Annotated in this window: 31 protein-coding genes; 10 read left to right on the forward strand and 21 right to left on the reverse strand. The window is 75.0% G+C overall.

What is annotated here, in order from left to right; translation table 11 throughout:
- The 6 genes from ABT014_RS30405 to ABT014_RS30430 form a co-directional block, all read right to left on the reverse strand.
- On the reverse strand, positions 1-4,757 hold a 4,757-nt coding region (locus tag ABT014_RS30405; RefSeq protein WP_350642458.1), incomplete at its 3' end, for a WXG100-like domain-containing protein.
- 4 nt (positions 4,758-4,761) lie between these two features.
- Complete coding sequence (locus tag ABT014_RS30410) at positions 4,762-5,868, reverse strand: hypothetical protein (RefSeq protein WP_350642459.1); 1,107 nt, start codon at positions 5,866-5,868, stop codon at positions 4,762-4,764.
- Between the two features lie 132 nt (positions 5,869-6,000).
- Positions 6,001-8,433 (reverse strand): WXG100-like domain-containing protein, encoded by a 2,433-nt coding sequence (locus ABT014_RS30415; RefSeq protein WP_350642460.1) that lies wholly within the window; start codon positions 8,431-8,433, stop codon positions 6,001-6,003.
- Between the two features lie 217 nt (positions 8,434-8,650).
- Positions 8,651-9,199, reverse strand: coding sequence for a hypothetical protein (locus tag ABT014_RS30420; protein ID WP_350642461.1), 549 nt, complete (start codon positions 9,197-9,199; stop codon positions 8,651-8,653).
- 121 nt (positions 9,200-9,320) lie between these two features.
- Positions 9,321-11,564 (reverse strand): WD40 repeat domain-containing protein, encoded by a 2,244-nt coding sequence (locus ABT014_RS30425; RefSeq protein WP_350642462.1) that lies wholly within the window; start codon positions 11,562-11,564, stop codon positions 9,321-9,323.
- Between the two features lie 115 nt (positions 11,565-11,679).
- Positions 11,680-12,246: a GNAT family N-acetyltransferase gene (locus tag ABT014_RS30430; RefSeq protein WP_350642463.1), complete on the reverse strand. Its 567-nt coding sequence runs from the start codon at positions 12,244-12,246 to the stop codon at positions 11,680-11,682.
- Between the two features lie 651 nt (positions 12,247-12,897).
- Here ABT014_RS30430 and ABT014_RS30435 point away from each other — a divergent pair.
- Positions 12,898-14,025: a nucleotide disphospho-sugar-binding domain-containing protein gene (locus ABT014_RS30435; protein ID WP_350642464.1), complete on the forward strand. Its 1,128-nt coding sequence runs from the start codon at positions 12,898-12,900 to the stop codon at positions 14,023-14,025.
- Between the two features lie 194 nt (positions 14,026-14,219).
- Positions 14,220-15,437: a phosphate ABC transporter substrate-binding protein PstS gene (pstS, locus tag ABT014_RS30440; protein ID WP_350642465.1), complete on the forward strand. Its 1,218-nt coding sequence runs from the start codon at positions 14,220-14,222 to the stop codon at positions 15,435-15,437.
- A 37-nt stretch (positions 15,438-15,474) separates the two neighbouring features.
- On the opposite strand, the gene ABT014_RS30445 is transcribed toward pstS, so the two are convergent.
- The 5 genes from ABT014_RS30445 to ABT014_RS30465 all read right to left on the reverse strand — a co-directional run bounded on the left by ABT014_RS30445 (position 15,475) and on the right by ABT014_RS30465 (position 21,165).
- Positions 15,475-16,668, reverse strand: coding sequence for an ABC transporter ATP-binding protein (locus tag ABT014_RS30445; protein ID WP_350642466.1), 1,194 nt, complete (start codon positions 16,666-16,668; stop codon positions 15,475-15,477).
- Positions 16,669-16,702: 34 nt separating this feature from the next.
- A complete protein-coding gene (locus ABT014_RS30450) occupies positions 16,703-17,533 on the reverse strand; it encodes a carbohydrate ABC transporter permease (RefSeq protein WP_350642489.1) in 831 nt (276 codons plus the stop codon).
- Positions 17,533-18,459, reverse strand: coding sequence for a carbohydrate ABC transporter permease (locus ABT014_RS30455; protein WP_350642467.1), 927 nt, complete (start codon positions 18,457-18,459; stop codon positions 17,533-17,535). Before ABT014_RS30455 ends, ABT014_RS30450 begins: the two co-directional genes overlap by 1 nt.
- Positions 18,456-19,736: an ABC transporter substrate-binding protein gene (locus tag ABT014_RS30460; RefSeq protein WP_350642468.1), complete on the reverse strand. Its 1,281-nt coding sequence runs from the start codon at positions 19,734-19,736 to the stop codon at positions 18,456-18,458. The genes ABT014_RS30455 and ABT014_RS30460 overlap by 4 nt, the downstream gene beginning before the upstream one ends.
- A gap of 145 nt (positions 19,737-19,881) precedes the next feature.
- Complete coding sequence (locus ABT014_RS30465; RefSeq protein WP_350642469.1) at positions 19,882-21,165, reverse strand: SUMF1/EgtB/PvdO family nonheme iron enzyme; 1,284 nt, start codon at positions 21,163-21,165, stop codon at positions 19,882-19,884.
- A 458-nt stretch (positions 21,166-21,623) separates the two neighbouring features.
- Between ABT014_RS30465 and ligA the strand changes: the two genes are divergently transcribed.
- Entirely contained in the window at positions 21,624-23,672 is a 2,049-nt protein-coding gene (gene ligA, locus ABT014_RS30470; RefSeq protein WP_350642470.1) for an NAD-dependent DNA ligase LigA, read from the forward strand.
- 49 nt (positions 23,673-23,721) lie between these two features.
- On the opposite strand, the gene ABT014_RS30475 is transcribed toward ligA, so the two are convergent.
- Positions 23,722-24,087, reverse strand: coding sequence for a YybH family protein (locus ABT014_RS30475; protein ID WP_350642471.1), 366 nt, complete (start codon positions 24,085-24,087; stop codon positions 23,722-23,724).
- The gene (locus tag ABT014_RS30480) at positions 24,084-24,380 is read right to left on the reverse strand and encodes a muconolactone Delta-isomerase family protein (RefSeq protein WP_502895129.1); all 297 of its coding nucleotides are present in this window, start codon (positions 24,378-24,380) and stop codon (positions 24,084-24,086) included. The genes ABT014_RS30475 and ABT014_RS30480 overlap by 4 nt, the downstream gene beginning before the upstream one ends.
- A 237-nt stretch (positions 24,381-24,617) precedes the next feature.
- On the opposite strand from ABT014_RS30480, the gene ABT014_RS30485 reads away from it, so the two are divergent.
- On the forward strand, positions 24,618-25,799 hold the full coding sequence (locus ABT014_RS30485) for a hypothetical protein (RefSeq protein ID WP_350642472.1): 1,182 nt from the start codon (positions 24,618-24,620) through the stop codon (positions 25,797-25,799).
- Between the two features lie 18 nt (positions 25,800-25,817).
- Here ABT014_RS30485 and ABT014_RS30490 read toward each other — a convergent pair whose 3' ends face one another.
- Positions 25,818-26,444, reverse strand: coding sequence for a hypothetical protein (locus ABT014_RS30490; RefSeq protein ID WP_350642473.1), 627 nt, complete (start codon positions 26,442-26,444; stop codon positions 25,818-25,820).
- Positions 26,445-26,751: 307 nt separating this feature from the next.
- Here ABT014_RS30490 and ABT014_RS30495 point away from each other — a divergent pair, with 307 nt between their 5' ends.
- The 6 genes from ABT014_RS30495 to ABT014_RS30520 all read left to right on the forward strand — a co-directional run bounded on the left by ABT014_RS30495 (position 26,752) and on the right by ABT014_RS30520 (position 32,392).
- On the forward strand, positions 26,752-27,501 hold the full coding sequence (locus tag ABT014_RS30495) for a 2,3-dihydro-2,3-dihydroxybenzoate dehydrogenase (RefSeq protein ID WP_350642474.1): 750 nt from the start codon (positions 26,752-26,754) through the stop codon (positions 27,499-27,501).
- Between the two features lie 136 nt (positions 27,502-27,637).
- The gene (locus tag ABT014_RS30500; RefSeq protein ID WP_350642475.1) at positions 27,638-28,825 is read left to right on the forward strand and encodes an isochorismate synthase; all 1,188 of its coding nucleotides are present in this window, start codon (positions 27,638-27,640) and stop codon (positions 28,823-28,825) included.
- Entirely contained in the window at positions 28,822-30,411 is a 1,590-nt protein-coding gene (locus ABT014_RS30505) for a (2,3-dihydroxybenzoyl)adenylate synthase (protein ID WP_350642476.1), read from the forward strand. Before ABT014_RS30500 ends, ABT014_RS30505 begins: the two co-directional genes overlap by 4 nt.
- A 15-nt stretch (positions 30,412-30,426) precedes the next feature.
- Positions 30,427-31,059, forward strand: coding sequence for an isochorismatase family protein (locus ABT014_RS30510; RefSeq protein WP_350642477.1), 633 nt, complete (start codon positions 30,427-30,429; stop codon positions 31,057-31,059).
- Positions 31,056-31,907 (forward strand): ABC transporter ATP-binding protein, encoded by an 852-nt coding sequence (locus ABT014_RS30515; protein WP_350642478.1) that lies wholly within the window; start codon positions 31,056-31,058, stop codon positions 31,905-31,907. The genes ABT014_RS30510 and ABT014_RS30515 overlap by 4 nt, the downstream gene beginning before the upstream one ends.
- Positions 31,904-32,392: a GNAT family N-acetyltransferase gene (locus ABT014_RS30520; protein ID WP_350642479.1), complete on the forward strand. Its 489-nt coding sequence runs from the start codon at positions 31,904-31,906 to the stop codon at positions 32,390-32,392. Before ABT014_RS30515 ends, ABT014_RS30520 begins: the two co-directional genes overlap by 4 nt.
- 70 nt (positions 32,393-32,462) lie before the next feature.
- Here ABT014_RS30520 and ABT014_RS30525 read toward each other — a convergent pair whose 3' ends face one another.
- The 7 genes from ABT014_RS30525 to ABT014_RS30555 form a co-directional block, all read right to left on the reverse strand.
- On the reverse strand, positions 32,463-33,569 hold the full coding sequence (locus tag ABT014_RS30525) for a FecCD family ABC transporter permease (protein ID WP_350642480.1): 1,107 nt from the start codon (positions 33,567-33,569) through the stop codon (positions 32,463-32,465).
- Positions 33,566-34,645, reverse strand: a complete 1,080-nt coding sequence (locus ABT014_RS30530; protein ID WP_350642481.1) for a FecCD family ABC transporter permease — start codon at positions 34,643-34,645, stop codon at positions 33,566-33,568. Before ABT014_RS30530 ends, ABT014_RS30525 begins: the two co-directional genes overlap by 4 nt.
- Positions 34,642-35,469 carry a siderophore-interacting protein gene (locus tag ABT014_RS30535; protein WP_350642482.1) on the reverse strand — a complete coding sequence of 276 codons (828 nt, stop codon included), beginning with the start codon at positions 35,467-35,469 and terminating at the stop codon, positions 34,642-34,644. Before ABT014_RS30535 ends, ABT014_RS30530 begins: the two co-directional genes overlap by 4 nt.
- A gap of 109 nt (positions 35,470-35,578) precedes the next feature.
- Positions 35,579-37,330, reverse strand: coding sequence for an ABC transporter ATP-binding protein (locus ABT014_RS30540; protein ID WP_350642483.1), 1,752 nt, complete (start codon positions 37,328-37,330; stop codon positions 35,579-35,581).
- Positions 37,323-39,137: an ABC transporter ATP-binding protein gene (locus ABT014_RS30545; protein WP_350642484.1), complete on the reverse strand. Its 1,815-nt coding sequence runs from the start codon at positions 39,135-39,137 to the stop codon at positions 37,323-37,325. Before ABT014_RS30545 ends, ABT014_RS30540 begins: the two co-directional genes overlap by 8 nt.
- 83 nt (positions 39,138-39,220) lie before the next feature.
- Positions 39,221-39,445, reverse strand: a complete 225-nt coding sequence (locus ABT014_RS30550; RefSeq protein WP_350642485.1) for an MbtH family protein — start codon at positions 39,443-39,445, stop codon at positions 39,221-39,223.
- Between the two features lie 70 nt (positions 39,446-39,515).
- The coding region (locus tag ABT014_RS30555; protein ID WP_350642486.1) for a non-ribosomal peptide synthetase at positions 39,516-41,132 on the reverse strand (1,617 nt) is incomplete at its 5' end.

Here is a 41,132-nt window from a genome sequence, read left to right on the forward strand (position 1 = left end):
AGCACCTCGTTCGGGTTCGAGATCGGACGGTCGAACGACAGCCGCATGTCCAGGTCCTGCACCGGACGGTGCAACTCGACCGCAGCCACACCACCGCCACCACCGAGCACCACCGAACCCTCCGGCAGATCCAGCCCACTGTTGCCGAGGTGACCCATCACACTCTGCTCCAGCAACGCCGCAGTCCCCAGACGGAACTCGGAATCCACCATCTGCTCGTGCGTCATACCCTCAGGCGTGCCAGGACGGTACGGCGCCTCATCCGACCCACCACGAACATTCACGTCATCGTGAACGGTGCCGCTCTCGTGGACGTTTGCGCCACCGTGAACGTTCGCGCCTTCGTGAATGCTCGCGCCGCCGTGAGCATCGGGGGTCGGGTGAACGTTCACGTCGACGTGGTCGTTCACGCCACCGCGAACGTTCACGTCCTCGCGAACGCTCGGCGGCGGCGGCACCTGCCCGTGGCTGCCCCCGGCAGTCGCCGGCTGGTGGGTCGCGGGCTGGTGCGGCGCAGGGGTCTGCGGCAACGGCCGCTGCGGGGCCGGGCGCTGCGGCGCGGCGTGCTGCGGCTGCTGCGGTGCCTGCTGGTGGGGCGGCTGCTGCTGCGGTGCCTGCTGGTGCGGTGCCGGCTGGTGCGGCGCGGGGGTCTGGGTCCCCGTCGAGGCCGGCGGCGTGTGACCGCCGGGCGGCGTCGCGTGCGGGGTCGCCGGGGCGGGGGTGACCGGGGCCGGGGTGACCGGGGCGGGGGTGGGGTTCTCCACGCGCTCCGTGAAGTCCCGCAGCCCCTCGTACATGTCGTTCTCGGCCCGGACGGCGTTCACCGGGTTCGCCGGGCCGTTGTGCACCGCCGTCGGGTCCGGCCCGTACAGCCGCTCCAGCAGCGGCACCAGGGCCGGCTCGTTGGCTCGCACCCAGGCCGGGCCGTTGTTGCGGTCCTGGCCGGTGTGCGGGTCGGTGCCGTGGTTGGTGCCCAGGTACGCGTTGGTGACCTGCGCGAAGTACTCCAGCTCGTCCCGCGAGGCGTAGTTGTCGACGGGGTTGTTCTGGAGGTCGTGGCGCGGCCCGTCGCTCCAGACGGCGTTCGGGTCGTTCCGCTTGTTCTGGTAGCTGGTGGTGATGGTGGACCGGTCGCCCGCCTCCAGACCGTTCAGGTGAATGGTGTGGGCGAACTCGTGCGTCGTGGTCGAGTAACCGTCCTGGTAGTGCGTGGCGTTGCCGATGGTGGTGTCCTCGCCGAGCAGGTTCTCCTCGGTGACCGCCGCGCGGCGGCCTCCGGAGCCGCGCACGTCGTCCCAGCCGCGGCCACCGCCGGACGCGCCGCCCGCCGTGGTTCCGCGCATGTCGTGGAAGGCACTGACGTCGGTCATCGAGACGTCCTTGGGGACGATCACGAGACCGGCGCCGTTCTTCAGCAACCTGGCTGCCACGTCCGGGTCCTGGAGCATCCGCTCGGCCTGGGCCTGCGCCTCGGCGCGGGCCGAGGCCGGGCGTCCGGCGCGGGGGTCGACGTCGACCATCAGCTGGGCCGCGGTCTTGGCGAACTCCTTCGGCGGCAGGCCCGCCTTGAGCGCGTCCACGAACGCCGGGTCCTTCGCCATCCAGCGTCGCTGCGCGGGCGGCAGCACTGCCAGCGCTCCCGCACGCTCGTGCGGGGTCGCCGTCGGCAGGTCACGCACCAACGCGTCCGCATTGGGCGGACGGACGGTGGAGAACCGCTGCTCGCGGCCGAGGTCCTGGGCCGTCTGGTCGACCCGGCGACCGTTCTGGCGCAGCGCGTCCAGCTCGGCCTGCCGCTGGTCGCGCTGGGTCTGGTGGATCCGGTCGGCGGCCTGTGCGCTCAGCGGGCGGTTGAGACCGCCGGTGGTGCCGTGGTTGCCCGCAGCGCCCTGGTTGCCGCTGGTGGACGGTGCCGAGTTGGACGGGTGCACCGGACCGAGACCGGCCTGCCCGGTGTTGTTCCCCGTGCCGGTCGGCTGGTGCGGCGGCGGGGCGGCGTGCGAGGCCGCGCCTCCCTGGGTCGGCACGTGGACACCGCCCATGCCCGGGACGCCCTGCGGCGTGCCGGTCGCGGTGGAGGCGTCCGCCGCGGGTGGCGGCGGTACGGCCGCCGGGTCGTTGGTGCGCGAGGTGTGGTCACCGCCACCGGCGGGCCGGAGGGTCGGCACGGACATCCCGCCGAGACCGGCGGTGTCCAGCCGGCTGGTGCCGGCGTCGCCGTCGGGGTCGTGCGGGGTGGCTCCGCCGTGGTCACCGGCGGCCGACGGGTGCGGCACCGAGGCCCCGGACGAGCCCGCCGAACCGACCGGACCGGTCGGATGCACGGTCGCGTGGCTGCCGGACGGGACGGTCGACGCCATCGGGACGTGCGACTGGACGGGCGTCTGCGTGGGCGTCTGGCTGGGCACCGCCTCGTGCGGCGCGGAGCTCACCACATGCTCCGGACCGGAGTGCGTCTGCACCGGCGGGGCCTCGTGCGGCGTCGCGCTCGGCACGTGCTCGGTACCGGCGTGCACCTGCGGCTGCGCCACCGGCGACTCGTGCGGGGCGGCCGACGGGATGTGCTCCGTACCGGCATGCACCTGCGCGGGCGAACCCTCCGGCGTGCTCCGCGCGAAGATCTCCGGCGTGACGTGCGACTCCGCACCACCACGCGGCGCAGGAGCCTCCTGCGTCACCGGCGACTCGTGCGGAGCAGCGGTCGGGACGTGCTCGGTACCCGTGTGCGCCTGCGGCTGCGTCACCGGCGACTCGTGGGGCGTCGCGCTCGGCACGTGCTCGGTACCGGCGTGCACCTGGGCGGGCGGGGCCTCGTGCGGCGTGGCACTCGGCACGTGCTCGGTACCGGCGTGCACCTGCGGCTGCGCCACCGGCGACTCGTGCGGGGCGGCCGACGGGATGTGCTCCGCACCGGCATGCACCTGCGCGGGCGAACCCTCCGGCGTGCTCCGCGCGAAGATCTCCGGCGTGACGTGCGACTCCGCACCACCACGCGGCGCAGGAGCCTCCTGCGTCACCGGCGACTCGTGCGGGGCAGCGGTCGGGACGTGCTCGGTACCCGTGTGCGCCTGCGGCTGCGTCACCGGCGACTCGTGCGGGGCCGGAGCAGCGTGCGGCTCGGGGGCGGCGTGCGTGGTCGAGGCAACGGGGGCGTCGGCTGCCCGGATGTGTTCGCCGGAAGCCGTCGCCGGAGCGGGAGTCGGCTCGGCGGCCCGCGGCGCGCTGTGCTCGACGGGCGCGCTCTGCTCGACGGGCGCGGTGTGCTCGACGGGCGGGGTGTGGACGGGGCTGTCCGTGCCGCCCGCGCGGTCGGTGGTGGTCGGCGGGGCCTGGTGCGGCGCGGGCGAACTGCCGCCGGTGGGCGGCGCCGTGTGGTCGGCCGAGCCGTGCTGGGTCTGCGGGGTGGCACCGGGGCTCTCCCCGGTGCCGTGGCTGCCGGACGCTGCCGGGCGGTCGGAGCCGAACGGCACCAGACCACCGGCGCCGCCGCCCCTGGGCGTACCGCCACCGGTCGGTGTGCTGCCGCCGCCGTCGCCGGCGTGGCTCGCACCGCCGCTCGCACCACCACTGGCGCCGGCACCGACGCTGCCGCCGCCACCGCCGCCCGCGGTCGCCAGGGAACCCGAGCCGGAACCCGAGCCCGAGCCGCCGGAGCCGCTCGACCCGCCGGAGCCGGTCGAACCGGCACCCGGCCCGTGGAACGCGGAGGCCGAGGTGTCGGGCTTGGAGAAGGTCGGGGTGCCGTCACCGTGGCCACCGGCGCCGATCGACGAGCCGCCGCCGACCGAACCGCCGATCGGCGCACCGCCCACCGGCTCGCTCTTGGGCGGCGGGCCGCTGTGCGGGGTGGGGATGTTGCCGGGGCCGTTGAAGCGGCCCTTGATGTTGGAGGCACCCGCCTTGAGCCCGACGGCGGCGCCGCCGCTCAGGCCGGAGCCGAGCAGGCTGCCGCCCTCGACGTGGCCGGTGGTGATCAGCTGGGTGGAGACGTCCGCGCCGACACCGACCGCGGCGCCGTGCACCATCTTGCCCGGGACGGTCGACATCGCGCCGGCCAGGCCCATCTTGGAGCCGGCGCCGCTGAGGCCCTTGCCGATGAGGTGGCCGCTGGCGCCGGCGACGGCGCCGCCGAGGGCGTTCTGCCCGAGCTCCTTCATGTCGATGCTCTTGCGGTGACCCTCCATCACCTCGATGCCCTGGGCCAGCAGGTTGATGGCGGCCATCTGGGCGGCCTGCTTGGCCGCGAACTCCAGGGCCTCCTTGAGCAGCGTCTTGAGGATCTGCTGGACGACCGTCCGGCTGATGCCGACGGCGACCGGGATCTGGGCCAGCGAGACGCCCGCGGTGAACGGTGCCTCCGCCTCCGCGGTGGCAATCTCGAACGCCAGGATGCCGAGCTGCGCGATGATCTGGATCTTCGCGGTCTCGGCGGAGTTGGCCATCGCCTCGAGCATGTCGCCCATGCCGCTGCAGGCTTGCACCAGTCCGGGGAAGTACCCCGGATCGGCTTCGGTGCCCTTGCCGACGGTGAACTGGTCCCAGTGCTTGGACAGGGCCTTGGCGGCCTCGCCCTCCTGGCCCTCCAGCGCACGCTTCAGCGCCGCGTCGGCGGATTTGCCGGCGTCCGCCAGGGTTTCGGAACCCTGGCGCCAGCGCTCTGCCATGTCGCGGAGCATGTCTTCGTCGGCCTCCGGCCAGCGGGTGCCGGCCAGGAGGAGGAGCACCCACTGCAGGGGCTCGGGCAGCTCGACTGCCATGGGATCAAGCCCTTCCGGTGGTGTGCGTGCTCGGGCGGCCCTGGGCGATGCTCCCCAGGGCGCCGGTGGGGATGGTCGGGTGGACGGGGGCGGAGTACGTCCCGACCTGCGGCGCGGCCGACGGTTCGCCGCCACCGCCGTCGCTCTGGAAGACAGCGGTGGTGGCGTCCTCGGCGTTCTGGTAGTTCTCGGCCATCGCCTTGAGCCCGTCGGCGATGTAGCGCACCGCGTCGGGCATGCCCTTGAGGCCCTTCTGGGTCTCGGTGCTGTACTTCAGGTAGCCCTTCTCACCCTCCGCGAACTTCTTGCCCGACTCGTCGTTGCCCCACGGGGCCGTCGACTGGGTGTGGTCCAGGAACGAGGTCAGGCCGGTGACCAGCTGGGAGAGCTGGTCGGCGGCGGCAAGCAGCGGGCTGACCGCGGCCATGTACTGGGCCGGGTCGACCTTGAAGCCGGTGCCCGCGGAGCCGCCCGAGCCGCTCGGGGCGCCCTGCTCGCCGGCCGGGGCGCGGCGCTTCGCGGCCTCCGCACCGTCCGGGTCGGTGGCCGCGGCCCCACGGGTGGCGGCGGTCCCGGGCGCGAGGTCGGTACGCCGGGTGGCCTCGGTCGGGCGCAGCGCGTCCCGCGCAGCGAGGTGCGCCGGCTCGGTCGGGCTCAGCATGTCCTGAGCGGCCAGCCGCGGGCTGGCCTCGGTCGCCCGCAGCGCGTCATGGGTGGTGGTCGGCGTGGCCTCGGTCGCCCGCAGCGCGTCATGGGTGGCGAGGTGGGCCGGCTCGGCCTGGACGGCCTGCATCCGCTGGAGGGGCTCCGCGCGCTGCAACGGCTGCAGCTGCTCGGCGTGCTGGAACGGCTCCGCCTGCACGGCCTCCATCCGCTGCAAGGGCTCGGCCCGCTCGAACGGCTGCAACTGCTCGACACGTTGTACCGGCTCGGCCCGCTGGAACGGCTGCAGCTGCTCGACGCGCTGGAGCGGCTCCGCCTGCACGGCCTCCATCCGCTGCACGGGCTCCGCCGCAACCATCCGGGCCTGCTCCATCGGCTGCAGGGGCTCCGCCGCAACCATCCGCGCCTGCTCCATCGGCTGCAGCGGCTCGACCTCGACCGCCCTCATCCGTTCCGTCGCCTGCAACGGCTCCGTATGTGCCTGCTCATCCATGGCGCTTCCAGTTCGACTAGGTCCGGGTCCTGGCGGGGTGACCGGGACGGGGGTGGCGGGGGGAGGTCGGGGCGGCGGGCCCCCGGCTCATCGCGAGCCGGCGGCGGGTGCCGCGCCGGCCTGCGGGCCGCCCTCCCCACCGCCGGTGGCGAGCCGGGCGAGCGCGGCCCGCAGGAACGGGCTGGGCACCTGGTAGCCGCCCTCCTCGCGGAGCGGGGCCGGGCGGGCGGCCTCGCCCGCCGCGCGGGTGTCCCCGGCGGGGGCCGGGTCGGCGTCGGGCCGCCCGCGACGGGCCGCGGCCGACCGGGCCCGGTCGAGGTAGGCGTCGTCCTCGCCGGAGCCGGTGGACTCGGTCCGCTCGCTCCCGCCACCGGTGCCGCCGGTACCGGACCGGTCGCCCGAGCGCTCCGAGGCCGCGCTGCCCTCGCCGCCCGCCGTGGTCCGGTCGGCCTGGTCGCCGCCCTCGGTCGAACCGCTCTCCGTCGAACCGCTCTCCGTCGAGCCGGCCGCGTCGGGGCCGAGCAGGGCGGTGGCGAGCTGGTTGAGCAGGGCGTTCTCGCCGCCGGCCGGCTGCCCGGCCGTGGTGTCCTCGGCGGTGTGCGGGGCGTCCGGGTCGTCGCTGCGGGCGGAGTCGAGCCACTGACGGCGCATCCGGCGCCAGCGGCGGTCGTCGTGCTCGAAGTGTCCGGCCTGGCCGCTCACGCCGGCGTCGGAGAGCGCCGACTCCTCCTCGTCCTCCCAGCCGTTCTCGCCGAAGCGGCTCGGCCGCACGAAGCGGTTCCCGCCCTTCTTCTCGCCGCGGCCGCCCGCGCCGCCCATCCCGCCGGGGCCGTGGCCGCCGGCCATGCCGCCGGCGCCGGCGGTCCGGGTGGCACCGCTGCCGGTGCCCGTGCCGCCGACACCCGATCCGCGTCCGGAGGACGAGCCGCTGCCGAGTCCGGAGCTCGAGCCGCCGCGCAGCGTGCCTTCGCCGCTGCCGCCGGCCATGCTGAGGCCGGAGGGCTTGCCGGGGGTGATCCGGCCGCCGGCCGCGGAGACCGAGCCGCCGCGGGCACCGCCCCCACCGCCCACGCCGCCGCGGGCACCCCCACCGCCACCGCCGCCGAGCGCGCCGCCGACGCCCCCGCCGGTGAAGCCGCGTCCGGTGCTGCCGCCGATGGTGCTGGCCCCGGGGCGCGCCCCGGAACCGCCGATCGCGCCGATCCGGGCCGGGGTCGCCCCGCCGGGGGCTCCGGTGTAGCGGGTCGGGGTGGTCCGGGATCCGCCCCCGAGGTTGCCGGTGCTGCCCATGCCGGGGCTGCCGCCGAACGGGAAGCCGCCGCTCCCGAACGGGGAGCCGCCGAGCGTCCCGGTGCCCGTGCTGCCGCCGGGGCCGCCGCCGGTGCCCGTCCACGGGACGAGCGGGGTGGGGGTGAAGCTGCCGCTGCCCCCGCCACCGCCGACCGACCCGGGGCCGCCGGTCAGCCCGGAGAGGCCGAGGCCGGGGGACGTACTGGGCTTGAAGACCGGCATTCCGCCGCCACCGCCGTTGATGCCGCCGGTCCCACCGGTGCCGAGGCCCGCGCCGGGCACCGTCCGGCCGACCGGCGAGGGCGCCTGGAAGGGCTGGAGGGAGGAGAGTTGCGGCTTGTACGCGCCGGCCCCGGAGCCGCCGCCCGAGCCGCCGCCCATCCCACCGGGCATCCCGCCCGTCCCGCCGAACGCACTGCCACCGGCGCCGCCGAACGGGCTGCCGCCGGGCCCGGACATCCCGCCGACGCCGCCGGTGCCGCCGAAGCCGTCGGTGCCGGTGAGCGCCCCGGGGGCGCCCGGCATGCCGGCGCCCGGCGCGCGCTGCACGCCGTCCATCGCGGTCAGCGAGTCCAGGCCGGTGGCGGAGGGCTGCTGGAGGGTGCTCGGGTCCAGGGAGGTGGTCGTGCGGGGGCCGCTGGTGGTGGAGTCGCCGCCGCCGGAGGAGCCGCCGAGGTGGGCGACCTGGCCCGCGCTGGTCATCCGCTCGACGTGGTCGGCGCTCTGCCGGAGCATCGTGTCGACGCTCGAACCGACCTGGCCGACATAGGTGTTGTAGGTGTCCGCCGCGGTCTTGATGCCTTCCGACTGGGCGATGTCGTCGTGCTTGCCCGCCGGGTTCTGCTCCATGTAGTCCTTGGCGTACTGCAGTTCCCGGACCATCTCGCTCTTGGTCTGGGTGACCGCCTGCTGCGCGCCGCGCAGCGACTGGGCCATCGCGCCCGCGGCGTCCAGGGTGGTGGCGGTGTGCGCCTGGTCGCTGCCCGCGTACTTGCGCAGGTAGCCCTCGAAGCTGTCGGCCGCGGCGCCGGACATGTTGGACATGGCCCGGCTGGCGCTGGCGACGATGGTGCGGATGGCCGGTTCGGCGGCCTTGTTCCACTCCTCCCAAGCGGCGGCGAGCTCGCCGAGCAGTTCCTCGTCGGCGTCGGGGAAGAGGATGCCGGAACCGTGTTCGTTGCTCTGGACGACCTTGAGCACCTCGGCGAGGTCGGACGGGAGCTCGATCATGGGTGGGTCGCTCTTTTCGGCTGGCTGGCCGGCTGGCCTGGGACGGGCGGTGTGACGGGTGACGGAGTGCGGTGCACCGGACGACACCTGACAGGACGTCGTTCGGGGTGGCGCCGTTCCACGATCGCGGAGGTGACGTGAACACGGCTCCGGACGCTGCCGCGGCAGCGGGGTGCGGCCCGCGCGGGGACGGAAGGTGCCGCCCGGGCCGCCGGGACTAGATAAGCATGTGCCCGCCGGCGGGCGCGTGCGGCTCCTCGTCGGTGTAGGCCTCGGCCTCGTTGTAGTCCAGCTCGGGCTTGTCCGGGTTGTGGTACTCCGGGCCGCCCTGGCCCGTGCTGCTGGTCAGCGCGATCGGGTCCTTCTCCGGGAGCCGCGGCGAGACCTGGGTGAGGTGCGCCGGCTTCAGGTCGCCCTCCGCGCGCGCCCCGTTGAGCTGCCCGAGTTCGGCGGCGTGCGCCTCGTCGGTCTGCCGGTAGCGCTGGCAGATCAGCTCCAGGTTGGACGCCAACTGGGCCGAGTTCGCGAGGTACTTCTGCACCCCGTCGAACACCTGCTGCTGGTGGTCGGGCACCCCTCCGACGGAGGAGCCGCCGCCGGTGAGCGACTTGCCGACCGCGTCGGTGCCGTACACGGTCGGCTTGATCTGCTTCATCACGGCCGCCAACCGGGCGGTCGGCGCCTCCAGTTCGTCGAGCATGTTCCGGATCGCCTTGGCCGCGGCCTCGACCTCGTCGAGATCGATGGAGAACGACGTACCGCTCACGTGTCCCAACCCCTCTTCCCCCCAGGCTCGCGCCCGGTCCCATCCGGCCCGGTCCCCACGATGGCCCGGGCCGCTTGACGATCACTGAACGCCGTTCCGGCGGACGGAACGGCGGCCTGCCTCAGAGCGTGGTCGCGCCGCCGGGGCCGACCACGTGCAGCCCGGCGTCGCCGAACGCGATGGCGAGCGGGACCCGGTCCAGCCCGGCCTCGTTGAGCAGCGTGCCGCTCGCGACGTGCCACAGTCGCAGGGTCGCACGCTGGTCGCCCGCCGCCAACAGGGCCTCGCCGTCGAGGTTCTGGAAGACCATGCTGCGCACCGCGGCATCGCCCCCGACGAGTTCGGCGGCCCGGGTGCCGTCGTGCGCGTCCCACAGCAGGACCCCGCCGTCGGCGCTGCCCGCGACGACCACCTGCCGGTCGCCGAGCACCCCGAAGGCGAGCGCCTCGACCGGGCCGCCGAGACCGGTGAGCACCGCGCCGGGCCGGCCGTCCTCGGCGTCCCAGAGCCGGACCACGCCGTCCACGCCGCCGGTGGCGACCGTACGACGGGTGCCGACCGGGCCGACCGCCAGCGCGGTCACGCCGCGCGGGTCGGCGGCCAGCCGCAGCAGCGGGCTGCCGGTGAGGGCGTCGCGCACCCGGACGGTGCCGTCGGTGCCGGCCGAGACCAGCAGCGCGCCGCCGTCCTCGGCGGGCTCGGCGAAGGCCAGTCCGGTGACCGCCCCGGTGTGCGGGGTGGGGACGGACAGCGTCACGCCGTCGCGCGGGTCCAGGCAGCGGACGGCGCCGGTGGCGGTGCCGCAGACCACCAGCGGGCGGTCCGCGGCGTGGCAGAACGCGACCGAGGTGACCGGCCCGCCGTCCGGTTCGGTGACCCGAAGTTCGGTCCGCAGGGTGGCGTCCCACAGCCGCAGGCTGCCGTCGCCGTAGCCCGCCGCGAGCACCGGGCGGCCGTGCAGGTCGCCGGCGGCCAGCGCGTTGACCGGGAAGCCGGTCTCGGCCGGGGCGCACTCGCCGAGGCTCGCGCCGGTGGCCGGGTCCCAGAACGTCAGGCTGCCCTTCTCGTCGCCGGTGACCAGGGCGGGGCGGCCGACCGCGGTGGCGACGGCGAGCCCGGTGAGCCAGCGGCGCTCGGACGGCCAGCCGTGCACGGCCGAGCCGGTGTAGACGTCCCAGGTGCGGATGGTGCCGTCCAGGGCGCAGGAGGCGAGCAGCGGGTCGGCGTCGCCGGTGAGGAAGGCCAGGCCGGTGACCGTGCCGGAGTGGCCGGTCAGTTCGGCGATGTTCTGCCCGGTGGCGAGGTCCCAGAGCCGGATCGTGCTGTCGAGTCCGGCGGAGGCGAGCAGCGCCTGGTTGCCGATGGTGAGCACGGCGAGCACGGTGACCCGGTCGGTGTGGCCGACCAGCAGGTGGAGCTGCTCGCCGGTGGCGGCGTCCCAGACCCGGACCAGGCCGTCGTCGCCGGCGGCGGCGACCAGGTCGAGGTCGGCGCAGCGGGCGTGGCACAGTGCGGCGGCGCCGTGGCCGGCGACCGGGAGCAGGCCGAGCGCGCGGCCGTCCTCGGCGTGCCAGGCCTGGACCTCGCCCTCGCGGCCGGCCGAGAAGACCAGCGGCACGCCCTGGACGCTGCCGGCGGCGACGCTCTGCGCGCCCTCGCCGCCGGCGGTGCCGTGCAGCAGGGCGCCGGTGGTGGCGTCCCAGACCTGGACCGCGCCGTCCTCGCCGCCGACCGCGAACAGTTCGCGGCCGCCGGCGGAGCCGAGCGCCACGGCGGTGGGCAGGACACCGGCGTCGGTGTCGGAGCCGCCGAGTGGCTCGGCGTCGTCGAGGGCGACCAGGCCGAAGCCGAGGCCCGGCTCGGCGAGCGCGTAGGCGGCGCGGCCGGCCACGGTGCCGATGGCGGCGGCCGGACGGGCGTTGGGCTCGGCGGGCGTCGGGTCGGGCTGGTCGAGGGCGATCAGCGCGCTGGGCAGCCGGCCGCCGGCGGACGGTTCGAGGATCTGCGCGGCCAGCGTCTGCAGGGCGTTGCCGACCCCGGGCAGCGGCGCGGCGGTCCCGTCGTCCCAGACCGAGTCGCCGGCCGGCAGCACGCCGAACGCGGCGAGCCGGCGGCCGCCGGGGGCGGCGCTCTCCAGCGCCGGGTCGTCCGGCGCCAGGCCGGGCCGCGCCTTGCGCAGGGCCGACAGCACGCGCTTGAGCATCGCGGGGTCGATCCGCCCGGTGCGCACCACCACGGCGTCGGGGGTGCGCCGGCCGACCCGGATCGCGCCCTCGGCGTCGACCGCCAGCTCCAGGTAGCCCGTGGCGAGCCCCTCGTCGCCCGCGGTGAACAGCAGACCGTGCTCCGCCGGTGCTTCAGACACCGTGTCCGTCAACGGAGTTCCGGTTTCCACCGACATCTCGCTCTCCCTCTCCGACGGTCTCCCGCCGGTCCACGTTTCGCCGCGCGGCGCCCCCCGCGAGCGTACTGATCCGGTGTCAGCAAAGGTCCTCAGGTACCAGAGTGGCGTAGACCGCGTCGTGCAGCCGCTGGGTCCGCGAGCTGCGGAACAGCTCGGGCCGGAAGCCTGCGCGACGGAATCCGATGTATGCACCAACCACCTGAACCGGCATATTATCCGCAGCAGCGTACGCGTCAATTCGGCGCAGTCCGAGCTGCTCGAAGCCGAAGCGGCACACCAGGCGCAGAGCGGCGCTCGCCATCTTGAGGCTGCGCGCCCCGGGCAGCAGCCAGACCGCGGCCTCGGCGGCGGATTCGGCGGGGCGCAGGTCGACGAGTTCGGCCCAGCCCACCGAGGGGCCGTCGTCGAGCGCCACCGAGAAGTAGGCGGCCCGGCCCGCGGACCAGAGCAGCGGGGGGACTTCGGCGATCCAGCGCTCGGCCGCGGCCAGGTCCCGGTGCGGGACCACCCCTTGCATGAATTCGCGCACCAGCGGGTCGCGGGTGCCGGCGAGGACGGTGGCCGCGTCGCGGGCCTCGGGACGGCGGATCACCACCTGACCGTCCACCAGGGTCGGTACGGGCAGCGAGTTCAGTGGATGCACGGCAAGCCCCCCTTTCGGCACGCCTGCCCATCATCAGACCACCTCTACGCGCGAAGATCAACCCGCCTTCCGGCGGGGGCGGCGCAGCTCGGAGGGGGTGGCGGGGCCGTCCGGCCGTCCGGTAGGACACGAAGCGCCCCCGGCCCGGAGCACCCACCGGGAGCACCCGCCGGGAGGGCCCGTTCCACCCGGCTACCGCCCGCGCGGTAAGAGAGTCGTAAGAGTCGGGAGCCAGCATCCGCGTCCTCGATGGCGCGGACCCGAACGGCAGCGGGCAGGGCGGCGTCCTGCCTCGGTCCACCAGGTGGAGCGGTCCTCGGACCGCCCCCGGGCCGGGCGGACGACCGCCGCGAACCGGCCAAGGTGGGCCGTACCCGATCGGCCCGGCAGCGCCGGCAGCTGCCCGGGGCCGGTCGGGACGTCCCGGCGCGCACCGCACCGGCCCGCGCGCCGAGGCCAGGATTCCGGCTCCCGGCCGGTGTCGGCGGCCCCGCGGAGCACACCGCGCGCCCGCCGGCAAGGGCCGTGCGAGAACGTCCGATTATCGATCGTGTCGGGAACGAACTGATCCTCCGTCGGTTGAAGGCAAGGGGCGGCACCGTCCGCCCACCCCCGTTGTCGACCAGCCGAAGAACGACCAGGGAGCCCACCGTGCGCATACTCTTCACCGGACCTGCCGCGCCCAGCCACCTCTTCCCGATGGTGCCGACGGCGCAGGCCCTGCGGGCCGCCGGGCACGAGGTCCTGTTCGCCAGCCCCCAGCCCGTCGAGCAGCTGCGCGAGGCGGGCTTCCCGATCGTCGAGATCGGCGACGGCGGATCCCTGCGGGACTCCTTCGCGGCCGTCTCCGACGAGGAGACCCGCTACGCCCGGCCGGACCTGGACCAGGACCAGATCCTCGACCTGGCCGCCGCCGCCTTCGCCCACGCCTCCCGAGCCACGGTGGACGACCTGCTCGCCGTCGCCGGCGACTGGGGGGCCGACCTGCTGGTGCACGACTCCTGCCTGGCCTCCGCCCAGCTGGTGGCGGCCAAGCTCAAGATCCCCGCGGCGCTGCAGAACTTCGGCCTCACCTCCGGCCTCGACCTGGCCGCGCGGCTGGCCGACCACTTCACCGACCTCTACGAGGCGCACGGCGTCGCCGGGCCGGCCGCGACCACCCCGCTCAACATCGTCCCGGCCTCGCTCGGCGGCGACCCGGGCGGCCTGCGGATGCGCTACCTCCCCTACAACGGCGGCGGTGTGGTGCCCGCCGAGCTGCTGCGCCGGGGAGACCGGCCGCGGGTCGCCGTCACCCTCGGCACGGTGATCACCCAGCTGGACGGCGTGCACGCGATCACCCGCCTGATCGAGGCGGCCTCCTCGGTCGACGCCGAGTTCCTGCTCGCCGTCGGCGACGCCGACCTCACCCACCTGGGCACCCTCCCGGCCAACGTCCGCCCGCTGCCGTGGGTCCCGCTCGCGGAACTGCTGCGCGTCTGCGACGCCGTGGTCCACCACGGCGGATCCGGCAGCACGCTGACCGGCCTGCAGGCGGGCGTGCCCCAACTCCTCCTCCCCCAGGGCGCCGACAACTTCGCCGTCGCCGACGCCCTCACCGCCACCGGCGCGGCGCTGCGCTCGGCCTCCGAGGGCGTCGACGCCCCGCTGCTCACCCGTCTGGTGAGCGACCCCGCGCTGCGCGAGGGCGCCGCTCGCCTGCGGGCCGAGAACGACGCCCTGCCGACCCCCGCCGCCATGGTCCCCGCCATCGAGGCGCTGGCGGCCGGCCCGCGCTGACCGACCGACCGGGGCGCGCTCCATCCGGAGTGCGCCCCTTGGGACGGTCGAGCGCCGACGACGAGCGGGGAGACTGGGGCAACCGGCTGACGCGCGCGTCCGGTTCCGCTGGTCAGCGTGTCGGTCGGCCCGACCGCAGGGGCTCTTGGCAACCATGACGACTGGAATTCATCCAGGCCACCCAGGAGACTGCGATGCCCCCTCGGGCCACCTTCCCCCTCGTCAGACCCCTCACCCACGGCGCGCTGGTGCTCGCCTGCGCCGTCCCACTCGCCGCCTGCGGCAGCGACCCCGCCTCCCCGCCGCCCGCCGCCACGAGCACCCAGTCCGCGTCCGGCTCCGGCTCGGCCTCCGCCTCCACCTCGGGCTCGGCGTCCGCCTCGGGCTCCACCTCCGCCTCGGCCTCGGCCTCGGCCTCCGGGACCACGATCGCGTGCGCCGGCAGCGGGCAGCTGCTCGGCGCCGGTTCGACCGCGCAGGCCAACGCCATCGACGTGTGGAAGGCCGCGTACGGTTCGGCCTGTTCCGGCGCCACCATCACCTACGGTGCGAGCGGTTCGGGCGCCGGCATCCAGCAGTTCAACCAGGGCAAGCTCGCCTTCGCGGGCTCGGACTCCGCACTGAAGCCGGCCGAGGTCGACGCCTCCAAGTCGGTCTGCACCGGCGGGCAGGGCATCGACCTGCCGATGGTCGGCGGCCTGGTCTCGATCGTCTACAACATCGACGGCGTGGACAACCTGGTGCTGGACGGCCCCACCATCGCGAAGATCTTCAACTCGCAGATCACCACCTGGAACGACCCGGCGATCACCGCGCTCAACCCGGGCACCACCCTGCCGTCCGCGGACATCCAGACCATCCACCGCGGCGACGACTCGGGCACCACCGACAATCTCACCCAGTACCTGGCGAAGGCCTCGGACGGTGCCTGGCCGTACCCGGCGGCCAAGGCGTGGGCGGGCCAGGGCGGCCAGTCCGCGAGCGGCAGCGCCGGCGTCTCGGCCCAGGTCAAGCAGGTCAAGAACTCGATCAGCTACGTCGAGCTGTCGTTCGCCCAGACCAACAACCTGGACAGCGCCGCCATCGACACCGGCGCCGCCACCCCGGTCCAGGCGACCCCCGCCAACGCGGCCACCACGCTGGCCGCCTCCCAGGTCACCGGCACCGGCAGCGACCTGGCGCTGACCCTCGACTACGGCACCCAGCAGGACGGCGCCTACCCGCTGGTGCTGGTCACCTACGAGATCGTCTGCGACAAGGGCAACAAGTCCGGCTCGCTGGACCTGCTGAAGTCCTTCTTCACCTACACCGCGAGCAACCAGGGCCAGCAGGCCATCGGCAGCCAGGGGTACGTCCCGCTGCCCGACGCCCTGACCTCCAAGGTGCAGGCCGTGATCCCCACCCTCAGCTGAGCCCCGTCCCGAGCTGAGCCCCGCCGGGGCCCGCCCGTCAGGGCCGGGCCCCGGTGCCTTCGGACCGGGTGAGGTTGCTGCCGGTGACAGGGTCGAAGACGTGGATCCGCGCGGTGTCGATCCGCAGCTCCAGGGGCTCGCCCTCGGCGGCGCGGGTGGCGGGGCTCAGCCGGGCGACCACCTGGTGACCCTGCATGCCGGTGTCCGCCCGGCCGGAGTCGGCCGCGAGTTCGGCGAGTTCGGCCGAGCCGGCGGGGCCGCCCTCCTCGGTGAAGTGGACGAAGACGTCGGAGCCGACCGACTCCCGCACCTCGACGGTGACGGTGCAGGTCAGTCCGGTGGGCCGGTCCTCGGCGAGGGTGGCGTCCGCGAAGTCCTCGGGCCGGATGCCGACGATGAGGTCGCGCGGGGCGTCCTGCCGCTCCAGCCGGCGGCGCAGGCGGTCGTCGAAGGGCAGGTCCCCGAGCGAGGTGCGCAGCGCGCCCTGTTCCAGGGTCGCGCCGAGGAAGTTCATCCCGGGTGAGCCGATGAAGCCGGCGACGAACAGGTTGACCGGTGCGTCGTACAGGTGCTGAGGGGTGCCGATCTGCTGGACCACGCCGCCGCGCATCACCACCACCCGGTCGCCCAGGGTCATCGCCTCGACCTGATCGTGGGTGACGTAGACGGTGGTGGTGCCCAGGCGCCGTTGCAGCGCGGCGATCTGGGTGCGCATCTGGACCCGGAGCTTGGCGTCCAGGTTGGAGAGCGGCTCGTCCATCAGGAAGGCCTTCGGGTCGCGCACGATGGCGCGTCCCATCGCGACCCGCTGGCGCTGGCCGCCGGAGAGGTTGGCGGGCTTGCGGTCGAGGTGCTCGGTGAGGTCGAGGATCCGGGCGGCCTCCTCCACCTTGGCGTTGATCACGGACTTGTCGGCCTTGGCCAGCCGCAGGGCGAAGCCCATGTTGTCGCGGACGTTCATGTGCGGGTAGAGCGCGTAGCTCTGGAACACCATCGCGATGTCGCGGTCCTTGGGGGCGCGGTCGTTGACGACCTGGCCGTCGATCCGCAGCGTGCCGTCGGTGATGTCCTCCAGGCCCGCGATCATGTTGAGGGTGGTGGACTTGCCGCAGCCGGAGGGCCCGACCAGAATGACGAACTCGCCGTCGGCGATGGTGAGGTTGAAGTCGCTGACGGCGAGGGCGCCGTCGGGGTAGCGCTTGGTGATGCCGTCGAGGACGATCTCGGCCACGGTCTGCCTTCCTGATCCCGCCGTGGTGGGCGGGTCATCCCTTGACTGCGCCGGCGGTGAGGCCGGCGACGATGCGGCGCTGGAACAGCAGCACGAAGATCACGATCGGCACGGTGATCACCACGGCCGCCGCGGCGATGGACCCGGTGGGCTGCTGGAACTGCGAACTGCCGGTGAAGAAGGCGATCGCCGCGGGCACGGTGCGGGCCGCGGTGGTGGAGGTCAGCGAGATCGCGAACAGGAAGTCGTTCCAGCAGAAGATGAAGACCAGGATGCCGGTGGTGAACACCCCCGGCGCGGCCAGCGGCGCGATCACCAGCCGGAACGCCTGGGCCGGGGTCGCGCCGTCCACCTTGGCGGCCTTCTCCAGGTCCCAGGGGATCTCCCGGAAGAACGCGGAGAGGGTGTAGATCGCCAGCGGCAGCGAGAAGGTCATGTACGGGATGATCAGCCCCGGCCAGGTGTCGAAGATGCCGAGCACCCGCTCGATGTTGAACAGCGGCGAGACCAGCGAGATCGGCGGGAACATCGCGATCAGCAGCGACATCCCGATCAGCAGCCGCTTGCCGGGGAAGCGCAGCCGGGCGACGGCGTAGGCGGCCATGGTCCCGAGCACCACCGCGATGGTGGTGGCGATCACCGCGATGCCGATCGAGTTGATCAGCGCGCGGGTGAACTCCGAGGTCTGGAAGATGCCGCGGTAGTTCTCCCAGGTCCACTTGCGCGGGATGAAGTCGCCGTCGCCGAGCGTGCTCGGGTCCTTGAAGGAGAGCGCGACGATCCACCAGACCGGGAACAGCGCGTACAGCACGACCAGGAGGTTGACCACGCCCCAGCCGGTGAGGGTCCTGCCGCGGTGGGACATCATCGCCGCTCCGGTTCGCCGCCCGGCGCCGCGGCGCCGAAGATCTTGATGAAGACGAAGGCGATGACCGCCACGCACAGGAAGATCAGCACCGAGATCGCCGACCCGATGCCGAGGTTGAGGGCGGTGAAGAGGTTGTCGTAGCCGAGGATCGAGACCGATCCGGTGTCGTTGGAGCCACCGGTCAGCACGTAGATGTTGTCGAAGATCCGGAACGCGTCCAGGGTCCGGAACAGCAGCGCGACCAGGATGGCCGGCTTCATCAGCGGCAGGATCACCAGCCGCAGCCGCTGCCAGAAGCTCGCCCCGTCGACCATCGCCGCCCGCACCGTCTCGCCCGGGACGAGGGCCAGCCCGGCGAGCAGCAGCAGCGCCATGAACGGGGTGGTCTTCCAGATCTCGGCCAGGATGATCAGGCCGATCGCCTGCCACTGGTCGGTCAGCGGCGCGCTCCCGGCCGGCAGCAGCGCGGCCAGGTAGCCGGTGCCCGGCGTCCACGCGTACTGCCAGGAGTACGCGGCCACCACCGTGACGATGCCGTACGGGATGAGCACGGCGGTGCGCACCGCGCCCCGGCCGAAGATCGCCCGGTGCATCACCAGGGCGAGCGCCAGCCCGAGGACCAGTTCGATCGCCACCGAGACCACCGTGATGAGCACCGTCACCCACAGCGCCTGCCACCAGAACGGCGAGGACAGCACCGCCCCGTAGTTGGCGAGGCCGACCCAGTGCGCCTGCCCGGGGAAGCGCAGGTCGTAGCGCTGCAGCGAGAGGTAGACCGCGTACGCGATGGGGTAGGCGGTGACGGCGACCATCACGATCACCGCGGGCGCGCAGAGCAGCAGGCCGAGCCGGCGCTCCTGCCGGGCGCCTTCGGACAGTTGGGCCCGCCCCTGCCCGGTGGCGGCCTTCGTGGACGGGCTCACGGGATCAACCCCTTCGAACCGAGGGCGTCCTCGATCTGGCCGTGCAGGTCGGCGACGGTGCTCTCGGGCCGGATCGAGGCGGGCGGCGAGAGCGTGTGCGAGATGGCGATCGACACGTTCTGGTAGGCCGGGGTCTGCGGGCGCACGCTGGCCGTGTCGAGGGCGGCCAGCACCTCGGCCGCGAAGGGGTAGCTCTCGGTCAGTTCGGCGGCCTGGTAGAGGCTGCGCAGCGAGGGCGGCAGGCCGCCCTCCAGCGCGTTGGTGAGCTGGTTCTCCCGGTCGCGCAGGCAGAGCGTCGCCTCGAAGGCCAGGTCGGACTGCCGGGTGTAGGCGCCGACCGCGAGGTCGATGCCGCCGATGGTCACGGTGGCCGGGCGGTCGGCGGTGACCCCGGGGTAGGGCGCCCACTTGAAGTGCGGGAACAGCTCGGGCTGGTTGGCCTTCATCGAGGGGTAGACGAAGGGGTAGTTGAGCTCGAAGGCGGCCGTGCCGGACTCCATGGCGAGCCGGTTCTCGTCCTCCATCTGGTTGGGCAGCGAGGGGTCGGCGGCCGCCGAGACGGCGGTGTCGTGCATGATCCCGGCGGCGACCACGGCCGGCGGCCCGAGCGAGGGCGCCTGGGCGTCCGGGGTGAGGATCGAGCCGCCGGCGCTGGTGACCAGGGTGTTGAACCAGACCGTCAGGCCCTCGTACTGGGCGCCCTGGATCTCCACGTAGTGCGGCTTGCCGGCCTTGGCGAGCGCGTCGGCCTGGGCGAGCATCTCGGCCCAGCTGCGCGGCGGGGTGGGCACCAGGTCGTCGCGGTACCAGAGCAGTTGGGTGTTGGAGTTGTACGGGGCGCCGTACAGCTTGCCCTGCCAGGTCGCGGTCCGTACCGCGGCGTCCAGGGTGTCGGCGGTGGCCTGCTGCTTCGCCGCGCCGGTCCACTCGCGGATCCAGCCGGCCTCGGCGAACTCGGCGGGCCAGGTGACGTCCAGGCCCATGATGTCGACCCCGGCGTCGTGCGCGGCCAGCCGGCGGACCAGTTGCTGGCGCTGGCCGTCCGCGGTGCGCGGCAGCTTGTTGTACTGGATCCGGTAGCGGCCGCCGGAGGCCTGGCCGCAGCGGTCGGCCGCCTGCTGCAACGCCCCCGAGTCGTCCGGGAAGTTGTACCAGTTCAGGACCACGGTGCCGCCGCTGCCGCCGCCGCTCCCGCAGCCGGCCAGCAGCGCCGCCGCCAGCACCAGGGCGGCGGCCGCCGCCGGCAGCCGGCGGCGGGACCTCGGGTGCCTGGGCATCGCGCTCCTGCCGTCGGGGAAGCTGGCTGGCCCACGCTACGGAGCCGGGCGGCCCCGCACCGGGGACACTCCCGGTGCGGGGGGCCGGATCGACCGGACGGCGTAGCGGGCCCGAAGCCCGTCGGACGCGGCAGGTGAGGCGGCGTCAGGGTGCGCAGGGACCGCGGTCGCCGACCACGCCGACCCGGAAGCCCAGCCACGGGTAGGTGTGGCTGAAGAAGGCGTTGTCCTGCGGCTGGAGCCCGACCGCCGAGGGCCACATCTGGTACGCGGGCGCGTTGGACACCCCACCGTGCTCCCGGCGCCAGACCCGCGCGGAGTCGCCGCCGGCAGGCGGGGCGGTGATGGTGTCGGTCCACTCCACCGCGTTGCCGCCCTGGTCGAGGGTGCCCCACGGCGAGGTGGTGCGCGCCTGGCCGACGGTGCTGAGGCTGCCCTGGTACGCGGCGCGGTAGGCGATCGGGTCCAGCCCGAACGGGTTGCCGGTGGCGCAGCGGGCGGGCAGCTCCTGGCCGGGGCACCAGCTCGGGGCGGGCAGCCCGTCGGCGTGGTAGGAGGCCAGCGGCTGGGTGGCGGCGTTGACGACGTCGCCGGTCGCGGGGTCGAGCACGGTGGGGGCCGGGGCGGTGGCGTCGCCGTCGCCGAACACCCCGGGGTTGGTCGGGTACTTCCAGTACGAGTAGGTGCCGCCGCCGCTGGGGTCGTAGTAGGCCGCCTTGATCCACTCGTCCTGGCTCGGCACCACGAAGCCGGCGTCGTGCGCGCGGGTCGCGTCGGGCCGGCCCAGGTCGTACATCCCGCGCTCGGTCTGCGCGGACAGCTCGACCTGGTAGCCGGTGTACTCGAAGCCGCCGGCGCTGGTCGAAGTCTTCGCCAGCAGGCGGCCGTTGTAGAGCGAGTTGACGAAGCGGGCGGCCTTCAGGAAGTCGGCGAAGCCGTACGGCTTGTCCGCCCACTGCGGGTACGCGACCGAGTAGTGCCGGCCGTCCGGGGCGTCGGCCGAGAAGTCGATCGAGCCGTACTTCGGCCAGGCGGCCGCGCTCTCCGAGCGGTCGTACAGCCCGTGCGGGTCGCGGCCGGTGCGGTCCGCCGTGTTGAGGAAGGCGACCCACTGGCCGACCGTGACCTCGAACTGCCCGATCTCGTACGGGGCCGCGACCGCGCCGACCTGGAGGCAGTCGGTCGAGCCGGGCGGGGCGTCCGCGCAGGAGCGGTAGAGCGCGTCGGTGAACGGCACCACCGCCACGGACGGGTTGCCGGGCGCACCGACCTTCGCGGTCGTCACGGTGACCACCTCGCCGTGCCCGCCGCCGCCCGCGGGCGTGCGGTCCGAGGCGGCGGCGCCCGCGGAGGGGGCGAGCAGCACCGTGGCGCCGCACACGGCCAGGGCGGATCTGAGCAGGCGGGCGCGAGTGGGGGTGACGGGCATGGGCGTGCCTTTCGGGACGGGACGGGGCGGGCGCTCACACGCTAGGACACCCGTCACGCTCCGCGGTCGAAGCATCACGGGGTCGGGGTAGGGGCGCGGCCCGGTCCGCCCGATCGGCGTACGGCGGGCGGGCCACCGCGAGCCCGGTGGCATGTTCGCGCCCGAAACCTTCCTGGTCGAAGCACTGGTCACGGCGCGTCAGCGGTTCTAGGATCCCGTCCACGGCAGCTCCACCACCCCGTAACGGGCTGCTGAGCAGGTCGGCCACGCGGCGTGGCCGGCGCCTGTCGCGCCGGGGCCCGCGGTCTCCACCGCCCGGGCCCCGGCCGCGCGGATCCGCACGGCGGGCGGCACTGCGGCGGCGCGGCGGCGGCACGGATCCGCACGGCGGGCGGCGCGCCGAGCCGCCGGGCGGCGGCCGTCGAACAGATGTCAGTGCTGGTCGGGATGATGGATCCATGACCGAAGCTGCCTCGCTGGCCTCCCCCACCGCCTACGCCGACGCCGTCGCCACCGCCGTCCGGGCGGCCGCCGCCTACTACGCCGACGGCTCGACACCGCTCGGCGACGACGAGTACGACGCCCTGGTGCGCGGCATCGAGGCGTACGAGGCCGCGCACCCGGGCGAGGTGCTGCCCGACTCCCCCACCGGCAAGGTGGCCGGCGGGGCCGCCACCGGCGACGTGCCGCACAGCGTGCCGATGCTGAGCCTGGACAACGTCTTCTCCGCCGAGGAGCTCGCCACCTGGGCGGCCGGCCTGGAGCGCCGGCTCGGCCGACCGGTGGACGGCTGGTGCGTGGAGCCCAAGCTCGACGGCCTGGCCGTGGCCGCCCGCTACCGGGCCGGCGCGCTGGTGCAGGTCCTCACCCGCGGCGACGGTCTCGCCGGCGAGGACATCACCCACTCCGCCGACGCCGTGCTCGGTCTGCCCGCCCGGCTGGCCGAGCCGCTCGACCTGGAGCTGCGCGGCGAGGTGCTGCTGACCCAGGAGCAGTTCGACCGCGCCAACGAGGTGCGCACCGCGCACGGCGCCACCCCGTTCGCGCACCCGCGCAGCGGCGCCGCCGGGACGCTGCGGGCCAAGGACCGGCCGTACCGGGTCGAGCTCACCTTCTTCGCCTACGGCGCGCTGGGCCTGGACGACCTCGGCCACGCCGCCCTGCTGGAGCGGCTCGCCGAGCTGGGCGCCCACACCGCCGCCGCGACCGCCGCCCACCCGCAGCGCTGCGCCACCGTCGAGGAGGTCCAGCAGCGGGTCGCCGAGATCACCGCGCTGCGCTCGGCGCTGCCGTTCGGCATCGACGGTGTCGTGATCAAGGCCGACACGGTGGCCGACCAGCAGCAGGCCGGCTCCGGCTCCCGGGCTCCGCGCTGGGCGGTGGCCCGCAAGCTGGCGGCCGAGCACAAGGTCACCCGGCTGCTGGAGGTGGAGTGGAACGTCGGGCGGACGGGCATCATCGCGCCCCGGGCCGTCCTGGAGCCGGTGGTCATCGACGGTGTCACGATCACCTACGCCACCCTGCACAACCCCGCCGACATCACCCGCCGGGGGCTGCTGCTGGGCGACCGGGTCTTCGTCTACCGGGCCGGCGACGTGATCCCCCGGGTGGAGGCGCCGCTGGTCGAGCAGCGCACCGGCGAGGAGCGGCCGATCGTCTTCCCCGAGGTCTGCCCGCGCTGCGGCGATCCGATCGACACCTCGGAGCAGCGCTGGCGCTGCTCGCGCGGGCGCAGCTGCCAGGCGGTCGCCTCGATCCGGTACGCGGTCGGCCGCGACCAGCTGGACATCGAGGGGCTGGGCGGCACCCGGGCCGTGCAGCTGGTGGACGCCGGCCTGGTGGCGGACGTGGCCGACCTGTTCGCCCTCACCCGGGAGCAGCTGCTCGGGCTGGAGCGGATGGGCGGGACCAGTACGGACAACCTGCTGGCCGCGATCGAGATCGCCCGCGACGCCCCGCTCAACCGGGTGTTCTGCGCGCTCGGCATCCGCGGCACCGGGCGCACGATGTCGCGCCGGATCGCCGCCCACTTCGGCTCGATGGCCGCCGTCCGGGCGGCCGACGCGGACACGCTGGCGGAGGTCCCGGGCATCGGGGTGGAGAAGGCCAAGGTGATCGTCGCCGAGCTGGCCGAGATCGCGCCGGTGCTGGACAAGTTGATCGCGCAGAACGTCGGCACGGCGGTCACCGAGCCGACCGCGGCCGCGACCGCCGGGGCCGACGCGGCCGAGGCGCCGGCGGAGGGCCCGGGCGGTCCGCTGGCCGGCGAGAGCGTGGTGGTCACCGGCAGCATGGCGGGCGGCCCGCTGGACGGCCTGTCGCGCAACGAGGTCAACGAGCTGATCGAGCGGGCCGGCGGCAAGGCCTCCTCCTCGGTCTCCAAGCGGACCACCCTGCTGGTGGCCGGCGAGAAGGCCGGCTCCAAGCGGGCCAAGGCCGAGGAGCTCGGCATCCGCATCCTGACCCCCGAGCAGTTCGCCGAGCTGGTCGAGGAGCAGCTCGGCTGACCCGCCCGGCGCGGGCGGCCGCACGGGGCCGCCCGCAGCCCGTCGCCGGTCAGCCGAGGTGGGAGACCTGGTAGTGGCTGATCCGCCAGCCCTGCTCCGTCCGGGTGACCAGCACGCCCAGCTGGACGGTGAGGGTCGGGCGGTCGAGGAAGGCGAAGTCGACGCTCAGGTAGCCGAGCAGCAGGCCCTCGGCCGGTTGGCGGGTCTCCAGGATCCGGTAGGTGGCGGTCATCCCGCGCGGCTGGGAGTCGTAGTACGCGGCGATGCCCGGCCGGCCGACGGTGTAGGGGTGCAGGCCCTGGAAGATCGCGTCATCGGTGAAGCAGGCGGCGATCCGGTCGGGGGCGTGTGCGTCGACGGCCGCCTTCCACTCGTCGAGGACGCCGCGCAGGACCGGCTCGCGGTCGGCGCTCACCGGGTGCCGGCGGGGTCGTTGGGGTGCGGGGTGAGCGGGGTGACCTCGTCGGTGCGCCAGATCCGCAGCGGCATCGAGGCGAGGACCTCCTCCAGCCGGTCGGCGTCGTCGGCGGCGAAGAGGCCGAGCGAGCGCCACTCCCCCGGTTCCAGCGGCGGACGCCACAGCCGCAGCAGGTGGCCCTGCGCCGCGAGCTCGCGTGACCGGGCGGCCTCGCGGGTGCGGATGTCCTCGACGGCCTGCTCCGGGGTCCCCGCCGGGACGTGGGTGGTCATCGTGACCAGGAACTCCATGATCATCTCCTTCCGGGCGCGATCCCCTCCAGCATCCGGCCTCCCCGCGCCCACCGCTCGCGCGGACCCGCCGGCCCGCGCCGCCGTACGGGTGAGGGCGGGCCCGGCCCGGGTCGGCGCCGACCGGATCAACTGGCCCTCGGGAAAAGGCTGTTGAGGCGGCTTCCGGCAGCCCCGTCCGTACACTGAGGGCAACGAGTACGTCGTCGACAGTTGCGCCGATGCGAAGGCGAGGCCATGACCGACTCCTCCGTTCCGCCGCCCCCTGCCCGCCGCCGCACCGAGCGGCCCCTCCCGGGCGCCCCCGCACCCCTGCCGCGTTCGCCGCTGGACCGGCTGCTGATCCAGGTCCGCCCGGAGCGGGTCGGCTACGTCCGCGATCAGGTCGACCCGGCCCGCAGCGGCCTGCTGGTGACCGGCCCCCGCGCCCTGCGGAAGGTCGCGGAGCTGCGGCGCGGCGGCCACGCCGGGGTGCTGCTGGCGGATCCCGCCCACTACGAGGAGGAGTTCGCGAGCGCGGCGGAGCCGTTCCGTGCGCCGGCCGGCCAGTTGCTGCTCGACGACCCGCTCGACCAGGCGGTGCACGACCAGCTGGCGGTGGGGGCCGACGCCGCGCTCACCCCGACCGGCTACCTGCGGGCGGGCGACCTGGCGGCCCTGACGGCGGCCGCTCGCCGGGTGACGGCGCTGGACGACGCCCGCGTGGTCCTGGTGGTGCCGGCCGACGTGGGCTGGCTGCGGGGTGACCGGGTCGAGCGGTTCGCGGCGGTGCTGGAGTCGGTGCCCGGGACCAAGGCGGTGCTGCTGGGCGGACAGCTGGACCCGCTCGCCGGGCCTCCCGGCGCGCTGGCGTCCCTGGTCCGGCTGCTGACGCGGGTGCCCGGGATCGCCCTGCTGCGCAGCGACCTGGCGGCGTTCGGTGCGCTCGCCCGCGGGGCCGCCTTCACCGCGTACGGGGCGGGGAGCGGGCTGCGGCACATCGTGCCGCCCGGCGAGCCCGCGCGGAGAGCGGGCGGGCCGACCTCGCCCGCCGTGCTGTTCCCCGAGCTGATGGGGCTGTTCCTCGGGCGGACCATCGCCGACCGCTACGCGGCCGCCCGGGTGCCGGTGTGCCGGTGCGCGGCGTGCGGGTACCGGGAGTTGGACAGCTTCGCGAGCAACCGCGAGGCCGTGCCGGCGGCGCTGCACAACACGGCGGTGCTGATGGGCTGGCTGGGTGCGCTGCACGGGCAGCCGCCGGGACCGGCGCGCGAGCGGTGGTGGCAGGACCGGTGCCGGGCCGCGGTCGATCGGTACCCGGTGGTCAACCTCGCGATCGGGCAGCCGGACGCGTTCCGGCCGCCGCCGCAGCTGCGGCGATGGGTCGAGCTCGGCGGAGCCGCCGCCGGGGAGCCGGCCGACGCCGTGCCGGTGCGCTGACGGCCGCGTGAGCACGGCTCAGCGCAGCCGCTCGTACAGCTCCTCGACGAAGTGCCAGGCCGCCGCGGTGTGCCGCTGCGGCCGGTACGGGGCCGGCTCCAGCAGCGCCCGGATGCCGTCGGGGCCTTCGGCGAAGACGCCGATGCCGTAGAAGGCGGCCGCCACCAGGAGGTCCTGGTGCGACGCTACAGCGCCGGCGGGGGTGCGGCCCAGCAGGACGGCGCGGCGCGCGAACGGCGCGTAGCGTCCGGCGAGTTGCAGCGGGTCGCGCCGCCCGGCGGCCCGGACCACCACCAGGTCGACGGCGAGCGGCCGGACGGCCAGCCGGGTCACCGACCGCTCCCCGGTCCGGGCCGCGCCGGCCGGCAGGGACCGGACCGCCTCCCGTTCGGCGGGGCCGAGGGCCGCGAGGTCGACCGGCAGGGCGACGGGGAGGGCGAGCAGGGTCTGCAGGGCGGTGATCCGGTTCAGCCGCTCGGCGCCGGCCGTCCGGCGGCGGTCGCACTCGGCCGGGTCGGGCCGGTGGAAGACCAGGGCGCGCGCCCCCAGCAGCGGCAGCTCGGCCGCCCGGACGCCGGGGCCGAGGAGCTGCGGGGCGGCGTCGCGCAGCGCGTCCCGCACCGCGGGTCCGGTCATGGCCGTCATGGGCCCACCCTGCCCTATCCGGCCGCACCGCCGCGCCACCGGGGCCGGCCGGCCGGGGAACTGCCCCACCATCACCTCGGGGCCGCCGCGGGGGTGGACCGGGTCTGACATTCCGGAGCAATATGGTTAGGCTAACCTTACCCTCGGCACCCTGCGTGCCGGCCCGGCCTCCCGTACCCCGACCCACCCGGAGAGCACCGATGCTGTCTCCCTCCCGCCGCCCGGCCACCCGCACGGCGCACCGCCCGCCGACCGGCCCGTCGCCGGCCCCCGGACAGCGCCGCCGCCACCGGTCGGAGGCCTGAGCATGGGCGAGCACATAGCCGAACTCCAGGGCCGGGTCGCCCTCGTGACCGGCGCCGCCCAGGGCATCGGGGCCGCCGTCGCGCGCGCCCTGGCCGACCGGGGCGCCGAGGTGGTGGCCACCGACCGTCAGGTCCCGTACGAGGGCGTCGCCCGACTGGACGTCACCGACGGCCCGGCCGTCGAGGCGCTGGTCGACCGGGTGGAGCGGGAGCACGGCCCGATCGAGATCCTGGTGAACGTCGCCGGGATCCTGCGGCCCGCCCCGGCACTGGAGATCACCGACGAGGACTGGGCCGCCACCTTCGCCGTCAACACCACCGGCGTGATGCACACCGGCCGGGCCGTCGGCCGCCGGATGGCCGCCCGCGGCCGCGGCAGCATCGTCACGGTCGGGTCGAACGCCGCCGGCGTGCCCCGCACCAACATGGCCGCCTACGCCGCCTCGAAGGCCGCGGCCACCATGTTCACCCGCTGCCTGGGCCTCGAACTGGCCCGCGACGGCGTCCGGTGCAACCTGGTCTCGCCCGGCTCCACCGACACCGAGATGCAGCGCGCGCTGTGGACCGACCCCGGCGCCGAGCGGCGGGTGATCGACGGCGACCCGGCCGGCTACCGGGTCGGCATCCCGCTCGGCCGGATCGCCTCCCCGGAGGACGTCGCCGAGGCGGTCGCCTTCCTGGTCGGTGACCGGGCCCGGCACATCACCATGCACGACCTCTACGTCGACGGCGGCGCCACCCTGCGTGCCTGACGCCGGGACGGCCGACCGGCCCACCGGCCGGTACGGCCGCCCCCGCCGGCCACCGCCGCGGCCGGCGGCTCCCCATCCCCAGCGACCACCCGACCCGAGTGCCCCGGTGTGCCCCACACCGGGAGGACGGAGCACCATGACCACGGCTTTCGAGGCCCACGACGCGACCGCCGCCGCCCTGCCCGCCGGCGGCGCGCTGCTGGCGGCCTACCGGCCGGGTCCGTCGACGGCGTTCTTCAGCGGGCCCGAGCACACCCTGCTCGCCCAGGGCGTCCGGCGGGCCGTGCCGGACCCGGCCGAGGCCACCCGGCTGCTGCACGAGGCCCGCACCACCGCCTCGGACAACCCGATCGTGGTCGGCGCCATCCCGTTCGCCCCCGGCCGCCCCGCCCGGCTGTTCATCCCCGAGCAGGTCCGCCGGGCCGCGCCGGTCGGCGAGGACCCGCTGCTCCAGCTGCCGATGGACCCGCCGCGCGACCTGGCCTGGACCCAGCGGCCGGTGCCCGCCCCGCAGGGGTACCTGGACGCGGTCGCCGAGGTGGTCCGCCTGATGGCCGCGGACCCGGAACTCAGCAAGGTCGTGCTGGCCAGAACCCTGGAGCTGACCGCCCCCGGCGGCGCCGACCTGCCCACCATGCTGCACCGGCTGATCCGCCGTGACCCGCGCGGCTACACCTTCGCCGTACCGGCCGGCGGCGACGCCACCCTGGTCGGCGCCAGCCCCGAACTGCTGGTCTCCCGGCGCGGCCGCAACGTGGTCTCCAACCCGCTGGCCGGCTCGGCCGCCCGCAGCACCGACGTGGCCGAGGACATGCGCCGCGCCGCCGAGCTGCTGGAGTCGCCCAAGGACCTCGCCGAGCACGCCTTCGTGGTGGACGCGGTGCGCCGGGCCCTGGAGCCGCACTGCACCGACCTGATCGTGCCCGAGCGCCCGACCGTGATCCGGACCGCCGCCATGTGGCACCTGTCCACCACCGTCACCGGCACCCTGCGCGACCCGGCCACCAGCGCGCTGGACCTCGCCCTGGCCCTGCACCCGACCCCGGCCGTCTGCGGCACACCCACCGACCGGGCCCGCGACCTGATCGGTACGCTGGAGCCGTTCGACCGGGGGCTGTACACCGGCGTGGTCGGCTGGGGGGACGCGGCCGGCGACGGCGAATGGGTGGTCACCCTGCGCTGCGCCGAGGCCGAGGGGGACCGTCTGCGCCTGTACGCCGGCGCCGGGGTGGTCGCCGCCTCCCGGCCCGAGCACGAACTCGCCGAGACCGGCGCCAAGTTCCGCACCTTCCTGCACGCCGTCGGACTGGAGGACACCAAGTGACGCTGTGGCCCGAGGAGTTCGCCGCCCGCTACCGGGAAGCCGGGTACTGGACCGGCGAGCCGCTGGACCTGATGATCCGCCGCCACGCCGCCGAGCGGCCGGGCCGGATCGCGGTCACCGACGGTGAGCGGCACTGGAGTTACGCCGAGCTCGACCGCCGGGCCGACCGGCTGGCCGCCGGCCTGCTCGCCCGGGGCCTGCGCCGCGGCGACCGGATCGTGCTCCAACTGCCCAACGTGGCAGAGTTCTTCGAGGTGTTCTTCGGCGCCCTGCGGGCCGGGGTGGTGCCCGTGATGGCGCTGCCCGCGCACCGGCGGGCGGAGATCTCGTACTTCTGCGAGTTCGCCGAAGCCCGCGCGCTCTTCGTGGCCGACCGGCACGCCGGGTTCGACCACCGGGAGCTGGCGGCCGAGGTGCTCGCCGCGGTGCCCTCGCTCGGCGAGGTGGTGGTGGTCGGCGACCCCGGCCGGTTCACCCCGATCGAGGAGCTGCGGGCCGAACCGGCGCCGGTCGCCGACCCGCCCACCGCCGCCGACCTGGCCTTCCTCCAGCTCTCCGGCGGCAGCACCGGCCTGCCCAAGCTGATCCCGCGCAGCCACGACGACTACCTGTACAGCGTCCGCGAGTCGGCCGCGATCTGCGAGCTGACGCCCGCCTCGGTCTACCTGTGCGCGCTGCCGGCCGCGCACAACTTCCCGCTCAGCTCGCCCGGCACCCTGGGCGTGCTGCACGTGGGCGGCCGGGTGGTGCTCGCCCCCGAGCCCAGCCCCGCCACCGCGCTCGCCCTGATCGAACGCGAGCGGGTCACCATCACCGGCGTGGTGCCGCCGCTCGCCCTCGCCTGGGCCGACGCGGCCGCCCGCGGCGGCCACGACCTGTCCAGCCTGGAGCTGCTCCAGGTCGGTGGCGCCAAGCTGAGCGAGGAGGCCGCCCGGCGGCTCGGGCCCGCCCTCGGCTGCCGGCTCCAGCAGGTCTTCGGGATGGCCGAGGGGCTGGTCAACTACACCCGGCCGGAGGACTCCGAGGAGACCGTGCTGACCACCCAGGGCCGGCCGATCTCCCCCGCCGACGAGGTCCGGGTGGTCGACGACGAGGACCGCGACCTGCCCGACGGCGAGCACGGCCACCTGCTCACCCGGGGCCCGTACACCATCCGCGGGTACTGGAACGCCCCGGAGCACAACGCCCGCGCCTTCACCGCCGACGGCTTCTACCGCACCGGCGACATCGTCCGGCGCACCCCGGGCGGCCACCTGGTGGTCGAGGGCCGCGCCAAGGACCAGATCAACCGGGGCGGCGAGAAGGTCGCGGCCGAGGAGGTCGAGAACGTCCTGCTGGCCCACCCGGCCGTGCACGACGTCGCCGTGGTCGCCACCCCCGACGAGTACCTCGGCGAGCGCAGCTGCGCGTACGTCATCCTGCGCCCGGAGGCCCCGCGTCCGCGCGCCGCCGAGCTGCGGGCGTTCGTCCGGGCCGGCGGCCTGGCCGACTACAAGGTGCCCGACCGGGTCGAGTTCGTCGTCGAGTTCCCGCACACCGGCATCGGCAAGGTCAGCAAGAAGGACCTCCGCTCCACCGCCCGTTAGAGAGACCACCCCACCATGGCCCTGCCCACCATCGCCCCCTACCCGCTGCCCGGCGCCGACCTGCTGCCCGCGCCCAAGGTGCCGTGGACGGTCGACCCGTCCCGGGCCGCGCTGCTCGTGCACGACCTGCAGAACTACTTCCTCGACGCGTTCCCCGCCGACGGCCCGCCGCTGGCGCCCGCGCTGGCCAACACCGCACGGCTGCTGGCCCACGCCAGGGCCCAGGGCATGCCGGTGTTCTACTCGCACCAGCGCGGCGGCCAGAGCCGGGCCGAACGCGGCCTGCAGTACGACTTCTGGGGCCCCGGGCTGCCCGCCGACGAGCGCGCCCAGGCGATGCCCGCCCAGGTCGCCCCCGCCGACGGCGACCGGCTGCTGACCAAGTGGAAGTACAGCGCGTTCGCCCGCACCGACCTCGCCGAGCAGCTGGCCGCCGCCGGGCGCGACCAGCTGGTCCTGGTCGGCGTCTACGCCCACATCGGCGTGCTGATGACCGCGTGCGACGCCTGGTCCCACGACGTGCAGGCCTTCGTGGTGGCCGACGCCACCGCCGACTTCTCCGCGGACAAGCACCTGGAGGCGCTCCGCTGGGCCGCCGAGAAGTGCGCGGTCGTGCTCACCACCGACCAGCTGCTGGAGGCCAGGTGACCACCGCCCGGGAGAGCACCGCAGGTCCGGGCCCCGCCGGGGAGCGCCCCAGCCGCCTCGGCGCGGAGCGGGTGACGCTGCGCTACGGCGACCGCGCGATCGCCACCGACCTGTCGATCACGGTGCCGGACGACTCCTTCACCGTGATCGTCGGCCCGAACGCCTGCGGCAAGTCGACCCTGCTGCGGGCCTTCGCCCGGCTGCTGAAGCCGGCCGCCGGCCGGGTGCTGCTGGACGGCGAGCGGATCAGCGCCCTGCCGGCCAAGGAACTGGCCCGCCGGCTCGGCCTGCTGCCGCAGAGCTCCACCGCCCCCGACGGCATCACCGTCGCCGACCTGGTCGCCCGAGGCCGCTACCCGCACCAGGGGCTGCTGCGGCAGTGGTCCCGGGAGGACGAGCGGGTGGTCGCCGAGTCGATGGCCGCCACCGACGTCCAGGCGCTCGCCGACCGCTTCGTCGACGAGCTCTCCGGCGGCCAGCGCCAGCGCGTCTGGCTGGCCATGGCGATCGCCCAGCAGACCCCGCTGCTGCTGCTCGACGAGCCCACCACCTTCCTGGACATCGCGCACCAGATCGAGGTGCTCGACCTGTGCGCCCGGCTCCACCGGGAGCAGGGCCGCACCCTGGTCGCCGTGCTGCACGACCTCAACCAGGCCGCCCGGTACGCCACCCACCTGATCGCGATGCGCGACGGCGAGGTGGTCGCCGAGGGCCCGCCCGGCGAGATCGTCACCGCCGAACTGGTCGAGCGGGTCTTCGACCTGCCGTGCCAGATCATCGCGGACCCGCAGACCGGCACCCCGCTGGTCATCCCGATGGCGCCCGGCCACCGGAGCGGGACGCGGTGAGGCCCGCCGTCGCCCCGGCCCCGGTCCGCACCGCGACCGGGGCCGACGCGGTCGCGCTGCACGCGCTGTCCGCGCCCTTCATCCGCTCCGGGGCGCTGCGCCGGCGCACCGTGACGGACTACCAGGCGGCCGCCGCGGAGTTCCTGGTCGCGCCCGGCCGCAGCGGCCTGGACGGCTGCGTCGGGCTGCGGATGCTGGCCCCGGAGCCGGGCCACCCCGCGGCCGGCGTGCTGTACAACTTCTGCGTGCGCGGCGAGCGCCAGGGTTCCGGAGTCGGCTCCGGGCTGCTGGCGGCCGCGCTCGCGGAGGCCGCCCGGCGCGGGGTGCGCACCGCCTTCACCGCCACCACCGGCAGCGGCGCGCTGTTCGGCCGGTACGGCTTCCGCCAGGTGCCGGCCGCGCTGGCGCCGGCCGCCTGGGCCGCCGGGCTCGACCCGTCCCGCGGTTCCCGGGTCCACGTCCTCGCGCTGCCGGCCGGCGCCTGAGCGACACCTCGGCCCCCGCCCGCGCCCGAAGGCGCCGGCGGGGGCCGACGGGTTGTGCGGTACGGACGGGTCAGGCGCGGCCGGTGCGCCACTGGCGGGCGATCAGCCAGATCAGGTAGCAGCCGCCGACCACCCCGGTCAGCACGCCGACCGGCAGCTGGGTGGGCGCCAGCAGCCGCTGGGCGGCGAGGTCGCTGAGCGCCAGCAGCAGCGCGCCGAGCACCGCGGAGCCCAGCAGGTTGGGCCCGGTCGCCCGGGTCAGCCGGCGGACGGCCTGCGGGGCGATCAGCGCCACGAACGGGATCGGGCCGGCCGCGGCGGTCGCGGCCGCGGTCAGGCCGACGCCGATCAGCACCAGCCACACCCGTACGCCTTCGGTGCGCACCCCCAGCGAGGACGCGACGTCGTCCCCCATCTCCAGCATCCGCAGCGGGCGCCCGAGCAGCACGGCGGCGGGCAGCAGCAGGAGCAGCGCGGCCGCCAGCGGGCCGCAGTGCTCCCAACCGCGGGCGTTGAGGCTGCCGGTGAGCCAGACCGCCGCGCTCTGCGCGTCGCTGAACGAGGCCCGGGCGATCAGGTAGGCGTTCAGCGAGGAGAGCAGCGAGCTGACCCCGATGCCGACCAGCACCAGCCGGTAGCCCTGGGTGCCGCCCTTGCGGGCCAGCAGGTAGACCAGGACGGAGGTGACCAGGCCGCCGACGACCGCGCCGCCGGCGACCGTGGCGGCGCTGCCGCCGATCACCAGGATGACGGCCAGCGCGCCGGTCGCGGAGCCGACGGTGAAGCCGATCACGTCCGGGCTGCCGAGCGGGTTGCGGGCCAGCGTCTGGAAGAGCGCGCCGGCCAGGCCGAGCGCGGCGCCGACCAGCAGGGCCGTCAGCAGCCGCGGCAGGCGCACCTCCAGGACGATGTAGCGGTCGGCGCGGGCACCGCCGCCGGTGAGCACGTCCAGGACGTCGGAGGCGGGCAGCGGGTAGTCGCCCGCGGTGAGCGACCAGACCACCACCCCGAGCAGCGCGGCCACCAGCAGCAGGCCGACCAGGGTGGCCCGGTGGTGCCAGCGCAGCGACAGTCCGCCGGGCAGGCGCAGCGCGGCCAGCGGGACGCGCGGGCGGGCGGCCGGCGGCTCGGCCGGGCGGGGGTCGGCGGGCCGGTCGACCGCCGTGGTGCTGTTCACAGTTGGGCGATCCTCCGGCCGCGGACGAGGGCGATGAAGAGCGGGGCGCCGACGAAGGCGGTGACGACGCCGACCTGGAGTTCGGCGGGGTGCAGGACCAGCCGGCCGATGATGTCGGAGCCGAGCAGCAGCACGGGGGCGAACACCGCGGACAGCAGCATGATCCAGCGCTGGTCCGGGCCGCACAGGTGGCGGGCCAGGTGCGGGACGGCCAGGCCGACGAAGGCGATCGGGCCGACGGCGGCGGTGGCCGCGCCGCACAGCAGGGTGACCGCCACCATGCCGAGCACCCGGGTCCGGCCGGGGTTGGCGCCGAGGGCGTGGCCGGCGTCGTCGCCGAGGGCGAGCGCGTTGAGCGGGCGGCCCAGGGCCAGGGCGAGCACGGCGCCGGCCGCCAGGAAGGGCAGCACCTGGCCGAGGATCGCGGTGTCGACCCCGGCCAGCGTGCCGACCTGCCAGTACCGGAAGCGGTTCAGGGTGAGCGGGTCGAGCAGGATCAGCCCGTTGACGAAGGCGGTCAGCACGGCGGTGACCGCGGTGCCGGCCAGTGCCAGCCGGGCGGGGGTGGCGCTGGCGCGGCCGCCCGAGCCGAGGATCTGGACCACGACGGCGGCCACCGCGGCGCCCGCGAGCGCGAACCAGACGTACGAGCCGAAGCTGCGCAGGTCGAGCAGGGCGGTGCCGGCGGCGACCGCGGCGGCGGCTCCGCCGTTGACGCCGAGCAGGCCGGGGTCGGCGAGCGGGTTGCGGGTGAGCGCCTGCATCAGGGCGCCGGCGAGGCCGAGGGCGGCGCCGACCGCGATGCCGAGCAGGGTGCGCGGGATCCGCGAGTGGTGCACCACGATCCAGTCCTCGGACGTGGGTTCGCGGTGCAGCAGGACGTGCAGCACCTGGGCCGGCGGGACGTACCGGGCGCCGATGGCGACGCCGAGGACGGCGAGCACGCCGAGCAGGACGAGGCCGGCCAGCAGCCAGCCGACCCGGCGGGCCGGGCCGGGGCGGGCCGCGGCGGCCGGGCGGCCCGGCCGTGGCGCGGGCCGGGCGGGTGCGGGGGTGTCGAGCAGTCGGTCCGTCATGCGTGCTCGTGGTCGTCCTCGTGGTGGTCGTGGTTCTCCACGCCGCGCTTCCAGTAGCCGTCCACGTCGACCTGTTCCTTGCTCAGGCCGCGCTCGCCGCGCAGGTGGCGGCGGATCGGCTTGAGCGTGGTGGCCTCACCGGCGACCCAGGCGAAGCCCATCCCCGCGGGGAACTCGGCGGCGCGGACGGCGCGTTCGATCAGGTCGGTGCTGCCGGCGGGGGCGGCGCCGCGGTGCAGCCAGGTCATCCGCAGGTCGGTGGCGGTCTCGAAGGTCTGCTCGTCCTCGGGGCCGGGCACCTCGGCGAAGGCGAGCACCTTGACGCCGGCGGGCAGCATCTCCAGCCAGCGGGCGAGCGCGGGCAGCGCGGTCTCCTCGGCGGCCAGCAGGTACCAGTCGTGGACGAAGGGGATCTCCTCCGAGCCGCGCGGGCCGAACACGCCGAGGCGCATGCCGGGTTCGGCGGTCCGCGCCCAGCTCGAACCGACACCGGTGCCGTGCAGCACCATGTCGATGTCCAGCTCCTGCTCGGCCCGGCGGTAGTGCCGGATCGTGTAGTCGCGGGTGATCGGCTCGACCGGGGCGTCCATCCAGGTGTCGTTCTCGACCACCGGCTCGACCGGCAGCTCCTCGCCGGGCCGGGCGAAGCAGAGCTTGACGTGGTCGGTCGGCGCCTGCTCGCAGAAGCCTTCGAGGGCCGGTCCGCCGAGCGTCACCCGCACCGTTCCCGGGGTGACCCGGGTGACCCGCCGGACCTCCAGCAGGCGGTACTTGAGCGGATGGCGGACGATCCGCATGCGCGGCGGAGCAGTGTCGACGGTCATCGTTCGGCCCAATCCGGTGGCAGGTGTGGCGCAGGTCCGACGTACGCCGGTGCCGCCGTCCCGGGCAGGCGGGACGGCGGCGCCGGCCGACGTCGATGATTAGGTTAGCCTAACCTGCGATCAGCGGACCAGTCGCCCGCTCGCCCGCCGGGGCGTCGGCCGCCGGGCCGTCACCGACCAGGCGCCCGCCGTCCAGCCGCACCACCCGGGGCATCCGGGCGATGGTCGCCGGGCGGTGCGCGATGACCACCAGCGTGCAGTCGGCGCGCAGTTCGTCCAGCGCGTGCTCCAGCCGGGCGGCGGTGGCCGGGTCGATGTCGGCGGTGGCCTCGTCCAGCACCAGGACGGCCGGATCGGCGAGCACCGCCCGCACCAGGCCGAGGATCTGCCGCTCACCGGCCGACAGGTTGCCGCCGCGCTGGCCGACCTCGGCGTCGAGCCCGCCGGGCAGGTCGGTGATCCACTCCCGCAGGCCGAGCTGGTCGACGGTCTTCTCGATCCGGGCCCGGTCCGGGTCGCCCTGGACCAGCGCCAGGTTGTCCGCGATGGTGCCGGACACCATCCGCACCTCCTGCGGCACCAGGACGATCCGCCGGCGCAGCTCCGGCTCGGAGATCTCCCGCAGGTCGGTGCCGGCGAAGCTGACGGCGCCCTGGTCCGGCGGGTAGAGGCCGCAGAGCAGCTTGGAGAGGGTGGTCTTGCCGGAGCCGGTCTCGCCGACCACGCCGGTGCGGCTGCCGGCCGGGAAGGCCAGCGTCATGGCGTGCAGCACCTTGCCGTCGGCGCGGTAGGCGTACTCGACGCCCTCGCAGCGCAGTTCGCCCCGGGTGGGCAGGTCGGCGCGGGGGGCGGGCAGGGCCGGTACCCGCGCGGGCTCGGTGGCGGCCAGCAGGTCGAGCAGCCGGGCCAGGCCGGTGCGGGCCGTCTGCACCTCGCCGACCAGCTGGGAGAGGTCGGCGAAGGAGTCGAACAGGTTGCGGCTGGCGACCACGAAGACCACCACGGCGCCGATGCCCAGGCTGTCGCGGCCGACCAGCCAGCCGCCCACCAGGAGCAGCACCACCAGGGCCAGGCCCTCGATCAGGCTGACCAGGTCGATCCGGTTCTCCACCCGCAGGGCGCGCCGGGCGGCGCGGACGGCGTGGGCGTTCTCCCGCTCGAAGCGCTTCGTCCAGCCGGGCAGGCCGCGCGAGGTCTGCAGCGCCTCACGGGCGGTCAGCGTCTCGGAGAAGGTGGCCGCGACGGTGGCCTCGGCGCCGGCCTTGCCGCCGAACGCCGCACCGGCGTCCCGCTGGAACCAGCGGGTGACCAGGAAGGTCAACGGCAGGAAGACCGCCAGCTGGACCAGCAGCAGCAGCCAGGAGTAGCCGGCCAGCACGACCAGGGTGAACACCAGCGTCGCCGCCGAGGCCACCAGGTTGCGCAGGTGCAGCCGGACGAAGGCGGCCAGCGCGGCGACCTCGCCGGTCGCCCGGCGCAGCAACTCGCCGCTGCGGTGGGTCTCCAGGAAGCGCAGCGGCGCGGTGGCGAGGTTCTCCACGCACTGCTCGCGCAGGGTTCGCACGACCTGCTCGCCGCCCTTGATCAGGAGCAGCTCGCCGACCCGGGCCAGCACCAGCTGGGCGGCGGCGAACAGCACCAGCAGCAGCACGGCCAGGCCGAGCGTGCCGCGTTCGCGGTGGGTGACGGCGTCGGCCGCCAGGCCGACCAGCGGGGCGACCGCGACCAGGGCCGCGGAGTCGGCGAGGCCGACCGCCAGCGCCACGGCCAGCCGGCGGCGGTGCGGGCGCAGGTACGGGGCGGCCCGGCGCAGTACCCCGCGCTGGTCGGCCTCCTCCTGGAGCAACGGCTGCTCAGCCACGGCCCACCTCCACGGCGCTGGGGGTCACGTCGGCGTCCGGCCTTTCGTTCGGGGTGTCCAGGGCGCCGAGCGGCGAGCGCAGCCGCACCACCCGGTCGGCGGCCTCCAGGACGGCGGTGCGGTGGGTGGCGAAGAGGATCGTGCGGCCGTCGGCCCAGGCCCGCAGCCGTTCCAGCACGAGCCGTTCGGTGGCGGTGTCGAGCGCCGAGGTGGAGTCGTCGAGCAGCAGCACCCGGGGGTCGCCCAGCAGGGCGCGGGCGATCGCCAGGCGCTGGACCTGGCCGCCGGACAGCGCGGAGCCGCCCTCACCGAGTTCGGTCAGGTAGCCGTCCGGCATCGCGGCGAGCTGGTCGTGGATGCCGGCGGTGCGGCAGGCCTCGTGCAGCGCCTCGTCCGGCAGCTCGCGGCCCAGGCGCAGGTTGTCGGCGACGGTGCCGGAGAGCAGGACGGGCCGCTGGGCGACGTACGCGATCCGGCTGCGGACCTCGTCCAGGGCGACCGTGCGCAGGTCGGTGCCGCCGTAGGCGACCGTGCCGGTGGCCGGGTCGTCCAGCCGGACGGGCAGCCGCAGCAGGGTGCTCTTCCCGGAGCCGGTGGCGCCGAGCACGGCGACGAACTCGCCGTGCGCGACCTCCAGGTCGATCGGGGCGAGCACGGTACGGCCGTCGCGGACGGCGCTGACGCCGGCCAGGGTGAGGGTGCCGGTGGCGGGCAGCGGCCGGGCGTCGCCGGGCGCGGGCTCGGTGACGGCGGGCAGGATGGCGAGCGCCTCGTCGATCCGGGCGGCGGCCACGTCGGCCTGGCCGCGCTCCAGCAGCCGGTCGACCAGTACCCGGGTGGCCAGGGTGACGATCGCCATCCAGGAGGTGTAGGCGACCAGGGCGCCGAACTTGAGCCGGCCGTCCAGCACGGCGAGCCCGCCGATGCCGACCCCGGCGGCGACCGCCAGCCGGGGCACGAACGGTGCCACGGCGGCCCAGCTCGCCTCGATCCGGGCGGCGACCACGGTGCGGCCGGTGACCTCGGCGCTGACCGCGTGGTGACGCTCCACCAGCGGGCGGTGGCCGCCGGTGCCGCGCAGGCCGGTACCGACCTGGAGCAGGTCGGCGACGGCGTCGGCGCGTTCGCCGTGCACCCGGGCCAGCTCGCCGCTGGCGGCGGCGAAGCGCTTGGGGAAGTACAGGTTGACCCAGACCAGGAACGGCAGGGTCGCCAGGGTGACCAGCAGCAGGCTCGGGTCGAGCGCGGCCATCGCGGGCAGCACCACCACGAAGGTGGTGCCGAGGACCACCCAGATCGCCAGGCCGTGCACCCACTCGCGGACCAGGTCGGTGTCGCGGGTGGCGCGCATCGCGAGGTCGCCGTGGCCGCGGGAGGCGAGCGCCTCCCGGTCCAGCCCGGACAGGTGGCGCAGCAGCCGGGAGCGCAGGTCGGCCCCGACCTTGGCGTCGGCGTAGCCGGCCCAGTACTGCCAGCCGTAGAGGCCGGCGAACTGGACCAGCGCGGTGGCCGCGGTGGCGGCGGACCAGAGCAGCAGGGCCCGGTCGTCGTGCCGGCCGAGTCCGTCGTCGAGCGCCTTCTGGATGCACCAGGGCACGGCCAGCAGCGCGATCTGCCGGATCGCGGCGGCGATCATGGCGGCGGCCACGGTGGCCCGGTGGGGCCGCAGCGAGCCGCGCAGCAGTGCCCGGGCCCGGCGGCGGCGCTCGGGGGAGAGCGCGCCGGGCTCCAGGTCCTCGTCGGCGAGTTGTTCCGCGGTCAGGGTGTCCGAGGGGTCGGCGGCGGGATCCGTCTGTTGGGTGCTCACGTCGATCGGTTCATCCGTCTGGTCGCTGCGGTCAGGGTCCGGGCCCCGGGGGGACGGCCGGTGGCCTCCCCCCGTGGGGGCCCTCAGGCGCCGGCGGCCGCGGAGCGGGCGATCAGGCCGGCCGGGCGCATGTCGGTCCAGGAGGCGTCGACGTACTCGGTGCAGCCCTGGCGGGTGTCCTCGCCGTGCACGACGGTCCAGCCGGCCGGGACCTCGGCGAAGGCCGGCCACAGCGAGTGCTGGTTCTCCTCGTTGACCAGCACGAAGTAGCGGGCGTCGTCGTCCTCGAACGGGTTGGTGGCGGTCATCTCGTACTCCTCGGGGTTCGCAGGGGGGGTCAGGATCGGGTTCGGGTGGTCGGGCGGGTCGGGGCCGGGGTCAGTCGGAGCAGGGGGCGGCCGCGCCCTCGGGGCGGCCGAGGGCGGTGTCGACCGTCCGGTCGACCAGGAACTCCGCCAGGCCGGCCACGGTCGGCCTGGCCAGCAGGTCGGCCAGGCCGAGTCCGCTGTCGAAGTCCTTGCGCAGCCGCTGGAGCAGACCCATCGCCAGCAGCGAGTGCCCGCCCAGCTCGAAGAAGTTCTCGTCGATGCCGAGGGTGGGCAGGCCCAGCACCTCGACGAAGGCGTCCAGCACCGCCTGCTCGCTCGCGTAGCGGGGCCCGCGCTGCGGTCCGGCCGTGGTGAAGTCGGCCGCGGCGGGGGCGGGCAGGGCCTTGCGGTCGAGCTTGCCGTTGACGGTCAGCGGCAGCGCGTCGAGGACGACGAACGCGGACGGGACCATGTACTCCGGCAGGCGCCCGGCAAGCATACGACGGACTGCGGCCGTGTCGGTAAGGGCACCCTCACCTGACACCAGGTAGGCGGCGAGGCGCTTGACCCCTGGGGTGTCCTCGCGGACCACCACGGCGGCCTGCGCGATCCCCGGGTGCTCCGCCAGCGCGTCCTCGATCTCCCCCGGCTCGACCCGGTAACCCCGGATCTTCACCTGGTCGTCCGCGCGCCCCAGGAAGTCCAGCAGACCATCGGCCCGCCAGCGCACCACATCACCCGTCCGGTACATCCGGCCACCCGGCTCACCGAACGGATCCGCCACGAAACGCTCCGCCGTCAACCCCGCACGGTTCAGATAACCCCGCGCCAGACCCACCCCGGCCACGTACAACTCACCTGGCACACCCACCGGCACCGGCCGCAGATACCCGTCCAACACATGCGCCCGGGTGTTCCAGATCGGCCGACCCACCGTCGCCGTCGCCGAATCCTCCGTCCCACCACCCAAGGTGTTGATCGTGTACTCGGTCGGCCCGTACAGGTTGTAACCCAACACCCCGGGCGTCTCCCGCAGCCGCGACCACAACGTCTCCGCCACCGCCTCACCACCCAGCAGCACCAGCACCGGACGGTGCCGCCCCTCCTCCAGCAGACCCCGGTCGACGAGCGCCTGGGCGTACGAGGGCGTGACATTGATGACATCGATGGCGTGCTCGGCGCAGTACGCGGAGAGTTCCTCGGCGTCGCGGCGCAGCGACTCGTCCATCACATGGACCTCGTGGCCCTCGACCAGCCAGAGCAGCTCCTCCCACGACATGTCGAAGGAGAACGAGACCGTGTGCGCGATCCGCAGCCGCCGACCGCCCGCCGAGGCCACCACCGGATCGAAGATCGCCTCCCGGTGGTTCAACTGCATGTTCGTCAGACCCCGGTACGGCGTCACCACACCCTTCGGCCGACCCGTCGACCCCGACGTGAAGATCACATAGGCCGGGGACTCCGGATCCACCACCACACCCAACGGCCCGTCCGGCAGCGCCGCCAGCTCCGCCACCACCTCCGGCGCGTCCAGCAGCAGGCGGGCGACGCCCGGTGCCTGCGGCATCCGGTCCTGGGCGGTGGAGTCGGTCACCAGGCACACCGGCCCGGTGTCCTCGACCATGAACGCCAGCCGCTCCACCGGATAGTCCAACTCCAGCGGCAGGTACGCCGCACCCGTCCGCAA

Source organism: Kitasatospora sp. NPDC094015 (assembly GCF_040304075.1).
Classification (GTDB): Bacteria; Actinomycetota; Actinomycetes; order Streptomycetales; family Streptomycetaceae; genus Kitasatospora.

What these genes read in the sequence shown, in the direction of transcription:
- ABT014_RS30410 (WP_350642459.1), bottom strand. Translation starts at nt 5,868, where the DNA reads ATGAGGGCGGTCGAGGTCGAGCCGCTGCAGCCGATGGAGCAGGCGCGG.
- ABT014_RS30535 (WP_350642482.1), bottom strand. Translation starts at nt 35,469, where the DNA reads ATGACCGTCGACACTGCTCCGCCGCGCATGCGGATCGTCCGCCATCCG.
- ABT014_RS30465 (WP_350642469.1), bottom strand. Translation starts at nt 21,165, where the DNA reads ATGCCCGTCACCCCCACTCGCGCCCGCCTGCTCAGATCCGCCCTGGCC.
- ABT014_RS30490 (WP_350642473.1), bottom strand. Translation starts at nt 26,444, where the DNA reads ATGACGGCCATGACCGGACCCGCGGTGCGGGACGCGCTGCGCGACGCC.
- ABT014_RS30485 (WP_350642472.1), top strand. Translation starts at nt 24,618, where the DNA reads ATGACCGACTCCTCCGTTCCGCCGCCCCCTGCCCGCCGCCGCACCGAG.
- ABT014_RS30480 (WP_502895129.1), bottom strand. Translation starts at nt 24,380, where the DNA reads ATGGAGTTCCTGGTCACGATGACCACCCACGTCCCGGCGGGGACCCCG.
- pstS (WP_350642465.1), top strand. Translation starts at nt 14,220, where the DNA reads ATGCCCCCTCGGGCCACCTTCCCCCTCGTCAGACCCCTCACCCACGGC.
- ABT014_RS30415 (WP_350642460.1), bottom strand. Translation starts at nt 8,433, where the DNA reads ATGATCGAGCTCCCGTCCGACCTCGCCGAGGTGCTCAAGGTCGTCCAG.
- ABT014_RS30530 (WP_350642481.1), bottom strand. Translation starts at nt 34,645, where the DNA reads ATGACGGACCGACTGCTCGACACCCCCGCACCCGCCCGGCCCGCGCCA.
- ABT014_RS30550 (WP_350642485.1), bottom strand. Translation starts at nt 39,445, where the DNA reads ATGACCGCCACCAACCCGTTCGAGGACGACGACGCCCGCTACTTCGTG.
- ABT014_RS30450 (WP_350642489.1), bottom strand. Translation starts at nt 17,533, where the DNA reads ATGTCCCACCGCGGCAGGACCCTCACCGGCTGGGGCGTGGTCAACCTC.
- ABT014_RS30460 (WP_350642468.1), bottom strand. Translation starts at nt 19,736, where the DNA reads ATGCCCAGGCACCCGAGGTCCCGCCGCCGGCTGCCGGCGGCGGCCGCC.
- ligA (WP_350642470.1), top strand. Translation starts at nt 21,624, where the DNA reads ATGACCGAAGCTGCCTCGCTGGCCTCCCCCACCGCCTACGCCGACGCC.
- ABT014_RS30495 (WP_350642474.1), top strand. Translation starts at nt 26,752, where the DNA reads ATGGGCGAGCACATAGCCGAACTCCAGGGCCGGGTCGCCCTCGTGACC.
- ABT014_RS30510 (WP_350642477.1), top strand. Translation starts at nt 30,427, where the DNA reads ATGGCCCTGCCCACCATCGCCCCCTACCCGCTGCCCGGCGCCGACCTG.
- ABT014_RS30500 (WP_350642475.1), top strand. Translation starts at nt 27,638, where the DNA reads ATGACCACGGCTTTCGAGGCCCACGACGCGACCGCCGCCGCCCTGCCC.